A 57,671-nucleotide genomic window follows, 5' to 3' on the forward strand; every position below is an offset into this window, starting at 1 on the left:
CGACGTTCAAATGTAATTTTGTAAATTTCTGCAATAAACACCAATACTACTAACACACAAATTACAATCGTAGCAATATTAACCATTATTCATCCTCCTCATATTTAAATACATCAGTTATCTCTTTCTCAAGTGAATTAGCAATTTTGAAAGCTAAAATCAAAGAAGGGTTATATTTATTTTTTTCTAAAGCTACTATAGTTTGTCGACTGACACCAACTGCATCTGCTAATTGTTGTTGAGTCCATCTTTTTTCAGCTCTTCCTACTACTATATTATTTTCAAGCATGTCATTCCTCTCTTCTATTATACAGTTATATTAACGTAATAGTAATATGTTTTTTACAAAAAGTAAAGAATATATTACGTCAAACCGAATAACACATTATATGTTTCGCCGAAAAAACGTGAAAATTATACGCTATTAAATTTATCGAGGGGTCTGCCACATGCCCACCAACTTAAGCAAACAAATCCACCTCCTAACGAAAAAATGAGCTTTTTATTACAAATTAGCATAAAATTTCGTTCTGGGGGTAGTTATATTTTGTTAGCTTGATAGCGATGGGGTACCGCCACATACCCATCAAGCTAAAGATGTATATTTCATGCACTTCCGTTCTTGATGCTCACATGCTTGATATTTTTATTTGTTTTTAAAGTTTGCTTTTGATTAAAAGGGAAAATACACGCTATAAAAATAAAACCCCAATCTCTCCATATTAAAATCGAGAAATTGGGGTTTAGTCACGTAACAATATTTTTTATTTAAAACAAATAACTAATTAATAATCCTGCTGACAATAAGAAGCCGAAAATCGTATTTGTCATTGCTGTTGATTTCATTGCGATGCGCATATATCCGGGATCCTTTGCCCCTTTTTGGAAACTTTGAATCGCAGAAATTGGCTTTCTCAAACCTAGGAACATAACTAATGCCCAAGGGCTTATATAACCCATTAATACAATTACGGCAATCCATAAATACGCAATGAAAAAGGCTACCGCTAGTGTTACCACAGCTTTCTCTCTCCCAAGGAGGATTACTAATGTCTTTCTTCCACCTTTAATATCTTCTTCGATATCTCTGATGTTATTCGACATATTGATTGCACCGACTAAAATTCCAATTGGAATGGAAATCAATACACTTTCAATCGTTACAGTATTCGTTTGAATAAAGAAAGCAATGAGTACAAAACATGTCCCCATTAACAATCCAGAAACTAATTCTCCAAACGGGGTGTACGCAATTGGTAGTGGACCACCTGTATATAAATAGCCAACTGCCATCCCAATTAAACCAATAACCACTAACCACCAACTACTATTCATACAAATATAAATGCCAATAAAAGCTGCTACTACATACAATAAAAGCGCAACTGTTAACACATTTTTTGGCTTCAATCCATGACGGACAATTCCACCACCGATGCCAACGGATTCAGCGGTATCTAATCCACGTTTGAAATCATAGTACTCATTAAATAAGTTCGTTGCTATTTGCAATGCTAAACATGCAACCATCATCGCAATAAATAACAGCCAATCAATTTTGGCAATATAAAGTGATGCCACTGTTCCTAAAATTACAGGAGAAAACGTCGCCGTTAATGTATGTGGGCGCGTCATCTTCCATATTAATTTAGCGGAACTAATTTTTTTTTCTGTCCCCATAACTCTGTTCAATCTCCCTACATTTTAAGTATAAATTACTAGCAGTATCTTTCTATCTATTTCCTGCCACGCATCCATTCATTATATCAATAAATGATTATCCTTTCTAACAAATCTACTTTTAATAAGGTGAAAAATTATAAAATGAAACTTTAATCAGTAGGAGTTTTGTCACCCCCACTGATTATTAGTACATATCCATTGGTTTTTTACGGGCAGCCCTCCCATTCGTTGAATTTTGTGGTGGGAGTCTTACTGCCCGTTAATGCGGGATAAAAAAGAAGTCAAATTACTTCCAAACAACACCTCGCCTCTCATATTCCATTCTGTATTCAACGGCAGCCGCAATTTTAGGGCTTGCGAATCTTTCCGTGATCCAAAGTCCCAAATCAACTCCTGAAGTAACTCCTCTTGCAGTGATAATATCCCCTTGATCCGCAATTCTGTAATGAAGAAGCTCTGCCCCGTATTCACTCATTTCATCCTGTGCCAAATAGTGCATCGTTGCCTTTCGACCGTTCAATATACCAGAGGCAGCTAATAGCATACCTCCTGTACACACACCAGCAACAATTGTTCCTGCATTGTGCATCTCGCTAATCATTTCGGTCAAAGTACCAAGCTCTGCTTGCTTTCGTGCCCCATGTTGAGCTTTATGATTCCAGCCACCACCAGGTACAATTAACAAATCTGGCCTATTATCCATTCGTAAAAAATCATGTAGTTTAACCGTAACTCCAAATGAAGTCGTAACTTCTTGTTTTTGTTCACTCGAAACGAATTCAATTGTAAATGGAGCCCCTTCTTCTATCGCTCTTTTCAGTACCTCAAACGGTGCGAAAGAGACAAGTTCTCCGAAACCATCAAACAATACTATTTGTATTTTCATTTTCGGACACCTCATATGCTTTCTTTTTTAAATTGTAGATATATATAATGATTGGGCAACCTCAAAGTGTAAAGTATACCTAGATTATTCAAATAAAAAATAATATCCCACATAGTTAAATACATTTGTAAACCCTACATTTTCCACAACTGCAACAGAAGGCTTGTTCAATTCCATACAGTCCCAATATGGAATAATATCATTCTCCAAACAATCTTTCACAAAACTATGCGCTATCTTTTGAGCTAATTTTCTCCCTTGGTGACCTTTTATCGTTTCAATATCTATACAATGTATATTTGCAAATACAAAACCTGAAAAACATACACTTACAATTAGATCATCATAAACAACGCAATAACCGATTCCCTCATCGAAAAAACAATCCGGCGAAGACCAAAACTCTAAAATTTTTGATTGTAAAAAATCAATATTCTTAAATGTATTGTTATTATTTTCATAGAGAGCTTTACTCATTTTCAGCACAGTATATCCCTGTTCAAATTTAGGCTCATGATGATTGTCATAATCCTCTTTTCTTAGCGTATACACTCTTTGATTCCAACTCTTTAATTTACGGTGCTGAAATATTCTTTCAATTGTTTTGTTCCATTTTGAATGATTACCGATTCCTTCAAAGCAATCTAGTCCTACCTTCCTCGCCTCAGGTACTATTACATTATTAATAAAATGATTCATTTCTTTATTAAACTCTTCATTTGCAGAATCTCCAATGAAGAAGAATCCATCATTATTACCTAACCAAATAAGTCCCGAATTAGGAGCAGTACTATTATCTACAAATATACGACCAGGGTTCACTCCTGCAATTACAGCACGTACCTCTAATTGACCTTGTTCATTCACTAAACTATTACACCTATAAAAATCATTCTTGCTTAGTTCACAGATCATACGTTACATCCCCTTTTTTAAACTGTTCTATTCTAACTTTACCACTTTCACATAATATTCTGTATTATTTTCAAGAGTGGTTTTAAAGCGATGCGATAAGTAAATGAAATACATAATAAAAAAGAGTCAATCCCCTATAAGATAGAAGATTGACTCTTTCCTTTATTTACTCCCCTGTTTCAGAAAATCGCTTTATACGTTCACCAATTTCATCACGAACACGTTGAAATTCGGACCACTCTTTTCCTGCTGGATCATCAAATCCCCAATGAACACGATTTACATGCGGCGGAGTAGATGGACAAACAGAATCCGCATGACTACACAGCGTAACGACTAAATCAGCACTATTTAAAATGTTTGCATCAATTATATCTGATGTTTGATTTGTTATGTCGATATTTACTTCGTTCATTGCTTTAATTGCATTTGGATTTACTCCATGTGCTTCAATTCCTGCAGAATATACATTCCATTTATCACCTAAATATTGTTTGCCCCATGCTTCTGCCATTTGGCTTCGGCATGAATTTCCTGTGCATAAGAAATAGATTGTCTTTTTGTTTTCCATGTTGTTTTCCGCCTTTGTTTTTAAATTATGCTGGTTGATCATTAAAATATTTACGCTTAAACCAAAAAGCGACGTTTACAAGTGCAATCATTACAGGTACTTCAACTAATGGTCCGATAACTGCTGCAAATGCTGCGCCTGAATGAATACCAAACACCCCAACTGCTACAGCAATTGCTAACTCAAAGTTATTACTACCTGCTGTAAATGCTAACGTTGTCGTCACCGGATAGTTTGCACCAATTTTTCTTCCCATAAAGAAAGATACAAAAAACATTACAATAAAATAGATTAATAACGGAATCGCTATTCTTACCACATCTAGTGGCACGCTAACAATCATCTCTCCTTTTAAAGAAAACATAATGACGATCGTAAATAGCAATGCAAGTAATGTAAGTGGACTAATTTTAGGTATAAACACCTTTTCATACCACTGTCTTCCTTTTAACTTAACTAGTACAAAGCGTGTCAACATACCTGCTATAAAAGGAATTCCCAAATAGATAAATACTGATTTTGCTACTTCTATCATTGTAATATCGACAATAGCACCTTCAATCCCTAACCATTCTGGAATTACAGTTACAAATACGTATGCATAAACTGAGAAAAAAAGCATTTGGAATACCGAATTAAAAGCAACTAAACCTGCCGCATACTCTTTATCTCCATCGGCAAGATCGTTCCAAACAATGACCATCGCAATGCAACGTGCTAACCCAATCATAATGAGACCAACCATGTATTCTGGTTTATCAGGAAGAAAAATAATTGCTAACACAAACATAAGTACCGGACCAATAATCCAGTTTTGTACTAAAGATAGAACTAACACTTTTACATCTTTAAATACTCGGCCCATTTCCTCATAGCGAACTTTCGCTAATGGTGGATACATCATTACAATTAAACCAACAGCAAGTGGAATAGACGTCGTTCCAACCTGTAATGTATGTAGTCCGTCTACTACACTAGGAAACACAAACCCTAAACCAATCCCAACAGCCATAGCTAGAAAAATCCATAGTGTTAAATATCGATCTAGAAAAGATAAACGTTTCATTTTATTTTCCATCTCCTATTAACAACAAGAATTTTGTTCTACTACGTTAGAAGTCGTACAACAAGATGGATCTTCAATTTTATGAACATCACTCTGTGCTTTTGTATAAAAGAATTCCCACTCGTTCCCGTCAGGATCTGTTACCCAAAACTTATCTTGTACTGCATAGCAACAAGTCGTATCCATCTCATCACGTGCAAAGAACCCTTCTTTTTCTAATCTTTCTTTATGCAATGTAATCTCTTCAGCTGTATCCACTTGGAAACCGAAATGATTTACTTGGTTTCCCTTCACTTCATCTCTTACGTTCAGCGTGAAATTAAGTCCTGGCGTCTCTAATAAAAATTTTGCATAATCTGTTTTCACTTTAACTGGTGATACACCAAATACCTTTTCGTAAAATTCAATAGACTTCTCTAAATTCGTAACGTTTATACCGACGTGAACATATCTCATACCTTATTCCTCCTCTTTATACATTATTAATCAATTTTTTTTGATTAATAACTCAAAATTTTAACAGCAACTACCTTTCCCTGTTTTTCTAAAGATACAGCACAATTCTTCTGATAATAAATTATTCACTTCCGCATCATTTAAATCATAATAACTCCACGTACCTTTTGTTTCTTTTACAATTAAACCCGCATCTAATAAAACCTTTAAATGATAGGACAACTTAGATTGCGTCATTTCAAAAACTTCTGTTAAATCACATACACACGTCTGGCCCCGCTGGCAAAGCTCATACATGATTTCTAAACGTTTTTGATCAGCCAACGCTTTAAACTTTTTCTCATATAACTGAAAATTTTGTGCCACTGTAGTTCACTTCCCTTCATCAATTTTTTTGATGTTTATAGTATATACGCTGTTTAGTTCTTTATGCAACTAATTCATCAAGTTTTTTTGATTTAGAAAAAACTTCCTCCCATTATATCTTTGTTACAATTAAAAAAGACCATAGCTTTTTCAAAAATGAAAAACTACGGTTCTTTTTACAACTTAATAGTTACAATATTTCCGAGGAATGGAGTCTCTATAACTGTTTTAAATTTTAATTTGACCATTATAGAGTAGTGCCCCATTACCATCAAGCTAAGAAAAACAAATACCCCAAAATGAGAAAAATCGATATAACTCTTCAGCAAATAAAGATAACTCTTGTTTTTAGTGCATAATCATAAAAAGCACGTCACCCTTTCTCATTAACATAAGAGAATAGTAACGTGCTTTCAATTTCAAAAATAGTCTAAATCCTTAAGTTGATGGTTGTGGGGCGGGCCCCAATAAGAACGGTATCTAAGATTGTATGAAAGGTGTTAGTTCCATTCAAAAGGCCTCAGCCGACGATTAACTCAAGTACCGATTTCGGATGACTCCCATGTGATGAAGTTCGTGTCCTGCGATGCCGTACGCGAGGGCGCGCGCCGTAATGCTTAGGTTGTTGGCTGTACCCTTGCGGTTCCACGCCTCCGCCGGTAGCCCGCGCAGCAATGTGATCGTTGATTGCCGGACGGCCTGGTAGTCTTCGGCCAGTTGCGCGATTGTCCAGCTTCCGAAAGGAGGCATGAACAATTCCTGATCGAAACCGGTCAGCGGCGTCTGGTCCCCTCTTGCGAACCGGAGCAGGCGGTAGGTCATGACGCGTTCCGCGTCTGTAATGTGGCCCACAACTTCTTTCAGTGTCCATTTTCCTTCCGCATACCGATATGCGGCCTGGCTTTCGGTCAACGATGCCAGGAGCTCGGTCATTTGCTTTTCCTGAGCGAGCAGAATGTCGATGATGTTACCGTCTGGCACCAAACGGATATATTCGCCGGAGCTCCCAGCGTATTCTTCTTCTGACGGTCTTTGATTCATGCGTAGTCACCTCTTTATGTATATATAGAAAATTATAGCACTCGTCTATGTCTAATAAATTCGCGAAATGATAGAACTTCCCTTCTAATAATTGAGGCTAAGCAACTATTTAGTCGGTCGCCACACTATCCTGATTCCTTAGCGCAATAAGCAATTCTAATCAATAATGCATAAAAATTAGAAGTTATACAATATTTCAAAATTATTAATATATATTAGTTTATTCCGAAACACACATAAATATATTTTGTCGAAACTATTAAAAAGGGAGAATTTCTCTAGCTGAAGAATTAATAATTGTGTTACCAATATGTAAAAATCTCAATTTAAAACTAAAGGAGAACAAAATGGGACAAATAATTGTATCGATGTACCTCTCACTAGATGGTGTCATGGAGGAACCAGCTTGGACTGCTCCATATTTCAATGAAGAAGTAGCAAAGTTTCAATCCAATTTGCTGTTTGAAAGTGAGGCTCTTCTACTAGGGCGAGTAACCTATCAAGGTTTTGCAGCTGCTTGGCCTTCTATGACTGATGAAGAAGGTTTTGCTGATAAGATGAACAGCATGCCTAAATTTGTTGCTTCAACAACTTTGGAAAAAACCGAATGGAATGCAAATCTTATCAAGGGTAATATTGTAGAAGAAATATCGAAACTGAAGGAACAGCCCGGTCAGAACCTTTTAATTTATGGTAGTGGTGAGCTTATACAGACATTGATGCAACACGACCTCATTGATGAATATCATTTTATGGTCAATCCTGTTATCGTGGGAAGCGGAAAGCATCTCTTTAAAACCGGAAACGATACAAAGGCTTTAAAACTGATCGAAACAAGAACGACCAGTTCAGGTGTCGTTATTCTTTCCTATCAGCCGGAGAAAAAAGAATAATTATTGATAAATTATCTTATGAAAAACTCTATTTATTACATAGGAGTTGCTATTATTTTAGTAATTATCTGTGCAATGTTTAGGGGCATTATACGTATAATTTGTCATACTAACAATCGCAAAAAGCAAGATTCAGTCGCACAAAATTAGATAAGGTTATTCAACTGTTAGAAAAACAAAACAAAGATTGACTCTTTCGGATCAGGAAAAGTTAAAAATAACTTCCAATAACGAGAATAATGTAAATAAGCTGTCCATGTGGACAGCTTATTGTTTTTTGCTTAGCGTGCAAAATTTGCGTCTTGTTCGCGGGACTCCAAACAGTACGATTTTATTTCAAAGACACAACGATCTTACTACACACTTTTTATTTATCCCACACTCTCATCTACTAGTATTACTATTTTTTATTACTAATGTTGCCGTTTCACTCGGATGGCTAAGAGGAAAATGATGACCATATGGAACAAAATCAACCTTACCAAGATGCGATGGAGCAGAATAGCCTCTGTCATACTCCCCCCAAATAATGTGAAGATTATACTTTGTTACTTCATTGAAATCACCTTGATTATTTTTTAGTAGCAAACTGTTAAGCTGGACCGTAGTATTTAAAATTCTAGGAGAAGTAAAACTGTTTCTTATTTTTTCAATATAATGTTCAGGGATACTCTCGATACTTTCAAACAAACCATTACTTAATAAATATCGCCCTATCAAATTAGTAGTTGCCAATTTTAATGTCCATTTGTTCATAAATTGAGGAACATTTAGCGATTTAGCATTTTTTTTAGCAACAGGTGGCTGAAGTAAAGTGATTGCATACTTCTTATCTATGTACTCTTTTACCAATGCTTCTAGAAGAATAAACGCACCGAATGAATGGCCAATTAGATGTGCACCATCCGCAGCTTTCTCCAATAACTTTTTCACTACATTCAAATAGATATCTAGAAGATTTTTCTCCCGTTTAAAGGGAGAACGTCCCAAACCTGGAAGATCCAAGATCCATACAGGTTGACCAGTTTTTTCATGAAGCTCTTGTGCTAAAGGAAATAAATCCTCTCCATCACTCAATAAACCATGTAATAAAATAAAGGGTTTACCCTCTCCTTGTAATTGGTAAAGGGTATTGTTATCGCATAATGTTCGTTTAAATACATGATTATGCTGGCCATATTGATACATCATTCGATAATCCAGATCAGCTACTACGGCAGGGAAAAATTTCATTACACTCGTCTCCTTAAACCAATCTCCTCCCATAATTTTTTTCGCTGAAACATTTGAAAATTTTCGTTTTGTAATAAAATTCAGTCCATCAGAAGGAATTTTTGTTATTTTACTTACTCCACTATTCATAATTGCTTTCATAAGTGGCATTGGGACAGAGATTTTTGGTGCCCTCATATTCATACTTTCCGACATAATACTTAATAACTCAGCAATGTTCTGGTCGTGCTGTTTGTCTTCAACAAGTGTATATGTTTGAATAGTCGGTTGCTCTAATCTGAAAACCTGCACAATAAACTTCGCAAGCTCATCGTTTGAAATAAGTGGTAACCTGTATCCCTTACCTCCAGGAATCACTGGCATGAGCCCTCTTCGCATACTCTTCACAAGCAAACCTAATCCTGCTATCTGCTCTGTACTCCCTGTTTTACTACTACCGACTACAGTTGGCGGATTAATTACAGAAAGCGGATAACCTACTGCTGATGCCTGCTGACGGATATAAAGATCTGCTAAAAATTTTGTTCTCTCATATGGATTTTTTATTTTCAAATAATTATTTCCTTCTTGAAACACATCAATTGCAATCTTGCTATTTTTATCATCAAAGGGACTCATATAACCTACAACATGAATAAATTGTTGCAAGCCCTTCAATTGATGAATACTTTTAGCTAATTCACTAATATGTTTGGCACCATTTAAAAATACGGAAGCTGCCTCTTTACTTGTCGCTTGAATATCCATGGGGCCTCCTGCGTGAATAATCACATCCGTTTTCAATACCCTCTCCTTATCTTCAGCACTTAGACCTAAATCTATTTTCGTCAAATCACCTTCAATAAAGTGCATAACTTCCTTTTTTAAGATGCCTCTTTCTTGAAAAAGACGTATTGCTTTACTTTTCGACCTCACTAAAAGAAGAATTTTAACATCCTCTTTGGCTAATTCTTTCACTAATTGCTTTCCAATAAAGCCTGTTCCACCAGTTAAAAATACTGTTCTCATATAAAATCCCCCTTTTTAGTACTACTCAGTACTAATTTGATATAAAAAAAATGCTTCTTTTATCGAAGCAATTTTAAAAAATGATCTGCTGTTTTCGTGATTACAGTTGCATCCTTCAATGTTTCTGAAATAAATAACGCTCCTTCAAGATTTGTAATAAAAAGTGATGCAACCTCATCAATATGAATCGTATTTCTAAATTCTCCATTCTCTACCCCTTGTTTAAGTAATAGAGAAACTTTCTTTTGTAATCCTGTAAAAAAAAGACCTATTTTTTCTTTTATTTGCGTGGCCTGTTTAGGACTTTGAATATAAAGAGTAATAAATGGACAGCTCCCCTTATACTCTCTCGACTGAACTCCTTGTGATAATTGCTTTAAAAACAGTTGGATACGATCTTCAACTAAAAATTGCTTCTGAGAAAGTACGTCATCAATTGCAGATTGATACATTTCAATCCAATAATCAACGACTCCTTCTAATAATTGTTCCTTATTAGAAAAATGATAATACACATTAGACTTTGAAACTTTGCTTACACGTACTAATTCATCCATACTTGTATAAGCAAACCCTTTTTCTAAAAATAATGTTGCAGCTACTTCAATCACACGTCTTTGATTCATTAATTTTACCTTTGTCATAACTAGAACTATATAGTACTAATTTAAATATTACAAGTATTTATGTTCATTTAGAAAAAAGTTTGATTAAAAATGTTCCACTAACATTGATTTTACTGCAAAAAAATCTTATTTTGAATAAAGTTGAACTGAACCCCGAAATCGTTAATTTACTATCGTCTAATAGGGGTCACCATACATGCCCATCAACTTAAGAAAAAGAAATGCTCCCAAAATGAGCAGCTTCTCAGAATAACTATCTGTAGAGAAAGAAAATTTTAATTTAGGGAGATATGAAAATATTAGTTTGATGGTGATGGGGTGCTCCCCTATGTCTATCAAGTTAAGATATTATATTATCCCCATAATGAAAATTGTTTGCATGACGTTATATTTAGAGTAATTATCTTGATTATTTTTAACATCCCCTTAATTCTTAAACTGATGTATTGGGAGACCACTCCATATACATCAGTTTTTAAAAATTAAATACTTTATTTACCAAGTTAATATAAATTGCCTTCGCATAAGAGACAGTAGAATTTCTAAATCTTCATTTTAATATTAATCAATTCAAGCGTATTCCTTCGAATGCATTTATTACCAAGTCATGCACATAGGAATCATCCAACTTTTCACCGGTTACTAGCAACCGATAGAAAATTGGTCCGTAAATGAGATCGATACTTAAGTCAACATCGAGATTTTCTTTTAATTCGCCCCTTTTAATTCCCTTCTCCAGGAGTTGTTTTGCTTGCAGGCGACGTGGCTGGAAATATCGAGTACGATATTCCTCTGCCAGCTTTGAATCAAATTGTCCTTCACCAACTAACTCAGTAATAATAGTCCCTTCACGACTTATCAAAAATTTGGTTAAACTTGTAGCATGAATTAAAATATCATTCAATGCTGAACCTGTGTCAGGTATAGGCAATCTAGCTGCGGCAGCAAAAAGAAAACCATCCATTACTACAGCAGCCTTATTAGGCCACCATTTATAAATTGTAGCTTTACTAACTTTAGCACGGTCTGCAATTTTATCGACTGTGACTGCTTTAAAGCCACTTTCCAGTAATAACTCATAAGATGCAGAAAGGATAGCTTTTTGGGTTTCGACATTACGTGGTCTACCTCTTTTACCTTGCACATTAATCATTCCTTCCAAGAATCATAAACTATACGTTTAGTATACTTAATATGAACAAAAAATAAAATAGCCTATTTACAAAACTAAACGTTTAGTATATATTTTAGTTAATTAATAAACTGAACGTACAGTTTATTAATTGTTAAGGAATCTCGTAATAATCATGGCTTTATCTAAGTTCCAAAATACACCAAGGTAATTCTGAAATAAAAATATGGGGGAAATACTTATGTCTAATTTTAAAAATAAAGCAAGTGATAAGGAAATTTCATCGGGTTTAATCATTCTTCTGGCAACTGCATGTGGTATCATCGTGGCTAATCTTTATTATGCGCAGCCTTTAATTGGGGTAATTAGTAATGAAATTGGGCTTTCTAATAGTAGCGCTGGATTAATTGTAACGCTAACTCAAATTGGATATGTTGTTGGCTTATTATTTCTTGTGCCTTTGGGGGATATTGTTGAGAATAAAAAATTGATACTTATATTGTTATTTTCAAGTGCATTTGCACTCATTTCTATGGTTTTTGTAAAAAGCGCAACCTTGTTGTTAATTGCTTCATTCTTTATCGGACTGGGTTCGGTCGCAGCGCAAGTGCTCGTACCTCTTGTATCATATCTTTCATCTGAAAATACACGCGGTCGCGTAGTTGGCAACGTCATGAGTGGTCTGTTATTAGGTATTATGCTTGCGCGACCGATATCTAGTTTAGTAGCCGGTATGTGGGGATGGAATGCAATATTTGCTTTATCTTCTACTGTAATTATTGTTTTGGCATTTGTATTATCGAAAGTACTCCCTACTAGGAAACCAAAGGCAAAAACAAATTATACCACCTTACTTAATTCAATGTGGCAACTACTACGAACTACTCCAATTTTACGCCGTCGTGCCATTTATCATGCTTGTGTATTTGGGGCTTTCAGCTTATTCTGGACCACTGTTCCATTATTATTATCTAGTCCTGCTTTTCATTTTTCTCAGACTGCCATAGCATTATATGCACTTGTCGGAATTACAGGTGCAATAGCCGCTCCAATAGGTGGTCGTCTAGCTGATCTTGGCTGGACACGACCCGCCACTGGGATAGTTCTCACTGTTGTTATTATTTCTTTATTACTACCACTTATTATTCGAAGTAGTTCGCCCATCGGAATAGCTGTTTTAGTAATTGCTGCAATTCTGTTGGATATGGGAGTATCTGCAAACCTTGTGCTTAGCCAACGTTTAATTTTCTCGTTGAGTCCAGAAATTCGTAGTCGATTAAATGGGCTATTTATGGCTATTTTCTTTTTAGGAGGTGCAGTTGGATCCTTTATTGGAGGATGGGCATATGCCTTAGGAGGATGGAATCTAACATTATGGATAGGAATCACTTTTCCGGCCATAGCCTTGCTTTATTTCGCCACAGAAAAATAGTTCTATAATCAAATTATTTACGAATTGTATTGAGCTTTTGGTGCAGATTTAAAGTTTTTAAAGACTTCTAAATTCTGGTTAGAGCAGTATGAAATAGAAGTGATGGGACGTCAGGAGACAGGAAATCAAGAGCCAATTATCCAAAGATGGATGCTGACTGCGAGTGTATACTTTTTGGATCATCATGTAACATAAAAAGCCCCTTTTTAGTCTATAAATATTTTATAATGAGTGTAGTTTATTTAGAAAATACTAAACTACACTTTTTAATTCGGTTGTCAAATCTTTCACACACTCTCTCTTTTAAATAATAGCTCATAATAATAAGTGCGCCTTTTTTTCCTATTTTTCGTACATCTTCATCAATAAAACCACATTTTTTATATAATAACTGTGCAGTAATGTTTTTCACATTTATCGCTAGCCAATACAATTTCACTAATATGTGGATATTCTTTGCGTACAAAATCAGGTAGTAACAATAATGATTGTTTGGTATGCCCCTTTCCTTGATAATAATAATCCGTTGAAAGAGCTCGTAATAACATAGCTTTTGGATTTTTAGATTATGGATTTATGCCTGCATTTTCATGAAGCTCAAAAAATGTTATAAGCTCATTATTTGCAAGAAATGATATAGAATGTATGTCAGTATCGCCTTCTGATAATTCTACACATTTCTTTGGTTTACCTGTAAATTGTAACTGTTCCTCAGATAATTCATAGCATTCTACTTGTTTTTTAAATCGTTCTTCAAATTCAAATAACCCCATAATGTCCCTCCATTAATTCTCCCCGTTTGTTAAATAACTTTATATGGAAAAAGTTGATACCCTCGTATTTGAGAATATCAACTTTCATTTTTATGTAACTTTATAGTATAAAAAAGAACTTTATTTCCATTAAACAGCTTCGTTGCTATAAAAGGCAAAAAAGCTCATTTTTTCATTTGGGGGTAATTCTGAATTCTTAAGTTGATGGGCATGGGGTCGCGCCCCATCTCTATCAAGCTAAGCTTATATAAAATAAATTTCAGGTGAGATTGTTTCTTATTTCTAAAGGACAAGTGTAGGTAATTGAAAGATTTGCATACAAAATAAACCTTAAAAAGTTTCACATTTAAGCTAAACTAAGCTAAGAAAGTCAATTTTAACAATCTATGTTTTTCTTTTACATATTAGCAGAATAAGAAGGTTATCAAAGGCTGGATGAAACCCCCAGCGAATGATAACCTTTTAAAATAGCATATCAATGATTTAAATAAATACCCTCATGAATATATTATTGAGCCACTCCAAATACATTGATTTCTGCCGCACTGGTCCATGGATTATTGTTTACCTCGCTTAATGCACGTAGTCTAATATAACGACCTGTCTTGTTTGCAAAGTTGACTTCTTTCAAATTATTATTATTTGCAAAAGCACCTATGGATACCGCTGTTCCCCAGTTTACTCCATCACTACTGACGTAAAACTCATAGTCCTTAATCGTTCCATTTATTTGGCCGTCTTGCCTTGGCAAGTAGCTGAATTTGGAGAGGTTATAAGTTGCACCTAAATCAATTTGAATCTCGTGTGGCATTGGAGCTACAGGGCTCCAGTTTGTATGCCAAAATGTGTCTTTGTTTCCATCAAAGGCATACGTACCTAAATTGTACCAATTATAGCTATCTACATATTTTAGTGTCCAGTTTGTTTGCGGAATTAAGCTAGCTTCTTTTGTTGTGACTGCTACATTCATAGCAGAATTACTTGTACTTGTCGTTGTAATCGTTACTCCTGTTTTTTCTCCCGTGTAGGTATTACTATTCGGATTAGTGTCTGGACCAAAGGTAGCAGCATGATTTTGATTCGTGTAATAGAATGGGTCTTGGTATTCACTGACTGATTGCTCTATATCAATGAAAGGATGCGGATCACTGGAATTATTATTCATAGATTCATCAATATGCCAAACCGCAATACCACCAGAATTTGTTGGTAAGCTCGCATCATACCCAACCTTTGCGCGATTCTCAACTAAAAAATACGTATTATCCTTTAAAGGAATCTTTAACACATTATAGTTATTTGGGATTGCATTTAGAGTAAAGTTATTAGTGGTATTTACTACAGTTGGTGTTACAAAGCCCAGTTTTACCTTTGACCAAGCATCCATATGATCTGGGGTAGTTCCATACTCTTCCCCTTGAAGACTATTCCAAGCTCCATTCCCCATTATACTTAGACTACCTACACGGTTATTGTCACCATATAGATCTGGAAGACCAAAAGAATGCCCTAACTCATGAGCAGGTATACCAATTGTCGCCATATGACCATATTGTTTTTCACCCTGCGCTGTATACATGCCTGATACTGTAACACCATCGTGATTTGTATTAGGAGCATATGACTGATGCGCCCAAATGTTTGGAAGTGGCCCCCCACTAGCCTGTTCATTACCAGCAAGAAAACTTACAATGTAGAAGCCATCTTTAGAGTCAACGACTTGATCATTATTAGTATCAAGACTAGCAAAATTCACTTGAGAATCAGCTTTAGCCAGTGCATCTGTTATAACCGTACCCATACTTTTTCCCGATGTACTCGGATGAGCGTAATCTAATTTCACTTTAACCACTCCATCATTTTGAGTACCATATGTTTCAGGAGCTGGAGTTATCTGTACTTTTCCGTTACTTACTTCATTATAGTAATTCTTAACTGACTTTTGATTTGTAGAAAAGAATTTGTTACTCCAATCGTTATCGTTATATGCAATATCAACATCTGTAAACCCAATTAACAAAACAAGTAATTTTTTGTTTCCTAAAACTGGAGTGACAGTTCCATCAATATTTTTTGGTGATTCTTTTTGTAATTTATTCATGTGCTCCTGTTTTTTCTTTGCTTGAGGGTTGTAATTCTTTATCCATTTGTTCAAATTGTTCTCATTTACTGCCATTGAAGGCTTCTTATCAATTTTATATTTTTTCCCCGTCGATTTCAGTTCATCTAATGTAAGCTCCGCGTAATTCCAATACCCCTTCTGATCTTGTAAAAGTACATCGCCATCCTTTGTACTTACCCAATGGAACCATTCATCTCCATGTAACGTGCCCTCAAAAGATTCGCCTGAAGGCTGCTTCATTTTGACAACTCCCTCGTATGCTGGTGCGGCAAAAGAGTCCGTTTGAACATACAAAACACAAATCAAAGAAAAAACGGACATGAACAGGAATTTTAAAATTCTTTGCATAAACTTTCCCCCTTTTTCAATTGTGTGTGGAATATTCTGTTGATAGCCAGACTAGATTCATACATGGAATAAATCGACAGATACATTTGTATAACACTAACAGAATACCTTTAATTATAATTACAGGAAATTGAAAAAATGTTATTTTTTTAATTCTGTTAATATTTTCTCAAGATTATCCAGTTAAGCAGAATCGATGAAAGTTACATGTGGAGTTCCGGAAAAAATTATACTTTTAGTATGTATATAATGCCACATGTTGACTAATCCAAATTAAATAAAGTTTATGAGCAAAAGAGAGTGTAATTTGACATTGTGTAATAAAGATAAGGCCCACCTACTAAAATAGGTGGGCTTTTTGTTGGGTATTACTATCTCATTGCACAAAAGGGAATTTGTATTAAAATATTAACACATTTTTAGAGTTCTTATATTGAGAAAAAAGATACTATAAGGACTCTAAGAATGGCAAAATAATATACATTATAAAAATATAAAATCCGGTCATACAGATAGTTTAATTAAATATTATAACGCATTAACTCTAGCAGAAAAGAGGAATTAGTTTGTTTTAAAGTAATAAGTGGACAATACTTCTTAGGTGTAGAAGGTATCAAGATTCCTGTACCAATTCCAGCGTTGGCTGCAGCTCTATTAATTAGTTTAGGAATAATTCCACTTTGTTCTTAATTTAAGGAATTCCAAATACCCATACTTTTTAATGGATAAGCCCTTAAGTACATAAATGCTTTTGGGTTTTTATAATGAAAAAAGACACCTAAGGTGCCTTCCTCCGACTTGAGAATTAAATCTATGTATTGAAGAAATTTATAAAAGATAAATACAAAAAGGACAGCTTCTAACAATAATTTATAGGTGTTTATTATTCTCCAGATGAAGTTACTGGATTTTTTGTGATGATGAATAACAGTTGTTAGATAATAACTTATTTATCCCGAAAGTGCAGTTTGTAAATGATTCTGATTAAATCTTCTCATTAATTCAATTTTGTAATCTGTATAGAAATAAATTTTCAAATCAAATAAATTAGGGGTCACCATACATGCTCATTAAGTTAAAATATCATAATAGTTCCAGAACTAATTTTTTACATGTTAATCATTTTTATCGTTTTTGGTGAAGAATGTGTTTCTTAGCTTGATAGCGATGGGGTGCTCCCCCATATAAAGAAATTTTAAACCTCTTAATCTACATTTCCTTTATGTAAATATGGGAATAACGAAATTACCCCAAGGATAGCTAAACAAGCTCCAATCCATAGAGGAGATACAAAACCATATCCTTTACTGATCCCAAGACCACCTAGTGACGAACCAATAACAATACCTAGCGTAATAAAAGAACTATGAACGGTATTTATCATTATTCCATTACTAGCTGTCTTCATCACCCTCGCAACCATAGCTGGATTCAATGCTACACCAGTTAAACCAATAAAAATCGTAGAAATAACTGCAATGTATTTATTCTCTGCACTTAAAGCAAATAAAGACAACGCTATGATTAATATAATTAATCCACCCATAAGTATTTTCATTGTAAATTTATCAGCGAACTTGCCAATTATTATATTCCCAATTACTGTCGCGCTACCATAGAGAGCAAGTAAATATGGAATACTTGCACTTGAAAACCCTGTAACATTTGTAAAGATAGGAGTGAAATAACTAAATGCTGCAAACGTACCACCAATAATGAACATACTTGTTACGTACGCTGCCCAAAGATGAATATTCTTAAATCGCAGAAGTTCATCTTTCCAATTTAATTGCTCTTTATTTGAAGAGGATGGTAACAACCGTTGAATCATAATTGCTGATACTAGCACAAGAACAGAAACAGCCCCAAAACTAATACGCCAGCCAAAATATTGCGAAATAACGGTTGTTATAGGTAAACCTAATACAGTTGCGAACATTAAACCTGCAAGTACAATTGATGCAGCTTTTCCCCTTGAATCAGAGTGAACCAATGTCGCAGAAAAGGAAATCGCAACTCCAAAAGCTGAAGCTGAAGCAATACCAGTTATAATACGTGAAATCATCATAATATCATAGTTCCAAGCAATAGCTCCGAGCGATTGACCAATTAAAAATATGAACATTAAAAACAATAATGCTTGTTTGCTGCGCATTCTTAAGAGGATTGCAGTTAAAATGGGGCCTCCTATTACCATTGCTCCTGCATAAGCTGAAATTAAATACCCAATGGATGATACAGAAACCTGGAATGCAAGAGCAAGTTCATTCATCATACCTGCAACCATAAATTCTGATGTAGTCATACAAAAGATTGCTAAAGCTAATAAATAAATAATCGATGGCATAAAAACACTCCTTATTCATTATTGTAATGATCGGTACAATAATAGTGCGAAAAAAGGGCGCACTAAGCGCCACAAATAGACTCTACTGTTCCTTTGATAACTTGTTCAGACAACATCCGATTTTGCATCGATACATTAAGAACACGGAATCCGTAATAACTGCTTAAAAGCAGACTAGCTAATTCCTCAGCGGATTGCTCCTTTGAAATTTCACCTGTTTGCAATCCTTCCTCCATCACTGTTTCAATAGCTTGTTTAAGAAGTTCAACATGCTTCGAGAAAATTTCTTGTACCATTAAATCGTTTTTAGCACGTTCTATACTGGCATTAATCAATAAACATCCTTTTTGATCCATATTCTCAAAGTCTTCTTTCAATGCCCATTCAAAAAAATTACTTAATCGTTCTTTAACTGGAATTGGAGTATGTAACAATTTCTTTTGTTCCCTAATCCCAATTTCATGGTAGCGTTCTAATACTTGTTTATACAGTTCATGTTTACTACCGAAAGTATTGTATAAACTTCCTTTTCCAAGTCCTGTATCACTGCATAAATCTTGTGTAGAACATCCTTCATATCCTCTTAACCAAAATGTTTTCATTGCAACATCTACAATTGAGGAATAATCAAACTCTCGAGGTCTGCCGCGTTTATTCAATCGTATCCTCCTCTCATTTTAAAGATAACATGAATAGAATACTCCTTTCTGTACCACGCGGTCAATAATTTTGTTTTAATGTTACTGTAAAATAAAATTGGATTATTTTAGATTATGAATAATTAAAAATAGCCCCTTATTCAAATTGCCTAGCGAAAAAATCACGTTTTAATAGACTTCTTTATCATCCCTACCTTTCTATAAATTACTAGTTATGAAGCGAGGATCGTTTCATAACTAGTAATTTACTTAATTAGCTTGCTGGTTATGGAGTAAGTGACCCTATAAACAAAACCCTCCAGAGACATCTATAATCTGCCCTGTTACCCAGCGGCTATCAGAAGAAGCAAGGAATGCTACTACATCTGCAATATCTTCAACTTGCCCTATTCGTCCGAACACAGATGAATTCGTAGCAAAATTTCGTATTTCTGAATTATCTAGCAATTTCGCATTCATATCTGTCTTCGTATATCCAGGCATAATTGTATTCACTGTTATACCTCGTTCTCCAAGATGTTTAGCTAGAGGAAGTGTCATCGTATTTAGTGCACCTTTACTTAAACCGTATGCAATGGACCCTGTAAAACCAAGTCTTACTTCCGCTGATGAAATGTTAATAACGCGCCCTTCTACTCGTAGTAACGGTAATGTTTGCTGAATTAAAAAGAATGGCGCCTTAATATTTACGGCCATAATTTCATCAAAAACTTCTTCTGTTGTATTTTCAATCGTCCCTTGTGTACCTATCCCTGCATTGTTTACTAAAATATCAATCTCTGATGTACCAACTCTTATTTGTAATTCATTCTTCAATTGTTCTACTATTTTTTTGACACCATCCATTAAATTGAGATCAGCTTCAATTAAGAATGCCTTTCCTCCATTAGATTCAATCTCACTAATTGTTTCGTCTGCAGCTATTTTATTTCGGCCGTAGTGAATCGCAACTAATGCACCGTCGTTTGCCAATCTCATCGCAATCGCACGACCAATGCCGCGACTTGCCCCTGTTACTAATGCTACTTTCCCATCAAGATTCTTCATTTTTTCCATCCTTCCTAAATTCCCTTTTGATAAACCCTATACTTATATTTTCATGCAAATACTAATCATTTTAAATATAGATTTATAGGTAATTTAGTTCGTTCACTTATGATATTATAGTTATAATTTGCAATTCACTTTAGAAAACATAACAAGGAGGCTACACAATGCAAAACGCTGTAAAATTGGATGAAATCGATCATAAAATTATGAACCTGTTATATGAAAATGCGAGAATTTCTGTTTCAGAAATAGGACGAATTATATCCATGACGCAACCTGCTGTAAAAGAACGTATTAACAAGCTTGAAGATCAAGGAGTTATAGCGGCTTATCGAACGAAATTTGAGCCTGCAAAAATTAATAAAAACATTCAAGCATTCATCATGTTTAAAACGAGCCAATGCTCTGATTTTATTCAATTTTGTAATGCCGCTCCTGAAGTAACAGATTTATACCGAATTAGCGGGGAATTTAATTATATGATGAAGGTCATGAGCGATTCGATGGATTCTCTCGCTACATTTTTAGACTCTTTAATGCAATTTGGATTATCGTCTCCTTTAATTGTTTTAAAGAGTGAGTTTGAGGAGAAATTGTCGTTCTAATAAAGGGATACGTATTATCCCCGGCTAACAGTAAAAGTTTTTCCTTTATGAGAAAAGCCAATGAAATCAATGATTAGTAAACAAAAAAAGAACATTGATATTTCAATGTTCTTTTTATATCTCTACTTATGAATTAGATCTCTATTCGAAAAAAGCACCTTAATCCCCTTACCCTTGATTCCTCTGCGCCTCTCTAAACTCCTCCTTCACCTTCTCTAACAACCCTTCTTCCGTAATTAATCGATACGCCGTATTTGCTAATGCTTTTGCCGATGTAATTAATGCTTTATCTCCAAGTTCTGAACGTGCTGCTTCTCTAAATTCATTCGTATGTGCAATTAAATCATCTGGACCGATTTTAATGTACGGATGAATTGTCGGTACGACTTGGCTTACGTTTCCTGCGTCGGTTGAACCAATCCCTACTCTTTCTTTACGATTTACATCTTCACCTAATAGTTCTAGTTCTTCCGCTACGATATCGTTATATGTTTTTGTTACGAGTAATTCATCGATTTCATTTTGGAATTGATGGATTTTTACTTTCGCACCTGTTGCTAATGCTGCTCCCTGTGCAATGTTTCTTACTTTTTCTGTTACTTCCGCGCATCTTTTTCTCGTTGCTGCACGGATGAAGAATCTTGCTGCGGCATAGTCAGGAATAATATTAGGTGCTTTTCCGCCCTCAGTAATAATGCCATGAATTTTCACATCTGACGGAAGTTGTTGGCGAAGTGCGTTAATACCGTTATAGAGCTGAATAACCGCATCTAATGCGTTAATCCCTTCTTCTGGCGAAGCTGCAGCGTGAGCTGTTTTTCCGTAAAAATGAAAATCAAGTGGATCGACTGCTAGTGAAGGACTCGTTGTCGCTGTCTTTCCGCTCGGATGAATCATAAGCGCCGCATCAATGTCTTTAAATAAACCTGCCTTTACATAACTTGATTTCGCGCTACCATTTGGCCCGCCTTCTTCTGCTGGCGTACCAAACACGACAACTTCCCCGCCAATTTCTTCAAGCGTTTCTGATAATGCGATTGCTGCTGCAACGCTAATTGTGCCAATTAAATTGTGACCACACGCATGACCTAGTCCTGGTAAAGCGTCGTACTCCGCTAAAAATGCGATTGCAGGTCCTTGTTTTCCAGAGCTTTTTCGCGCGATAAATCCCGTTTCATGTCCAGCTATATTGTGCTGCAACTGAAATCCTGCACTACCTAGCAATAAACTTAACGTTCTAGATGCATAAAACTCTTGGTTACCAATTTCCGGATTCGCATGAATATCATGACTTGTTTCTATGTACTTTTCCTTATTTCTTTCGATACTCTCTTCAATTGTTTTTCTTTGTGACGCTACTCCTGTCGCTCCCATTTTTCTTCCTCCTTTTATTTTCACATAAAAAAGCCTCTTTCTAAAAGATAGAAAGAGGCTTCTGTATATACAGTCAAAATGAGCTTCTTTCTTATCTTTCAAGTTACCTTGCTGGAATTGGCACAGTATTCATAACGAATCCGCTGCCGAGGTATCATAGGGCCAGTCCCTCCACCTCTCGTGATAAGAATTTTCATAAAATTATATTAAATTATTTTTTATTCTAAGTTCATTCCAAGTAAAAGTCAAGGAATTCCTATCCGAATTTACCGAATATCTAAAAATCCTTTTAATACACCAATTGTCTCAGGTGCTTGCAGTCTTGCACATACGTACGGAAATTCCGTACTACCTTCAAACATCATTTGAGATGTAAGCGGTGCGCCTGCCCAGAAGATTTCATCATCAATTACGATAAACGGGAATGCTTTATTTTGTCTTTGTAACTTTACATTTTTCAGTGGAACTGGTCCATCACTATAAACTGTTATTTGCGCATTTGTACGCATTAACGCTTGCCATACTCGCTTATCCACTTGTTTTGTACTTGGAAGTGAAATAATAATTTTTCGTTTTGAGGCTAAAATATCTTTTAATAACCCTTTCGTTTCCTCAAGATTCATTTCCATAAACCAGCGTAAACGTTTCGAAATTTTCCGTTCCCACAATTGTCTTGATGTCGTACGATCATACACATCTCCGTGACGTTCCATATGAGCTGTTAATTGTGATAATGCTTGTTTTCTCGAAAGGTTTTTACGCATATAATGGCAATCTGATAATTGAATGAACTTCCCTCTCGCCCTTGTCACTGCTACATTGACGAGGCGATGGTTTTTGTGATCAAAGAATAATACGCCAGGTCGTTCTTGCGGATAACTGTCAACCGTATCAAAGATCATCATATCTCTTTCAGAACCTTGGAACTTATGAACTGTCGCCGCTAAAACTGGTATGTTTTGATATTTCGTTCTCTGCAACATTTCTCTAATACACGTTGATAAAAAGCGTGACTGCGCCCTGTAAGGTGTCACAATACCAATTGATTGCACACCATCTAACAATCCGATTAACATCATTTGCATTGCTACTACACCAGACATAATGTTAAAACGTGAACCAGAAGCAGCATCTTTTAACGAAAAAGCTCCCATTTGGCTCGTATCAAATAAAACACTCGCTTCATTTGCGAACGGCTGCAATTGCGCAAGTTCTTTACGCTCTGAAACAGACGGATGATCGTATACTCTATTTTTATAAATAAACGAATTCGTAAACTTCGATATATCCGCATGCATACGTCTTTGTTCCTGCAACATAAATAGGTTTGGGTGTGCTTCTGATTTATTAACAGACTCAACAATCCCAGCATGGTAAAACATATCTTCCCCAAGCCATTTGCGAACGAGTTCATGATTTGCCATCGCAATTGGAGGTAACTGTAAAAAGTCACCGCAAACGACGATACGTTTTCCAAGTGAAGCAGCTAATGCAATTTGCGGAACATATGCCATACTTACTTCATCTACAACAACTAAATCAAATGTACGCTCATAAATAAGTGAATCAATGGCACATTTTGATAAAGTTGCGCCGATTACTTTCGCATTTTCAATATATTCTTTTTCTACTTCTTTAATTTTAGCCTTTTGCTTTCGAAGATCACTTTCAATCTCTTGTATACGCTTCTTATCAGCAGATGTTGCTTTATACGATAAGATTTTTTCACGAAGATCTTGTCGTGTCTCTTCTAAATAGAGTCTTTCCTCACCCCAAGATCCGTTCGTCGTTTCAACTAACTTCGACGCAAGTAACGTTTCATGATTTCGTATATGTTCATGTTGACTATAACCGTAACGAACAATTTCACCAGGCGTCCATTTCTTTTTCTTCTCAATTTGCTTCGTTACTTCACTCATTAATACGTCTACTGCCGCATTACTATGAGCTAACACAAGTACCGATTTTCCTTTTTGATAATGAGCCGAAATAATACGTGATAAATTGTAAGACTTCCCTGTTCCCGGCGGTCCCCATACGTACGTTGTCGGATTATAAAATGAACGATATGCCAGTTCATTTTTTGGATTTTTCATCTTCTCAATATGTTTCGGACTGCTCGTCCCATCAACAAGACGCTTTATACGATTACGTTTCAGCTTATCTTTACGTGCTTCTTTCAATCGCTCTTGTAGTTGCTCTAACAATTGCCACGGTTCACTATATAAAACCGCTTCTCTTATTTCACCTTGTATATAATCATTTAATTTCAGCTCTATGTCTAATCCATGTATAGATAATACTTCCCCTGTCGCTTCCTCACCATCGAACTCAATTCGAATGGGTGAACCTTCAGGTAAGCTTACTTCCGAAATAAGCTGAAATACGTATACTGTACTTTCATAATCTGTATATAAAAAACGACCGTTCATGATAGAAATTTTACTACCACCTATCGTTTTCCAATGTTTAATTTCATACGCTAATGCATAATGCCACTCTTTCATCGTTTCCGATAATGAAGGAGTTTGAGTAGTTGTATTCATCGTATAAGCTCCTTCCTTCTCCCCAAACATACTTTCTCACTATACCATATAACACGCTAAAATTTGTAAGGTTTTTATCTTGCTTATTTTCTTAATTTTCAATAATATATTGTATATAATTTTCAGAAAGAAGGAATCTACATGCCAGTTAGAAGAATTGAACACGTTGGACTTATGGTTGCAAACTTAGAAACATCTATTTCATTTTATGAAGAAGTAGTCGGCTTACAGCTCATGAAACGTATGGGTCATCCGAATCCAGACTTAAAACTCGCTTTTTTAGGTGTAGAAGAATCAAAAGAAACGATACTAGAACTCATTGAAGGCTACAACTCTTCTCTTCCGGCAGAAGGAAAAGTACATCACATTTGCTTTAAAGTGGATTCATTAGAGGATGAGATCGAAAGACTGAAGAAACACGCAGTAACCTTTTTACTAGGAGAAGAAATCGAAACATTACCAGATGGAACACGTTACATATTCTTCGCTGGTCCTGATGGAGAGTGGATTGAGTTTTTTGAGACGGAGAGATAAAGCAAACCTTTATTTTGCGGGATAGAAAAGGAGCCGGAATTCCGACCCTTGTTTTTAACCAGTAACAATGAAACATACCTCCAACCTAAGAATTTACCAAGATTAAAAACACAATCATTTTGTTAGGAGGAGAGAATGGGAAATACAGTCTTTATTATTGTTTTTTGGATACTGATACTATTTCCAATCCTTTATGTAATCAAGATAAAGGATTGGAATATAAAAACAGCCACCTTATTTGTTGGAAGGGTTCTATTAAGCATTGTCTATTTCATAAATGGAATGATGTTAGGACTGCAACGAAATTGGGTAGAACCTCCCTATGAAACAGAATGGGATTTCTTTGTAAAGTCTTTACTAAACGGAAAAACTGATGCACTTATACACTTGTTACTTCTAATTATTATCATTACTTTGGATCTATTCTTTACATTTTATTATATCAATAAAAAGAAATAGGATATTCTATCCTATTTCTTTTTTTATGAGTAGCGCCATATCGCTATCAAACTAATGTTTTACGCTGCCCCTAAACAATAATTTTTTACATTTTTACTATGAGAATGTCAATTTTACTATTTTTGGGGTATTTATTTTTACTAGCTTGATGGACATGGGTTTGATTTATTTTCTTAGGTTAGTAGACATGTGGCGCTATCCCATTGCTATTAAGCTAAGAATTTAAGTGTAATATCATTTAAGGTAATACTTAAGATACAAATAAAATATCTTTTCCATGTCGCACTGTTTTATTGAAGTCTATCCCGAGTTGTAGCTAGTTCAATGCGACTGTAAATTCGGAGTTCGGTGCGCCAGCAAATACAACCGTTCCGTTCTCTGGTAGTTTCACTTTGTTATTATTACTAACAACGCTAAAATTGACGCATACTCCATTCCCATCATACACCGCGAATGAACTTCCTGATGGCAACTCCACATTCATCGTTTTCCCTGCTGCCTCTTGCGGAATCGTAAACCATTTCGCATGCCCATTTTTTTGCAGTGTAACTTTTGATAATTGACCTGCATCAAGGGATTTTACGTTAGATTCACTGACGTATAAAAAGCTGGCCATCTCCATATATTCAGTACCATTCTCTGTATAGAAATGAGCTTCCTTCGTATCCCTCCCATTCATCACAGGAATCTGAATTTGATGCGTCGCCGTATTCGGACCTGTAATTTTTTTGCCGTCCCAATAGCCATCCTTGATCGTAATTTGTGTGTTAAGAGGTATTTGTTGTCCTAGATAATTTATAGAATTAAATTTTTCGTTAACAAGGTAGAACTTGCCGCCCTCGCGCTTCGCCCATGCAGCAGCTGTTTTCTTCGGTAACACATTGTTTTCTAATTTCTGAGCTAAATAGTGAGTCAGCACATTTTGCCCCAATCCCGGTGATAATTCATATGTGCTCTCTCTTAAATAAACTTTTCCATTCTTCTCAGTGACGAAGTTAAGCTTGGAAGTACCCTTTTCATTTATAAAGCTTCCATCCGCCGTATATACATATTTTTCTTCCGGTTTAGTTGGTAAAAACAGTTCTCCCTTCTTCGTAATCTCTATTTTGAAATGGCTTTGGATATTTCCATACAATCCTGCTTTTTTTACCACATCTTGAGGCACTTTAGCCTTGACTGGCTTGCCGAAGGATTTATCTGGTTTTATATCCTTAATTGCCCCTTTCTCTTTAAGCCTAGCTAGCAGTAATTTATTTGCCAACAGTTGATTTGTCATGCTGCTCCCACCGGAGGACAATACAGCTGCTGCCATCTTCTGTTCTGGAAGCACGACCAATGTAGCATGTTGCAGCATCGTATCCCCACCCTTAGTCAACGCTTTTATCCCATATTCACTGAATGGGTATAGTTTCACACTATCCCAGCCAAGACCATAGTTGAACATATTTCCGCTATCTCCTGGCCACATTCCTTTTTTATATTCTTCTTGTTCCATCGCCTTGACTGCTTTATTAGAGAGAATTTCTTTTCCCTGTCCCATAAATATTTGTGAGAATCGCACCACATCTTCTGCAGTAGAGGAGATTCCTCCCGTACCAATCACATTTACCATTTCACTTGGAAGCTGTCCCTGGTATGTCGGAGAATACTGTCCAGCCCGCTTTTCGTCTTCCCATTTGTCTTGCGATGTTATCGTTTGATTCAGTTTTAATGGCTCTGTAAACTTTTGATGTAGAAATTCAGTAAAACTCATACCGCTGACTCTTTCTACCAAGATCTCAGCCAGCGTAAAACCGTCATTACAGTATACTGAAAACGCGCCAGGGTCTGCCTTCAAGTTTTGGTTGGACAATTGTTGCAACAAGATATCATGGGCATAAGCATCATTATCTTTAAATAAAAATGCATTATTGAACGTCGAACCTTGCAAACCTGAGGAGTGATTCAACAGCATACGTGGTGTAATGCGTTTATATCGTTTATCTTTCATTTTGAACTCAGGAATATAGCCAGTAACAGGAGCATCCAAATCAACTTTTCCTTCGTCTACTAGTTTCATAACAGCCGCTGCTGTATATACTTTACTGGTTGAACCAATTCCGTATAAAGTATCTTTAGTTAATGGTTCTTTCCCTTCTATGTCGTTCTTGCCTGTCTGCCCCGACAAAATAAGTTTACCATTATCAATCAGCGCATACTGCACGCTAGTCGTCTCATAGGACTTCGTGAGTAGTTCAGCGTTCTCTGCAGCAATCTTCTCCAAATCTTTACTAGCAACTTCTTGGCTAGATACAACCGGAGCCTTACTGCTAGAAGACGCTATCGCTCCTGTTGGCAAGCTCATCGTTAGGGCCAAAGTAGCGGCTAACACCCCAGATAATTTATTTTCCATAAAAAAATGCCTCCTTAGATAAATGATTAATTTCATCTTTTATTTGTTCAATTACAAACATCACATAAACTACTATTCTGGCTTTATCCCTACTGTTGTAACAAACGGTAAAACCTCTCTTTTTCACATGTATGTTAGTACCATAAATGATTTTTTTATTTAGAATGCGCTTGTTACTAGTTTGGTTTTCGTATAAATAAACCCTATTTATCCTCCCTCTTTTGTGCTTCTCTATATTTGTATCCTACATAATAAAAATTTCTTTTTTCTTATGCATTTCTTACAATTTCCTTACGTTCAAATCACTTCTATAATTAGGTAGATTTTATTTTAAAATCTCCAGGATAATAAATGCTTATATAATCCCACAATTTCATAGAAGATGGATTCATAACCCTGCGCCAAATCATCATGCACATCTCTCATATTTCCTTGGATGCCCCCCTCAACCTTTACAACAGTTCCAACTGGCATCAACACTTCTTCACGTTCTTATAAATAGTAATAACTAATCAACTCCTTACCTGAAAATAAATGAATATAGAAAAAGAGAGATAAGGTTAAAATACCTTTATCTCTCTTTTTCTTTCACAAATTTTGCAAAGATTTTTTTTGTAAGAGTCCCCCTCACCGTCAATTTAAGAATTAAAAAAGAGGGGATTATCCCCCTCCTTTTTACGCTTGCTCCGACTGTCGAAATTATTTAATATACCCACGATTCAGTTCCGTTAATTTTTCATTGATGTTAAAAATTCTTACTCTAATATCTTTAACACCAACTGCTTCAAGTCTGTTCTTGTGCATTTCAGCGTATTTTTCAGCATCTTGTTTTTCCTCAAATACATAAATGCCTCCAGCTTCTTTTGTTTCTTCATTCTCAGTCCATATTTTCCAGTGAAATCCTTCTTCTTCGTTAATACTATTTGCTAAATCCCAAAATGTTTTTTCCATTTCTTCACCAAAAGGACCTTCAAACGGAAAATCAACTTGTAGTAAATATGCCACCTTCACTCACTCCTATTTTAATATAAAATTCTTCCCATTCTTTTACTGATTATGATTCAAATGATAGTAATGTCTAAATCCGTATTGCTATTATTATTCAAACACTAATTTGAGAATCCCCCTATTTGTAAAACAATCACATAATGATAGTAACTTGAACGCATAAAGTGAAAGTTTAATAGTTTTCGGTTATTTTTAAAAAATGTGATACAAACTTATCCCTAAACTAAGGACAAACAAAACAAGTGCAGGTATCGCTTTCTTAAAAGGATTTCTCGCTAATACAATTAGAGTTAATGCGGCTGCAAGCATCGTACCACCTAATAACACTCCTGCCCATAAAGCTATTACTGGAATCCAGATTCCTATCAACATTCCAATCGCTCCTACAATCTCAAAAGCTCCAGTTAAGAAATTAAAAAACGAAGGTAAACCAAATCGTTTGAACTCATCTGCCATTTTCCCGGATATAATTTTCGTTCCTGTCATTAAAAAGAACAGAAACAACACTACTTTTACAATATTGATGAAAATTAAAATAGTAATCACACCTTTCTTATTATTTGGTAAAAACTCAGTATTGTTCAGATAGTAGTCACTACCTTTATCCTATTTCCTGAGATTACCCGTATGGAAGTCGCTTCAATTTACATTACCCTTTTCAATATTAAAGGGCCAGAAATTACATGCTATAGCATATATAATACAAAAAATTTGATTGGCACTAAGCAAAAAAGTGACCCTGAATCAGATATCATACAAAATAAAGTTATCTTCCTATTCGTCCAAACAAAAATTATATGCTATAGCATATATAATACCTAAAACAAAGTTTGTTCCTTATGAATAGCATAGCATCAATAAGGAACAAATATTAATAGTGTGTATCATACAATTTGTTTAATAACGATTGTAATACTTTAATTTCTTCCTCGCTCAAATTACTCGTAACGAAATGGTGAGCGTCTTTCACTACAGGCAAGATTGTTTTCTTTAACTCGTCGCCTTTTTCAGTTAAAAAAAGGTTATGTGAACGCCTATCTTGGTCATTCAAAGCCTTCCTTACAATCCCTTTTCTCTCCATTGACTGTATCATTCTAACAACAGTAGTTTGATCTTTATCAATAGCTTCCGCCAACTCTTTTTGAGTAGTGCTCCTTTGGCTACAAAGAACACTAATAATCCCCCACTGCTCTGGCGTAACTCCATACGGCTTTAATTTCTTCGTAAAATAATTGGTCATTTTCACATCAGTACGGTGAACAAGATAGCCTATTAAATCATGTAAGTTCATATATCACCTCTATAAATTAAGATATAAAAGGATACAGCATACCAGTCAATCATTCACAATGAATGTATTTGTTTCACCATATATATGCTATGGCACATATATTAAAGTAGATTATTTTAATTGTCAAATGATTTACCTATTATTTTTCGAAAACAAAATCGTCCCTTTAGATTATAGAAGGAATGACTAATTTGACGTATTTCTCTGGCGATTTCTCCCTTATCGTTTTATGATATGCTAACAACATTTGATAAAATACGGTATCTATAGACAGTCAAACACCTTTAAAGATACCTCGTCCAGTTCTTGCTGTTGCAAGATAAACAGCATATAACCAGTTAACCACCCACATTAGTAACGAACACATAAAGAAAAGGCATTCCAAATATGAAACGCCTTCTTTCGTTTTATAAAACCATCCAACACGCTGAACTTTTCAATTTAATATAATCACTCGTTTAACTAAAGAAATTGATTACGTGCATAACGCTCTTCTCACTTTTCTTGCAAAATTTAGTGGATCATCAACGTCTTCGATATTAACGTAAATTAAATTTGGATCATCACATAACCACTCATTGTGTATAGACGAAACGATTATTCCTTGTTTAATAATTGTCGCCACAAATTCAGTGACTTCTTTTTGTAAGAGTGCTACTCGGCCTAGGCATAATGCCCGTCCAGTTTTATTGTCTCGTGATTCGAATGAAAAGGAAGTTGTTACTCTAAAACGTTTTCCCAAGATTGTTGCTCGTATTTCATCTCGGTTTATTGTTGCCACGCATTTCCCACCGGCGAATCCTTCTTGACCGCCAATGATTCTTGCAAACTGTTGACAAATTGATTCCTCATTAACCGCCATACCTTTAATCATTCCTCCTTTTACTATTAGATTATGAATTCATACATAGGTCTGAAACGGCAATGAATCTAATCTATTATAAAAAAATGATGGCGATCTACCGAAAGCTATTAACTCAATTATTCTTGATCGTATGAATTGTTATCAGAGTTTAAATGGTGCAGAATTTTTATTTTATGCTGAATGGACATCGGAGACTGAAAGCAAAACTCAGCTATTATAATGGTAAGACATTTTTAAAGAGCATAAAAAAGACACCCTAAGGTGCCATCCTCCGACTTGAGAATTATATCTATGTATGGAGAAATTTAGAAAAGACAAATACAAAAGAGAAGATTCTAACTATAATTTATAGAACTCTTATGCCATGACTTACTTACATATTTCCTTATTTACCAGAAGAAGAATCTCAGTTACATTATTTTCTGAACAGTCTCGTTAAAGCCATACCAAGAAATCCAGCGCCCATTCCTATTAGCCATCCAGTTTGGGCATTACCTAACATAGATCCCACTCCTCCACCAAGAAACATACAGCCAACGAATACTAATCCTCCAATTCCCCAATTCGGCCGTTCCATAGTTCCATCACATCCTTTCAATAAAATATATGCGATTAGCTAACTCAACTTTCTTCCTTAAGATAGTTCATTACTTTGCTTAGGTTTAGCACATCAGGGAATTGATAAGATGCGAAGCTTGAGTCATTTATATAGATTGTAGAAATACGGGTATCAATCGTTATTAAAAATAACTGACGCATTTTAAACATCATCGATTTTATCATTTTGGACAACCTATTCTGTTAAATTGATATACATGCGAAAAAACTATCAAAATAAAACCCCAGAAATCCAAAGGTCTCTGGGGCTCCATTATATATTTAGCTCTTTTTGCTTTTTGTTTTGTTTATGTCTATACAGCAATTTTCGGCTTATTAGAGAAATCACTAATAAGGTCAGAATTAATAAGATAAGTTGCATAAATGATAAATCAAAATATTTAGCACCTGTAACGATTAAAAGTGTAGAAATCGTACCTTTTACAACGAAAAAAATAATAACCCATAATCCGCCTTTTTTCCAGTTCATTTTATATTACCCTTTCCTACGTTTAAATTCTTAAAATATTTAATGATAGTTCTTAAATGTGACAACTTAATAGAAATCTATTATATTAACAAAAAATTCATGTCTAATTACATGCAACGATTCTATATTAAATGAAAATGATATTCATCGTCAATTTTATTGACTATTTGAATACTTATTATTTCTTTCTACTTTGTTTCTTATAAGCAATACACTTTTATATTCAAACAAAAACACCTCCATTACATTTGCACACTTAGTATGCGAATGCAAGAGGTGTTTTTTTATATACCATCAGGTAAGATTTCCTGCTTTGTTTATTTCTTGATACGTAGCTATTTTTTAATACACAATAACTGGATCATACGTGTTCAAACTATCATATACAGTTTTTGCAACATTAGGAAGAAGGTTCACACACCCACCTGATCCTCCTGTTAAATAAGCATTATTTCCCCAGTCTTTGCGCCAGCCGGCATCGTGGAATCCTTGACCACTATTTGTGAATGGAACCCAGTAATCTACTTTAACCGCATAATCAGCTTTTCCTACTGCGTTACCTCTTAGCGTATATGGTGTTCGTTTATATAGGACGTACCACACACCTGGTGATGTATCTTCACCAGTACTATGTTTACCAGTTACTACATTTGTTGTAACAACTAATTTTCCATCTTTGTAAATCCAAATTTGTTGCTCTGCAATTGAAACTTCTGCATACGTGTCTCCGATGCCATTATTCGATGTTGTTTTATAACCGATACCTTCCTTCTCCCAACCATTCCCGTGAATATTAGAAGCAGAAAGCGATTTTTCGCCTTTCTCAAAGGCTTGTTGAACTTGTTTAGTTTCTTTTTCAACATCTAGTGCCCAGCCGTATCCTTCTCCTTTTACTGATATGACTGAACCGGAATGAGTTTTAAATGAGAAATCTTTATTTAATGTTGATTTGGCATTATTAATTTCAGTAATTTTCTTCTTAATGTCACTCGCATCAATTGTAACTTTCATATCCTTTGACATAGAGGCATTTTGAATTAAATCTTTCGCTTTTAAAGGATAAACTTCATCCTGCACTTTATACTCAACAGACTGCCCAAGAAGATTCTGTAGTGCTTTCTCCTCTTTTTTGACAATCGGATCGTCTTCTTTAATAGGTTTTATGTATGCAGACTTCAGATGAATTTCGCTTTTATATTTTTGCTTATCATAATCTTTCAGTAGACTAGTAACATCATACTGTTTTCCTTCAACACTTTTCGAAATAACAATTTTCCCTTGTTCTAGCTTCGCCATAGCATCTTGAGGCGCTTTTAATTTCTCATTCATAGAGATGAGCTTTTCTTCTACAAGTTTTTTCATCGTTTCACTACGATACTGATCTGCCTTCTCTGGTAGCAATGAATAATTTTCTCCCTTTGAGGAAGGGAAAAATGTCCACTGGTTTTTTAATAGTTTCTTAACTTGAGGCAAATCTTTTTCCGTAAGTTCTGTTTTTGTATCTTTTTCATCTAAAATTTGTTGTTGATCAACATAGACTTTGTTTGCTAGTCCAGATGTCTTTAATTTCTGTATTGCCTGATCAGCGCTCAGACCACCAACTTTTGTGTCATTAATTGTAACATTCGAATTGAAGTGAGTTGCCTGATAATAACTCATTCCCCCAATAAGAAGTGCAATTACACCAATACCCGCTGCAATAAACTTCCAATTTGTATAACGTTTTTTTGATCTTACTCGTTTTTGATCAATTTCTTCAACTGATTCATTTGTTGTATTGTTGTTCATCAATCTTTCCCCCGTATGCATTAACGTCAAACGATTTTCAACTAAAATCATAAACTAGTGTACCTTATTTTTCCTAAAATTTCATTATTTCCGACCACATTTTATCGCAATTTAATGATTAAATTTAGATTTTTCAATAGTACGATGCATTGCACAGCCCTTTACAAGTTATAAAATGAAATTTCAATCAACCGTTATACCAAGGAAATTAACTACATCTTCTTTGGAAAACTTTTTCTCTTTACGCAAATACGAATTATATTATCCATTTTATGAACATCACCTCCTAATTTTGTCAAAAAAATAAACGATAGTCCTTCTATCTAAAATGTAGAAGGACTATCGTTTTTTCAGTTAGAGTATTTGTATAATCGTTTAAGTTTTTATTTCCTGAAGGTCAAACTTGATGAAGATGATGAAATTTCATCTCATAGCCTTTAAATGAAAACATTATGTTTTTTATGGCAACCAAGTTTATTTTCTTAGCTTGATGTCCCCCACATATCCAGCAGCCTAAGATGAAGTAAGAGTCTGTTCAACTAGATTTTTTCTAATATTTTTAGGAGCATCTTATTTCGCCTCGTCATATTTCACTAATTGAATTTAAAACACATCCGTATGCTATTTAGTAAAATTTACGATTCGAGACGTAATTATTGCAGTAATCAAGATAATACTAGCGGTTATCAAGCCAGATTCTCCAATCCAAATCTCAGTTTGATACCCTGTACTTGCACGTGTGAAAGGTCCTTGAATAATGGCATTCCAAGTAGCATGGATGATAACCGAAGGCCAAATGCTACCTGTGATAAGTCGTAAATAAGCTATAATATAACCGAATGGTACAATACAAAGATAGATACCAAGTACTGAAAGAACGACAGATGGTCCCGCTACATATAGACCAGCAATAACTATTGGAACATGCCACGTTGCCCAAGTCAATCCACTAATAAGGATGGGCCGTGAAAACTCTGCATCGACTAGCCTTGTGAGCATATAACCTCGCCAACCCATTTCTTCTCCCAAAGCTGGGATTAAGCCAAGCAAACTTCCGAAAATGCCGCTCAATACTACTAGATAAATGAAGCTGAATGGTGCCGTTACATACTGAAGCCCAAGCATATTGTAGATCGGTTCTAAAATAAACATACCAACTTCGGGATACTGAAACCCCGCAATTCCGCTCGACCAGGCGATAGAATAAGTAATTCCACAAATAATCATAGGGATTAGCAGAGCAAAACCAATCCCTTTCCATATCTTTAAGTTACCGAGACTAAAAGATACATCTTTAAACCCTTCTTTCAGTATTATGCGAGTCAAAATAGAAGATAATGCTGGGGTAAACATATATACCACAATAAGTGGCATACTTTTCGTAATTATTACTACTACATTTAGGATAATTGAAGTAATGATTAAGATACTCAGAAAAAGTTGAAGTCCTATTTTAGCACGTTGGATTTTATCTTTATTGTGGAACGATTTTGCGTGTAATATCATTTTAATCCGCCCTTCCCCTATAATTCACTTGTTTATCGAATATACTTCTTGTCATTTCCACAGACACAACTTAGAATAAAAATATTTTTGTATACAAATTCATTCATCTTTAAAATCCCTCCCCAATTTATAATCTAGTCTTACTTACGACTCATCAATGTAATTATTATTTATAAGTTGTCATAGCGGATAGTACAAAAGTGTAATGATTAGTCTATGACCTGTGTCAATTAACCTTATGACAATATGTAACTAGAAAATATGATATGGGATAGATAACAATTGAATTAAGGCAATTGATTCGTGCAAGTACAATGAATCAATCTTGCTTTTACAAATAATTCAATTGAGGTGAAAAAAATGAATAAGAAAAGAATAATTGCAATGGTTAGTACAGCTTTATTAGTCACAGGATATGTAGAAGTAGGAAAGGCTCAAACAATAGCAGTCGAAAATTCAGGTCAATCAATCCAAAAAAATATAGTTAAATCCATACAATCACAGGCTTACCCATTAAAAACGATAGAGCCGTCAAAAAAATTTGAGGATTTAAAACCACTTAAGAAAATGATTGGGAGCGCACAATATGTAGGTTTAGGGGAGAATACTCATGGAAGCTCTGAAATTTTCACTATGAAGTTTCGCCTTGTGAAATATTTGGTTACTGAGATGGGTTTTACAAATTTCACAATGGAAGAAGATTGGGGAAACGGCTTAAAGCTAAATGAATATATCCAAACAGGAAAAGGAAACCCTAGAGAATTTTTAAACTTGTTATATCCTACTGATGAAATTATAGCCATGATTGAGTGGATGAAAGATTATAATGCTGATCCATCCACTAAAAAAAAGATCCAATTTATTGGGCTCGACTTAAAGGAGTTGGACCAAGGTTGCTTTAATAAAGTAATTGATTATGTAAGGCTGCATCGACCAGATTTGCTGGCAGAAGTAGAAGAAAATTATAAAGAATTGCCGTCTTTTACTGGAAGTTTACAGGAATATATGAAACTTGCTCCTGAAATAAAAGAAAAGTTCAAAGGAAATGCTGAGAGAGTATCCCAATTACTAAAAGATGAGAATGAGCAAGCCAACACAAAAATAGTTTCACCCGAGTACATCTGGGCGAAAGCAACGGCAAGTGCAATAGAGAAATTTACAACAATGCTAATTCCTAACGACCATCCAAGTCTGTTAAAGTTACATGAGCAATACATGGCCGATCATGCAATGTGGGCGCAAGAAACATTCGGTGGTAAAACGATGGTATGGGGACACAATATTCATATAGCTAAAGGAATTATCGATGATGAATCATACCCTTATGCTGCGGGGCAGTTTTTGAAGGAACGTTTAGACAATAATTATGTCACAATTGGTAGTACAACTACGGGGGGGAATTTCACCTTATACAGTGAATATGATCCTTCCACTGGAGGTAAAATTACATCGCGTGCGATTCCACAAAATGTAAATAGTTTCAATTATACCCTCGGAAAAGTACCATATAACATGTTTTTATTGGATAACCGTCACCTTAAAGGACCAGCAGAGAAGTGGGTTAAAGCAAAAAGACCATTACTAAGTATAGGGGCACAACTCTTCCCCAACGAATCGGCATACTTTGATAAGTCATTGCTTGAGCAATTTGATATTATTTTTCATATTCGAAAAACAAGTCCATCTCATATTAAATAAAAGTACAAAACAATCCCGTTCTTGCAGATGCAAGAACGGGATTGTTTTATGGTGATTCATATAAGCATCTTTTTTAACCAGAATTAGGTTACTCTCCCCTTTTTATCATCATTTAAAAATGTCATATGACACTTTTACACTAGTGAGAATGACAAAAAAAGCAGTACAATTCGGTTATTACATAGATAGGAGCGAGAACTTTATGAAATCAAGATTCATCCAGAATGGTTATTTTTTATTGCTAACTTTCGTTACAGGGTTGTTTTATTTTTGTTTTTATCTAATAGCTCTGCTATTCAGTTTCACCCTTTCATTTACGGTAATTGGGATTCCACTAGTTATACGCGTACTACAGACTACGACACCTTTTATCCAATTCGAGCGCATACAGACGAAAATTTATACAGATATTTCAACAGACTCTTATGATAAAAGTATAACAATAGATACATCAAACTGGGCTCAGGTGAAATTAGTGCTTACAGATCGTCGTACTTGGTCTGCTGTCTTTTGGTTAATGCAGAAATTTGTGATTGGCATTTTTAGTATCATTTGTGCAACCATTTTTTATGTAATGCCACTTATGTTCTTGTTGGCACCACTACTGTATCGCTACATTGAAATGAATATTATATTCATACAGATAGATACTTTTACTAAGTCACTCTTTGTAATGTTTATGGGTATAGTATTTACCGCCATAAGTAGTAGAATAGTAGATCGTTTGACAAAGAAAATTGGAGGCTATACACGTAGCATGATCCAGCGACTAAATCAATAGAAGTTTGCCTTCTATGAGAGAATTACAGCGTAAAATTAAAAAGTACAACAATGTATGAAGGATTAATTTATAATATAGGAAGTAAAAAGGTTGGCTATTTAGGGGGTAAATGACTTGTTAGATATAGTTAAGTATTGGTTTTGGTACGATTGGATTATGTTAGGAGTCCGTATACTTATTAGTGTCTCTATCGCCATAACCACATTCGATTTTCAGGATAGTATAACATTGCCGCTTTGGATTATTATTCTTTGGGAAATTATTGCCTTCTCTGTTCCATGGGTAGCCTTACTATTCAATTATAAATATTATTTGTTCACAGACATACTGCTATATGGTGGACTATGTATATATTTAACCTCATTATTCCCGGAAGCTTACAACACATTTCTTATATCAGTTTTTCTGATTGCTGCGAATAGTAAGCATTTATCCTATTATTGGACAGCTCCAATAACAGTTTTTATAACAACTGGAATTTTCTATGCGCTTGCGCCAAGTAATAACTATTGGATTATGGTTACCTACTATGGACTTGCTTATGTAATGGGCTTCGCTTTCCATTTATTAATCGTCAATCATAAGCAAAATGAAGCAATTCGTAAACAAAACGCAGTACTTGAGCAATATATGTCTCAGATTGAACGTATTACACTGGCAGAAGAACGGAACAGGCTGTCGAGCGAGCTTCATGATACAGTTGGTCACGCTTATACTTCTATTATTATGGGGATGGAAACGTTGCGCACCGAACTTGCTACTGAAATGGGTATACAGAGGCTAGATTCTCTGCTTGAAATGGGACGGAAAAGCATCGAGGACGTGAGAGGTTACCTACATCAAATGGATTCTCGATGTCAATCTCCTTCCTTGATTCAATCTCTACAAAATCTTGGAGCCGAATTTCAGGAGCACGCTCAGGTAAATGTAAGTTTTAGGACATTCGGAGAGGAATATCAACTATCTCGGCAAGCGAAGATCACATTCGTTCGTTGCTTACAGGAGTCCCTTACGAATGCAGTACGTCATGGTCAAGGGACTGAAATTATAGTTTCATTGCAGTTTGAACAACAATATACGAGGTTAGAAGTTCAAGATAATGGAAAAGGAAATGTAGAATGGCAGGAAGGCTTCGGTATGAATGCGATGAAAGAACGGGCAATGAACTTGCAAGGTCATTTGTCTGTATATACAAAGCCAGAGGAAGGAATGCTTGTTACATGCACCATACCGCGACAAACTGAAATAAAAAATGGACTTATTCGTTTGTTAATTGTAGACGATCAGCCATTTGTTCGGGAAAGTTTGAGGACACTACTCGATAGATATGAAGATTTAAATGTAGTCGGTTTGGCTGAGGATGGCAATGAAGCCATCGATTTGTGTGGGCGCCTTCAACCCCATGTTATACTTATGGATTTAGATATGCAGCACATGGATGGAATCGAAGCAACCAAAAAGATTAAGCAACAATGGCCACATATCCGCGTATTGATTTTTACAACGTTTCAAGATACCGAACAGGCAGTGGAATCACTTCGCAACGGTGCGGATGGTTTTTTACTTAAATCTATTGAAACGTTGGAGCTAGCCAATACGATCCGACTTATTCACAAAGGTGGGACACTAATTGATCAGGGAATGTCTCACAAAATATTTGAGAAGTTTGATGAGCAAAAAGAGACACCACAATCAAAAGCAGCCGTTTATGAGCTAACAGCTAGGGAGATAGAAATATTACAGCTAGTAGCAAAAGGACTTCGATACACTACCATAGCATCAAGGTTATATTTGTCAAATGGTACGGTCAGAAATTATGCTTCTACAGCTTATACAAAGCTAGGAGTCTGTAACAAAGAAGAAGCTGTTCAAAAGGCTCTAGAAATTGGAATTATTGAATAAAAAAGTGTTTTTTGTTTCTTTACAGCAAGATGAAATGTAGTTACAAAATACATAGAGGATAAACTTATGAATTTAATTGGATATCATTTTTTATAGGTAAATTTCTTGAAAAATTTAACCCTGTTTAAAAAATTTAAATAGCGTTGCTACATATTGAATGTAGCAACGCTATTATTTTCTATATTAGAAATTAGACATCTTTATTATTGCTATAGGGAAGGCTGTTTCAGGTCTTTTCACATGAAGATTCCTCTAAGCCAAATGCCCCCTCCCTAATACACTTGTTGCCTCTGAAAATAACTATTTAAAAATATGGTTGCTAATTTCATTTCAATCTTCCTTGCACCCAAGTGGCAATATTATTTATAACATACTCTGGGATATTAGCAGGCTATAATATTCATTCGATTGACTTAATTCTCCATCTCCTTCTGTAAAGAAGTGATTTCACTTTCGATACAGTCGATAATTAATGTTATCTCTCTCTTAATTGTTCTTTCCAAAAAGGATTATCTATCATTCTTTATGAATAACATCATTACATTGATCTTTTTTTCGAGAGTACAATTCCTTTATATAATTGAACTGTAATCAAGTAATAAATCGAATAAATTACTACAAAAATAACAAGTGGTAAGCAAATACGAGAGTACGGATTGATTAAAATAGGACTAAACATGTTCATACCAAATAATATATGAGTAATCCCGACAATTGCTGGGAATAAAAATATGAAGTATAACTCTTTATAGATTGAGTTTGTTAATAATTCTCGGCGGACAACAATTTTACGAAACGTTTGATAACGTGCCACATCTTTTGATGCTCCCGACAGAACTTTAAACATTAAGCAACTTGCCATCGTTGCTAAAAATGCAACTCCAACGAAGAACCCCATAAACATTAGTCCGCTAGCAAAATCATGACTCACAATATTGTGACGAAAAACCGGGAAAATAATAATAACTAGTTACTATTATTATTTATTTGTCACTTTTAAAGCATCTAACACTATCTTGGTTGCTTCTGCAATAAGCTTATCATCGTATTTAGCATCCTCTTTATCATGATTAGAAAGTATCGCAACAACAATTGGTTTTTTATTTGGTGGCCAAATAATTGCGATATCATTTCTGGTTCCATAAGATCCCGAGCCAGTCTTATCAGCTACTTCCCATCCTCCTGGAACTCCGGCACGAATTAAGTTGTCTCCGGTAGTATTCCTTTTCATCCAATCTATTAATAAATCCCGTTTCTCAGTTGAAAGTACATCTCCTAGCGTAAAAGCCTGAAGACTAGTAGCTAATGCCTTTGGGGTACTAGTATCACGTACGTCTCCTGGAGGCACTTCGTTTAATTCTGGTTCAAAACGTTCAGGATTTGTAACGGTGTCTCCTACTTCTCTTAGTGATTTTTTGAATTCACTAGGTCCACCTAATTGTTTAAGAATAAGATTTTGTGCAGTATTATCACTATATCGAAGAGAAGCATCTGCAAGCTCTTTCAGGGTCATACCACTATCAACATACTTTTCTGTAATTGGATTGTAATTAACAAGATCTTCACGGGTATACAAAACTCTTTGATTTAGATCTTCTATTGATTTCTTTTGTAAAAGTACTCCCACAGCTAAAGCTTTGTGGGTAGATGCGTATGCAAACCGTTCATCTGATTGATAAGTAACGGTTTGATTCGTATCAGTGTCCAATGCATAAATACCGAGTTTAGCATCAAATTCTTTTTCAAGTTTAACAAAAGAATCATTACCAGTAATTTCTTGTTTGATTTGATTTGTTTGTTTCGTTTGTTTAGGTAATTCAGATTGAGTATTACCATCGGAACAGCCTATAAGCGTTGCACATGAAAGAAATACTACAGGTACCATCTTTTTGTAATGTAAAATGTTAAAAAACTTGTTTAAGACTATCATACATTTTCAACCTCTTTCAAGAATATATGTTTTTTTAGGTGTTATACATATCGATACAATTAAAGAGTGTATCGGATATCACTCTCTTGCATCTCACTTTTCATAAAATGAGTGAACTATCATGAACCCCTGTTTTATACGTATACTTAATAGACAACCTAAATAACAAGTTTGTTCCATTTTTATCAGTAGTCGTATCTAGAAACCTAAAAAAGTCCATTTAGAAAATCTAAATGGACTTTTTCACCCATATAATCCTATCTATAGTTAAACGAATAAGATTAAATAAATTTAATTTTTCTTATTTTATCTAATAAACTGTTTAGGCATTTCTTTAACGTGCTTATCGTCATCACGCCAATCATAGGTTTCTTTCTGTGAAACATCTAAAGTTTGATCTCCAATTCTAACAATATTCTTATTTACCCATTCAATATATGGATCTGTATCTGGATAGTTCCAATATATATTTTTCTCTGAATCTGTATCAAGGTTAACTAATTCACCCCTAACAGCATCCGCACTTAATGATCCTGCATTATGAAAATAAGTCTTGATGAGATATTTTCCATCTGGAGATTTCACTGTTCGAATTAATTCCCCTTTTGGAACACCTTGCAAACTAAAAAGTTTCCAATATCCAAATCCAATTATAATTACTAACATAGTAAGTATAGTTAGTAATACTTTTCTTTTCGTTTTTTTAATTTCACCTTTTGTATTTATAATACTCATTCAACTCCATTCCACAGAACGCATACCATATTATACCATTAAATAAATGGTATAATATATCAAAAATAAAAATCCTCCCGTAATAGTATTATAAAAAGGGCATGTGATGGTCTCCCTATTTATAAAGTGAAACTTTAATCACCCTCACCAATCTGGCTGCCCGTTAATGCGGGATAATCATGAAAATTCCCCTTTAAGAAAAATATAAAAAATCAGACAGTATACTTGAATTGCTCTTCGCAAGAGAATATACTAATAAAGCAGGCTATGACGTTCCTTCCTTCTAACTTCTTTGGCGAAATAGGGATGTTACTTTCCTGCTAAACACATAGGCTATGACAATTCTTCCTTCTTTGTAGAAATTTCAAATTGTTTTAGAGTTGTCAATTCCCTATGAAAAATAATTAGACTATAAAACCTCTTTCTTCTTTAGGATTGAATAAACTTTAGTTTATCAACCATTGATGTAGAGGTTTTCTTTTCTTAATTAACAAATTACCACTTAACAACTAAATGTTATACCCCTAATTTTTCACTAAAAAATAGCTATGTACCCTCTGTGCATTTTTCTACAATTAGTGTGTTTATACATATAAAAATAAAAATCTACCACTGAAAGGAGGACAGTCAGACTATTCCCCTCTTTTATAAGGCGTGAATAGCTGGCGTTCTCATGAAAAATTCTATTTACATAAGAAGAAGTTTGAAAGTAATTATAAAAAGAGAAGAAAATAAACTACCGAACATTTATTTAGCCACTGTTTTAAAAAACTTGGAAAGTTTAGGATTTACTTTTTCCGAGCCTTTAATAGAAGAGTTGCAAACCCTTTCGGTTGATGCATTCACATCGTTTTACAAAGAGTTGGTAAAACATTTAAAAGAAATGGTTGGAGCACATATTCAGTTTACTCCTATGTATCCAAACTCTCCGCAACAAATGATGGATTTAAGTGACGCTGATTTATACATTAATGCCATTATTCATTATGTGACGTTGCGCCTACCTGTATCAAAAGTAGAAGAACGACTCCCTCTTTTAGATAGAGTTGATTTGAAAGTTATTGACTTAGGAAGTGAAGAAGATTTCAATCAAATGATTTCTCAATTGATTAGTGCAAACAGCTCTATTTCCTCAACTGATAAGACGGATGTAGAATGGGCTATTACACACACTGAAGATGTTTCCTGTTTTCTACCTAATGTAATTCCTCATAAGGAAAATATGTCTTTTATAATTGGGGTTTTATTAATAAACAGAAAAATATCAGCCGATGCTGCTGCAAAGTATTTTAAAACAGCAACTGATGTTCTTCGCCTTGCAGTTGCTTTATCTGAAGGCGATGTGAGTTTAGCATCCTCCGTCCGATTCAAGAAGTTTAACCGAGCAGAAAGACGCTTCCTTTTAGGTTTGTTAGAGCAATGCGGAAACATTACCGAAGATATGCTTCGATACAAAAAACGTTGGATTCGTTTAGGTGAAATTCTTCATCCAGCAGAATATCATACTCGTTTCCCAAAAACCCACCGAGCATTTGAGATTCTTCGCAACAACATTAAAGTTGAAACATTTAATGGGAAAATAGAAGCAGCTTTGTTGAATCGTGATATCATGACAGCGAAAAATCTTTTAAAAACTCGCCCAGGGGAATTTGCCAGACGCTTGGATCATTTAATCCGTTTATGTAGTGATAAGTCAACAGATGTTTTCAATATTCTCGAAGATTTTCTAAGTATAATAGGAAACGTTTCTACTCCTGTATTACTTCAACTCACGGCTCATTTTAAGCATCGAAATGATAAAAATGAATTTCGTACCTTTTTTCCAAAGGGAAATGTAGCAAAAGCTATAGGTATTGAAAATACACTTCCATTTATCTCAGAGGATATTTGTTTAATGATTGTAAAAATGTGTGAAGATACTTTAAAAAATCGCTTCGCAGAACTTCCAAGTCTCGGAAAAGTATTTTTGGATGAACAGTTAAAAAATCACTTAGTTCCCTTCTCTCAACGTTCAGCCAGCAAAGCGCTTCGCACATTATCTCGAGGAAGTAAAGTAGATTTGCCAGAAGGAGATACGATTCGTTTTTTCCTATGGTGGAAAGAAGGCTATGTGAATGGACAACATACAGGACGTGTTGACATTGATTTATCTGCTGCAATGTACGACGAAGATTGGCAATACAAAGAACATGTATCCTTCACGAACTTACGTTCAAAAAATTTCAAAGCCTACCATAGCGGAGATATTACTTCTGCACCAAAGGGGGCATCTGAATTCATTGATTTCGATATTCCGTCTGTGCTGAAATATGGTGCACGCTATGTAGTAATGACTTTGCTTTCTTACACAGACCAACCGTATAAAGATTTACCAGAATGCTTTACTGGTTGGATGGTTCGTCAATATCCTGGTTCAGGTGAAATATTTGAACCTTCTACTGTTCAAGATAAAGTGGATATTACTGCCGACACCCAAATCTCTATTCCAGTTATTTTAGACTTAAAGGAACGAAAATTGATTTGGACAGATTTGTCTCTTACGAGAGATCTAACTTATGATAATACCATCGAGGCTAATCAAAAAGGTATGATACTAGTTGGGAAGGCTTTAACTAATTTAGTTAAACCGAATTTATATGACTTGTTCCGATTACATATTGAAGCTAGAGGTGAACTCGTTCAAGACATCGAAGAAGCAGAAAGCATTTTTTCTTTGGATAAAGGGATTACTCCTTTCGATATTGAAAAAATAATATCTGATTTTATAGCTGACTCAAAAGGCTAACTACATTACAAACATTGATAATGCGTGGAAAATATCGATGTATAATGTCTATGTGAAACAGGACCTGATAGATGCATATCAGGTCCTGTTTTTTATTTAGTAGATACTAAATAGTCCGGTTAATCACTATTCATCTAAATACACTATACTAATAAAGTGAAATTTATTCGAAAGAAGTTCATTAGTTAATATGTATCTAATTAAGAAACAGTCATATACCAGCCCAAACATCTTTTCCATATCGCCCTTCATCTTGCACACGATCCAACCAATTTCTTGCTTCTTGTTCACTGACTTCATGAATTTCTTGATATGCTTGACAAAGGGTATCTTCTACATCCGGAGCCATTTTACTTCCATCACCACATATATAAAGATGAGCTCCATTATCTAATAACGAAATTAAATTGATTCTATCTTGTTTTATTAAATGCTGTACATATGTTTTTGGATGTCCCTCTAGACGAGAAAAAGCTGTGTGTAAAGAGATTAATCCATCTCTTTCATCATTTTCTAGTTCTGTACGATAAAGATAATCTTTTTCAGGATGACGACAACCAAAATATAGATGTGCTTCTCCTAAGTTAATACCTTTTTGCTTTTGAACACGACGCGCTTGCAAGAATCCACGGAATGGTGCAATTCCAGTACCTGGCCCAACCATAATAATTGGTGTTTCTGGATCTTTAGGTAATTCAAAGTTTGATTGTGGCGTTCGAATGAAACAGATAATCTCATCTTTATTATGACGCTGAGCTAAGTAATTAGAAGCGACTCCTTCATATGTCCCTTCCCCACTCCATGCAGGCGCATTAACAACACCGACCGTAATGCTCAGACGATTCTGTGCAACGAGTGGAGAGCTTGAAATAGAATAGTAACGCGGTTTGAGCGCAGGAAGAAGTTCTAAAAAGCGTTCAAATCGGATTTCACAAGCCTCATACTTTTCAAGAAGGTCCAACATTGAAATCCGTTTCTTTAGTATTTGTTCATGGTAAACTCCTTCTTCTAATAATGCTTCCAATTCTTTTTTATGAGGAGGACATGCTGTGAATGTTACCATTTCTCGTATTTGTGCTCGAGTGGCTGCTTCTTGAACTTCAACACTATAACTAAGAAGGTCCAATAAACTAACAGGACTGTCTAAAGGTATGTGATTTATACTTCGTCCACTTGCACTCAGTATAACTTGATCCTTCCCATTTAATCCAAAACGTTTTAAAATTCGGTTGATATTTTTCTCGCTATTAACTGGCAACACTCCAAGGTGGTCTCCTTCTTTATATGTAGCGCCTTCTGGCAAGGATACCTCGATATGTCGTGTACTTCTATCACTACTGGATGATTGGAGTTCACGATTTTCTAGTATAGATGCATAAACTGCTTCATATGTTCGTGCAAGAGGAGATCCTCCAAGACGACTGACAAATTGCAAACTCAAAGTACTGCGCTCTTTTTCCATATTTTTGTTGAGCTCCAATCCAAATGCCTTCATTGCATCAGACCACATACTTTGTTTCCATTGCTCAAGCTGTTCCTCGAAATCACCACTTGCATCTGCTTCTCCGCGTTTAGAAAATCTTGTTGCTCCTTTTTGAGCCATCTGCTCATCAATGTACCTTGGAATCCGTTGATAGGTACTAGCCCAATTATGATCTCCACAACCAAAAACTGCGTATTGAACCCCTTTTAGCTCATCCGGTTTTAGTTCCTCCAACCATTGCACAAACTGCCCTGCATTACTTGGTGGTTTTCCATTATAAGAAGAAGTCACAATAAGTACCGCTCCTTCTTTTGGCAAACTTCCAATTCGATCGTTAAGAGCTACCACTTCCGTTTGAACCCCTTCTAAACTAGCTGTATCCGCTAATTCTCTTGCAATACCTTCTGCTACCCCTGTATCCGAGCCATACAGAACAAGAAGCGAAAGATTATCGGCCCCAATAATAGAAGGTGTCTTCTGGACGTGTTGCTTAATTTCATGGTTTTTCAGCTTGTCCTCTGTAGGTGGAAGAGCAGTAGGATGGCTAATAGTTTGTTTTCGGGGTAGAATCCTAATCTTAAAATCACCGGGCTTTAGCGTTAATGTTTGTTTTACGTCCAGCTGATAGTTTTGATAATCGATTAATTCAAAATGTTGAAGAAGCATTCCCATTACAAGAGTGGCTTCATGAAGTGCAAATTGCATACCGATACATGCTCTCTGGCCATTTCCAAATGGCTTATAAGCATGATGAGGAACCTTATCCAGCTCTTCAAATCGTTCAGGTTGGAATTCTTCCACATTGTCTCCCCATGCATCTTTATCCCTATGTAGCTGTGGAATAAGAACAGAAATACGATCTTCTCCTTTCTTAATTGGGTATTTCCCGCCAATCACTGTATCTTCTTTTGCATAGAGACTGAATGCTGGAGCGGTAGGCCATAGACGCAGTGATTCATTTAAAATCATCCGTATATACTTCAGTTTCATAACTTGTTGGTATGTTGGAGTAGGATCTGTCAAAACACGGTCTACTTCTTCATAGGCTTTTTTCAATTTATCCGGATTCTTTAATAAAAAGTAAATTGCAAAAGATAACAATCCACTTGTTGTCTCATGCCCAGCTATTAAAAAAGTGATAATTTGGAAACGAATGTTTTCATCATCTAATTTTTCACCAGTTTCCGGATCTGACACATTTAACATACGGGAAAGTAAATCATTTTCTTCCTGATCTCCACTACTTTTACGTTCAGCAATAATATTATCTACTAAAGAAAACATAGATTGGATATCATGCTGAAATTGACGTTTCGTTCTCCACATAAGTTTGTCTTCTATATCCAGCCGCTGCAATTGGTGCATCGCCTCATCTAGAGCACGGGTCATGCTAGTAATAAAAGGATGAGGGGTCTCACGATAAAAGCTATTAAATCGGTAATTAAAACCACATAGACCAATTGTATCTAACGTAAGACGAGTCATATCCTCCGGAACATCCACGTTTTCATTCGGATTAAGCCGTGCCCATTTTTGAACGAGTTGTACAGCAATATCAACCATCATAGCATGGTAATCTTTCATTGCCCGTTGGCTAAATGTAGGCATCAAAATATTATGAGCTTTTTTCCAGTTAGGCTCGTGAGTCTCGCTTGTAAATAATCCGTCTCCAGCAAAGGCGCGAACTTTTGCTAAAGCACCCTCTATACTTTTATCGAACCGTGTTTCGTCACAGACTTCTGCTACCAGTTCATGTCCGGAAACGACAATAATGGTATCACTTAAAGTTTGAATTTGAAAAATGGGACCATACTCTTCCGCTATCTTGATAAAGGATAGGGTCGGTTTATCTTTATCGATTAATGGGAGATTACCCAGCGGTCCATATGTTTTCGGCTGAGGAATGGCAGATACTTTTTTTTCCATTTAAAACACCCTTTCAAAAAAGCATGAAATAACATATCCCATTTAATAAAGAGGAAATAGCAACTAATCGCCTGGGATAAAGATATGTAATTGATTACCTTATTTTATCTTTTCCCTAACTATTCATGATTATGATATTACGTATAAGCTTGGCAATTAGATTTATAACTTGTAGAAAAATACTAAATTAAAATGAAGCGAATAAATATAGTTGGAGCCTTTTAATGTTGGTGTTAAAAGATAATCTAAACTTGTAATGTTTATAAGAAATTGCAAACGGATCTCATCTCTTGTATTTGTTTATAAAAACGATTATTTTGATTCATTTTCTTCTAAAACACCCCAAAAATAGAGAAGTTGACGAGCTTAAGATTGTAGTATTCGAAAAATCAGTAGTTTAGTTAAACCAATACGATAAGCAAGTATACCGTGTTACTAATGAAAGAGGACCTGATATGAACATCAGGTCCTCTTTTACTATATAATTATTTCCCTGCTTCTTTTAGTTCTTTTCCAGCTTTAAATACCGGCGCCTTAGCAGCAAAAAACTTGTAGGAATCATTATCAAGCGTTTTATTTTTCTCTACCGATTTAGCTTCTCGACAGCTTCCGCACTTGTATCTACACGTTTAACGAAAAAAACTAATAGTAGTGCAACAACATTCATGCCAAGCGCTACATAAAACGAATATTGAATTCCAGATAATAAAGCCTTCTGAGTTACTATTGCCTTCGTAGTTTCTGTAAAGGTTGTTGGATCTATATGAGACATTAAACTTTCAGCTTTTGTTTTTGTTACAGAGTTCATAATCGTAACAAGAATAGCAGTACCAATCGAACCGGACACTTGTTGAGCCGTATTATTAACAGCTGTACCGTGCGGGTTTAAGCGAGTTGGCAATTGATTAAGACCATTTGTCATAAGTGGCATCATAACCATCGCCATCCCAAACATCCGCAGTGTGTAGATAAGAATAATATGTGTGTGACTAGAGTCAATTTGGAGACTTGCCAACATATAAGTTGAAACAGCTGTAATGGAAAGCCCCACTATGCCAAGAATCCGAGGACCATATTTATCAAATAGTTTACCTGTAATTGGTGACATAATCCCCATTATAACCGCACCTGGAAGCATCATCAGTCCAGAGCTCAGCGGAGAAATGCCACGGACGTTTTGTACATAAGCTGGTGTTAAAATCATACCCGAAAACATGGCCACCGCGTTGACAATTGCAATTACAGACGCAAGTGCAAACATTGGGTACTTGTAAACACGTAAATCCAATAACGGCTCATCCATTTTTAATTGACGAATAATGAAAGCAATTAGGGCAATTGCGCCTATGATTAAGGTTGTTAAGACAACTTTATTTGTCCAACCATCGGAGCTTGCAGAACTGAATCCATATAACAAACCGCCAAAACCGACAGAAGATAATAGTAATGAGAGATAATCAAGTTTTGCATTTTTGTTTTGTTTCATGACATTCTCAGATTTCCAAATCCCTAACAGTAAGCTAATGATTGCTAACGGTAAAATCATTTCAAAAAGCAAACGCCAGTCATAATACTCTACAATATAACCTGATAGTGTCGGCCCAATTGCTGGAGCTGTAATCATAACTAGTCCAAAAATCCCCATTGCTGTTCCCCTTTTTTCTCTTGGAAAGCTTACTAGCATAATATTCATTAACAAAGGTCCCATAACTGAAGAGCCTGCCGCTTGAACCATCCGACCAGTAAGTAATAAACCAAAGTTAGGTGCTACAGCCGCTAAGGCAGTACCAAGAATAAAAATCACCATAGATGTAATAAATAGGCTCCTATTCGAGAAACGCGTTATTAAAAATGCTGAGGCCGGAATTAATATACCACTTACAAGCATATACCCTGTAGAAAGCCACTGGATCGTTGAATAATCTTGAATGTTTAAATCTTTCATTATTGATGGCAAGGCTACATTTAAAAGGGAGTTATTTAGAAATGAAACAAATGCCCCAATAAAAAGGATTACAAGCATTACATATGGTGGTTTTCTTTTATGTAATGTTTCACTCATATATTTAATTGCCCCTTCATTATAAATTTCATTGATTCGTTTAAATCGTTTACATATTTGCACAAGAAAACATTACCCTTACAGTATTTTGCCAAACTCTTCGAATGGATATTCTCTTTTTAGCAATTCCACTTGCTCAACATACCATTTTAAAATCTTTTTGTTGATTAAACCTTTATAAAAATGTTTGTTAACGGAATTTAAATTAGGCTGAAATACAAAAAAGAAGCAACTGAAAATCCCCTTCTAAAATAAAGTGAAACTTTACATCAATGGGAATTTTACAGGCAGCGAGAAAAATCAAAAAGACTACGCACCCATTCCTTTAAATACAGGCTTGTAGATCTAGTTATGTAACCATCCATAAAAAGGAATATTACATAGGCTAAGTCTAACATTACATTTTTAAAGTGAGGAGAATAAGCGTATGGACCAATATTGGTATTTGAATTCAAAGGGAAATGGGCAACAATATACTAACCAAATTTCATTATATTCACAGCCCGAAATAACTACATCTGAGGTAATGAATGATTTGAAGCTTCCTGAGAATTGGAGTTACCGAGTCTATCCAGTTAGTTGGGATTCATCAGCCAATTATACGGGGTTCAATCCCCAACCTCCTCCCTTCTCTTGGGGGCAGCAGCCAATTAATTATGCAGAGATACTACCACAAGGTCACCCTGCTAATTGGACTCCATTACCAGGTCATGCAGGTTTTAATTTTCAAAAACCTCCCTTCCCCTGGGCGCAACCATTCAATCATACAGGGATGTTCGCACAAGGTCATCTCGCAGCTTTACTATCGCCGCCAGCTAAGGCTTTTAAATTCAATACCAATAACGGGGGTATTTTCGGAAACTCTCCAGGATGGGGTGGTCCGTGGGCCCCAATGGGATGGGGAAATAACGGAGGTAACGGTCAGCTAGGGATGCTTGGAAACTTACTTACAGCAGGAAAAGGTACCATGAGTGGAATAGGAATGATCAGTAGTCTAATCGGGATGGGGAAGTTCTTCTTTTAGTTAATTAGAACAGGAGAATGTGGCTGTAGCTTTAATCAGCCACATTTAAGGACAGTAATCTCCCACCTAACTTCCTAGCATAGCATTCGCGGAAATTTTAGATGGATATGTATTGTTACAAGTTACTGTTTTACTTTGAGTGCTCCTTTACTTTCTTATCAAGTGCCTTACTATAAGCATCTTTGTTTTCCTGTGATAACTCATAAATTGCTTTTTTCCAATGCTCTCCGTCTACACCTGATAAAAATTTAGTACCTTTCATTGTAGCTTCTTGAATCTTCTGTTTATCTTCTTTACCAGCATCCTTAATTAACTTCGTTGCTTTTCTTGCCTCTGTTACCCCTTCTTGTATGGATTTGTGAATGTCTTTGTATGTATCAGGTACTTTTATGTGTTCCATATTGTCTAAAATTTTATCTATCTCGTTTGATGTTTTTAAAACAGCTTTTGCTTTTTCTTTGTCCTTTAAGGATTCTCCTAAGTTTAGTAACAGTTCATCCTTCTTAAATTGGAACTCTACCACTTGCTCACATATGTAGTACGGATACTGTTGTTCAGAAATTACTGTTTTCGTTATTGCTTTACTAGTTTGCTCAGTCTTATGAGTAGAATCTTTATCTCCTACCTCGCATCCGACTAACAGCATAAATGGAACTGCTAACGTTACTAGTTTCTTTGCTCTCATTATGTATTCTCCTTGTAGAAAGTATTGTAAGTAATTAACATATCAAACTATAACATACATTACATTATGGTTCACTTCCATTACGCTTTTAAAATATAAAATACGAATACACCCCATAAGCCACAAATAAGATTAATAGAATAGAAATGCCGAGTACCGTATATATAATCCATTTTAAATTTGAGTTCATATAATCCTCCCACCTCTCGACAATTCCAGTATATAACAAAAAAGCATTGGATACCCAATGCTTTTTACACTTACGCAAATAAAGAAGTATTCGCATATAAAGCTGGTGAACCACCTGAATGTACGAATAAAATATTGTCTTCCTTATTAAATTTATCTTTTCTAATTAAGTCGATTAATCCCGCTACTGCCTTACCTGTATACACTGGATCAAGTAAAATACCTTCTGTTTTCGCAAGTAACTGAACTGCCTCTACCATTTCCGGCGTTGGTAACGCATAGCCTGGTCCTACATATTCATCAAAGCACGTAACAGCGTCGCGCGAGATAAAGTTTGGAATACCAACATGTGCTGAAGTTTCATCTACAAGTTTTGCTACTTTCTCTTCTTGCTCAGCTTTTCCTCTACTTACGTTAATCCCGATTACAGGAATATGGCTTTGTGTTCCAGAAAAACCAGTAACTAAACCAGCATGCATACCGCCGCTACCACTTACACAAACAACTGAACTGAAATCAATTCCTTGCTCAAATGATTGCGCCATAATTTCTTGCGCACAAGCAACGTATCCCATAGCACCCGTAGGGTTTGATCCACCAACTGGAATTACATATGGTGTATTACCTTTTTCACTTACTTCTTGTGCTACTTTATGCATTTCTTCCATAAGATCTGCTCCGTTCGGTACAACAATGACATTTTCAGCACCTAATAAGTGATATAAGAAATAGTTTCCGTTAAAGTCTCTCTTCTCTTCTGGCTCAAGCCCTTCCTCTAATACAAGGATACATTTCATTTTTTCTTTTACCGCAGCTGCCAGTGTCAGGCGGCAATGATTTGACTGAATACCACCAGCTGTAATTAACGTATCTGCACCATTTTCCTGTGCATCTGCAACTAAAAATTCTAATTTTCTCGTCTTATTGCCACCAGCTGTTAAACCAAGTAAATCATCTCGTTTAAAATAAATAGTCGGGCCACCAAGTGCTTCAGAAAAGTTGTTTAACTTTTCAATTGGTGTATATGATTCTGTATATTTTTTTCTCGGGAATTTAGCTAAATTCATTGTAACGCTCCTTTTGTACTTCTTTCACAATATATGTAACGTTACTATTATTACACGTAAAAATGGTGAAGTCATCTTTCTCGGTTAAAAATGTATTAGAATTTCATTTTGATAAGTAAAACCGTATTAATGATTTTAACTTAATTACGGTACATGAAATTTATATCAACGATTTTTTAAATATATCGTTCATTCCTTTCAATATATCAACGATTTTTCAAATATATCTATCGTAACTTGCAATATATCAACGATTTTCTTAATATATCGATCTATCGACAAAAAACGACAGACAGGCAACCCCTTTCTCATCAACAAAAAAAGAGCCTACACATTCAAATGCAGACTCCCTCCAATCACTTATTTACCGAAAAACGAAGTAACTGTGTTAATCCCGGCTCTAAATTCATTTCACCTTTATGGCGTACGTATACGACTTTATCCCCATCAAATTTCGGAGGGTTTGCTTTACTATACGTATGCCACTCATTCGTTCCTTCTATAGAATACTCCATATATTCAGTTGCACCGACAATTATATTTTCACTATCATCTGCCGTTACATTTGGTGCCATCTGCGCAATTTTTGAATCACTAATTAATAACTTCTTTATATCCTTATCACGTTTGTAATCGTAAGCTGTCACAATTACATCGTTACCATATGCTTTCACTTGTAACCCTTGTTTAAATGAATAGCCATCTGGAGCAGTTTTCTCTCCTCCATTTGGTCCTGCTGACATCCAGCCCGTTTCAATCCCGCCCGTATTTACAACAGTAAATCCTTTTTTATCTCCGCCTGCAATTTTCTTTTTACCGGCCCAGTCCGGTAAGTTTAAATCCCAATGCGTATGACTCGTAAAGAAAACGACCTGCGGATAGTCTTTTAATATATCGTACAATTTATCCACGTTTAAATAATCTTGTAAATATGGTGATTGTCTTGATCCAGATACTGTATCAGGTAAAACGTGATGAGAGAAAATAAAGATTGGTTTATTTTTATCTTTTTGACTATACTCTTCTAAATTTTGTTTTAACCAACCTAATTGCTCATCACTCATATATACTTCATCCCACATTTTTGAATCGTGGTATTTCATATATTTTTCAGTTCCTAAAAATAAAAGTGGATAGCCATCTAATTCTTTTTTATGATATACCTTTTCTTGTCCACTAAATTGTAAGTAGCGACCAAATAGTGTTTCTTCCGTTACACCATTTGGCCATGTACTTTGAGAGAGTTTCCCATCTGCTGTCCATTTACCAGCATAAAACTCATGATTCCCAACAGTAGACCATACATTTTCCGGATGCTTATTTTTATTTAACACACGCTTTACATCATCATATTGTGACTGTTGTCCAGTCGGCGTTATATCCCCATTCATAATAAGCGCTCTAGAAAGTGGCGTTACTTTATTCATATCTTTTAATACGTGATCAAAATCTCCTAAATCACCTTGAATGTCACTAATAACATTAAAAGTTGTAGCTGATTTTCGAACTTGCTCTTTCCCTTCCGCATGTGCTGAAAATGTCGGTAATAATGCCGCCATAACTGCTAACGAAGCAACTGTCTTTTTCATACAAATTCTCCCCCTAATAATAGAATGTACAAACTGACATATTCTGCTTTCTCTTAGGTGCTTGTCCAATTCACATTATAGGGGGAGATTGTAAAGATTAATGGAATAAAAAATTAAGTGTTTTTTAAGAGATTTTGTCTTTTTTCACACTCCACAATTAGCAATTCGCGCCAATATAGCTTTCTAGTCTTTTACATTACATACATGTAAATTTTGATGTTAAATCTTTTATTTTCATACGTTGTTTTTTATTACTTCTAATTTTCGGGAAAAATCCACTAATTAATAATGTTATAATCCATACCATTATTAGAATAAAATTTATTGTATTACCGGAATTCAAGCTGAAAACCCTCCACAAATAGGCAGCACAAAAAACGAGAATAGCAGTAATAATAAGTAAAAATGTCCTAACTACTAATCCGATGTAGGATTTCTTCTCTTGCTTAAAAATGAAAGTTCTTCTACCTTTGTACAATCTAATTACAAATAGTAGCAAGTATACACCAAGTGCGGCTCCATTAACAATTGATGTAATGAAGTTATTTTTTCTCTGCTCAGCTAGAGCAAAGTAACTTTCAGGTAATTTTCCCGTTTCATATTCAATCCATGCGTGGTAAATATCCTGTCGTAAGTCTATACCACCTTCACTATTCGTAAGAATTACCAATCCACCCTTTGTATTAGGAATGAAACCATAAAAAGAATGCCAGCCTCGATTGTCACCAGAATGATAAAGTAATTTCCATTGATTAGATAGTTTTTTTTCAAATATACCTAAACCATTCTCCCCTAATACTGGCTTTTGCATTTCTTCAACACGTTCACTTTTGATGACACCACTCCCTTTATTATTTGCATCCATGCTTGCAAGTATCAATGTCATCATATCCGTAACATTTGTCTTGAGGCCTGCAGCAGCCTGTTCGGTAAATTGGTAACTAGGGAGCTCCTCTCCAAAATATCCATAGCCTTTCGAAAGGTTAGGGTTTTCAGGATTTTGTAAAAATGAACTAGAGTTCATTCCTAAAGGTTTCATAATTTGTTCTTCCATATAACGATTAAACGGTATTCCAGTAACCTCTTCAATTACAAGTTGTAAAATTGTATATCCTCCACCAGAGTATATTGTTTCTGAACCTGGTTTATTGGTAACCTCCACTGGTTCATTAAGCCATCCTTTTCCAGACAAAGACTCCTCGATAGAATCAAGATGTTTTCCTGGTGCAACCCCAAGGTATCCTTTATGTGCAGACAGCCCTGCTGTATGGCTTAACAATCTTCTTATCGTGACTTCATTATTATTAAACTCTGAATTAGGTAATTTCCATTTGGTTAGAAATTTTCCAACGGAGTCATCTAGTGATAAACGACCTTCATCTACAAGATGCAAGATTCCCCACGCTGTAAGGCTTTTAGATATGGAACCAGCCTGAAACACAGTATCATCACTCACCGCTTTTTTTGTCTTTTTATCTACATAACCATAGTTAAGTGTATAAGCAATACGCCCCTCATGTACAATCCCTATTGCAACCCCTGGTACCTCATAATTCTCCTGCCATTTTGGTACCTGTTCATCCAGCTTTTTTTTTAAGTTTTCTATACTCCTATCAGTCAATGTACCCGATTCTGCCCTCGCTATTTTCATAAACCACACTTCATTCGTAATTAACATACAAATAATTAAACATAAAATACCTTTGCATATTATCGACGCTTTTTGTCTATTCTTCATTTGCCCTACCCCTTT

The 57,671-nt window shown here is 35.4% G+C and carries 46 protein-coding genes, 4 pseudogenes and 1 riboswitch; of the genes and pseudogenes, 12 read left to right on the top strand and 38 right to left on the bottom strand.

Annotated elements, in window-relative coordinates; genetic code table 11:
- Positions 1–85: 85 nt before the first annotated feature.
- The 9 genes from HFD78_RS12615 to HFD78_RS12655 all read right to left on the bottom strand — a co-directional run bounded on the left by HFD78_RS12615 (position 86) and on the right by HFD78_RS12655 (position 6,984).
- Positions 86–289 carry a helix-turn-helix transcriptional regulator gene (locus HFD78_RS12615; protein ID WP_000892394.1) on the bottom strand — a complete coding sequence of 68 codons (204 nt, stop codon included), beginning with the start codon at positions 287–289 and terminating at the stop codon, positions 86–88.
- Between the two features lie 479 nt (positions 290–768).
- On the bottom strand, positions 769–1,680 hold the full coding sequence (menA, locus tag HFD78_RS12620; RefSeq protein WP_000536392.1) for a 1,4-dihydroxy-2-naphthoate polyprenyltransferase: 912 nt from the start codon (positions 1,678–1,680) through the stop codon (positions 769–771).
- Positions 1,681–1,969: 289 nt separating this feature from the next.
- Positions 1,970–2,569 (bottom strand): DJ-1/PfpI family protein, encoded by a 600-nt coding sequence (locus HFD78_RS12625; protein ID WP_098005351.1) that lies wholly within the window; start codon positions 2,567–2,569, stop codon positions 1,970–1,972.
- 84 nt (positions 2,570–2,653) lie between these two features.
- Positions 2,654–3,484 (bottom strand): GNAT family N-acetyltransferase, encoded by an 831-nt coding sequence (locus tag HFD78_RS12630; RefSeq protein WP_000562836.1) that lies wholly within the window; start codon positions 3,482–3,484, stop codon positions 2,654–2,656.
- A 166-nt stretch (positions 3,485–3,650) separates the two neighbouring features.
- Positions 3,651–4,055, bottom strand: a complete 405-nt coding sequence (gene arsC, locus HFD78_RS12635; RefSeq protein WP_000428354.1) for an arsenate reductase (thioredoxin) — start codon at positions 4,053–4,055, stop codon at positions 3,651–3,653.
- Positions 4,056–4,080: 25 nt separating this feature from the next.
- A complete protein-coding gene (gene arsB, locus HFD78_RS12640) occupies positions 4,081–5,121 on the bottom strand; it encodes an ACR3 family arsenite efflux transporter (protein WP_000826532.1) in 1,041 nt (346 codons plus the stop codon).
- 18 nt (positions 5,122–5,139) lie between these two features.
- The gene (locus HFD78_RS12645) at positions 5,140–5,577 is read right to left on the bottom strand and encodes an ArsI/CadI family heavy metal resistance metalloenzyme (RefSeq protein ID WP_001271017.1); all 438 of its coding nucleotides are present in this window, start codon (positions 5,575–5,577) and stop codon (positions 5,140–5,142) included.
- Positions 5,578–5,637: 60 nt separating this feature from the next.
- Positions 5,638–5,943 (bottom strand): arsenical resistance operon transcriptional regulator ArsR, encoded by a 306-nt coding sequence (gene arsR / locus HFD78_RS12650; RefSeq protein ID WP_002062841.1) that lies wholly within the window; start codon positions 5,941–5,943, stop codon positions 5,638–5,640.
- A 531-nt stretch (positions 5,944–6,474) separates the two neighbouring features.
- Positions 6,475–6,984 (bottom strand): DinB family protein, encoded by a 510-nt coding sequence (locus tag HFD78_RS12655; protein WP_001076316.1) that lies wholly within the window; start codon positions 6,982–6,984, stop codon positions 6,475–6,477.
- 347 nt (positions 6,985–7,331) lie between these two features.
- On the opposite strand from HFD78_RS12655, the gene HFD78_RS12660 reads away from it, so the two are divergent.
- Together HFD78_RS12660 and HFD78_RS12665 are read left to right on the top strand one after the other, a co-directional pair.
- Positions 7,332–7,877 (top strand): dihydrofolate reductase family protein, encoded by a 546-nt coding sequence (locus HFD78_RS12660; protein ID WP_000529760.1) that lies wholly within the window; start codon positions 7,332–7,334, stop codon positions 7,875–7,877.
- 18 nt (positions 7,878–7,895) lie between these two features.
- Positions 7,896–8,068: pseudogene (locus HFD78_RS12665) on the top strand (DUF4083 family protein).
- 193 nt (positions 8,069–8,261) lie between these two features.
- On the opposite strand, the gene HFD78_RS12670 reads toward HFD78_RS12665, so the two are convergent.
- The 3 genes from HFD78_RS12670 to HFD78_RS12680 all read right to left on the bottom strand — a co-directional run bounded on the left by HFD78_RS12670 (position 8,262) and on the right by HFD78_RS12680 (position 11,897).
- Complete coding sequence (locus HFD78_RS12670; protein ID WP_001261148.1) at positions 8,262–10,118, bottom strand: alpha/beta fold hydrolase; 1,857 nt, start codon at positions 10,116–10,118, stop codon at positions 8,262–8,264.
- 59 nt (positions 10,119–10,177) lie between these two features.
- Positions 10,178–10,744: a TetR/AcrR family transcriptional regulator gene (locus tag HFD78_RS12675; protein WP_001076332.1), complete on the bottom strand. Its 567-nt coding sequence runs from the start codon at positions 10,742–10,744 to the stop codon at positions 10,178–10,180.
- Positions 10,745–11,309: 565 nt separating this feature from the next.
- On the bottom strand, positions 11,310–11,897 hold the full coding sequence (locus tag HFD78_RS12680; RefSeq protein WP_002062846.1) for a TetR/AcrR family transcriptional regulator: 588 nt from the start codon (positions 11,895–11,897) through the stop codon (positions 11,310–11,312).
- A 220-nt stretch (positions 11,898–12,117) separates the two neighbouring features.
- Here HFD78_RS12680 and HFD78_RS12685 point away from each other — a divergent pair, with 220 nt between their 5' ends.
- Complete coding sequence (locus tag HFD78_RS12685) at positions 12,118–13,308, top strand: MFS transporter (protein WP_000064501.1); 1,191 nt, start codon at positions 12,118–12,120, stop codon at positions 13,306–13,308.
- A 33-nt stretch (positions 13,309–13,341) separates the two neighbouring features.
- Positions 13,342–13,488, top strand: a pseudogene (locus HFD78_RS29450) (VOC family protein); the annotation flags it as partial.
- A 386-nt stretch (positions 13,489–13,874) separates the two neighbouring features.
- On the opposite strand, the gene HFD78_RS12690 reads toward HFD78_RS29450, so the two are convergent.
- The 5 genes from HFD78_RS12690 to HFD78_RS12710 form a co-directional block, all read right to left on the bottom strand.
- Positions 13,875–14,081, bottom strand: coding sequence for a hypothetical protein (locus HFD78_RS12690; RefSeq protein ID WP_002062849.1), 207 nt, complete (start codon positions 14,079–14,081; stop codon positions 13,875–13,877).
- 508 nt (positions 14,082–14,589) lie between these two features.
- Positions 14,590–16,551, bottom strand: a complete 1,962-nt coding sequence (locus HFD78_RS12695) for a M6 family metalloprotease domain-containing protein (protein WP_097813901.1) — start codon at positions 16,549–16,551, stop codon at positions 14,590–14,592.
- A 1,204-nt stretch (positions 16,552–17,755) separates the two neighbouring features.
- Positions 17,756–18,898 carry an MFS transporter gene (locus HFD78_RS12700; protein ID WP_001139233.1) on the bottom strand — a complete coding sequence of 381 codons (1,143 nt, stop codon included), beginning with the start codon at positions 18,896–18,898 and terminating at the stop codon, positions 17,756–17,758.
- A 62-nt stretch (positions 18,899–18,960) separates the two neighbouring features.
- On the bottom strand, positions 18,961–19,557 hold the full coding sequence (locus tag HFD78_RS12705) for a TetR/AcrR family transcriptional regulator (protein ID WP_001042190.1): 597 nt from the start codon (positions 19,555–19,557) through the stop codon (positions 18,961–18,963).
- Positions 19,558–19,839: 282 nt separating this feature from the next.
- Positions 19,840–20,604, bottom strand: coding sequence for an SDR family oxidoreductase (locus HFD78_RS12710; protein WP_033667410.1), 765 nt, complete (start codon positions 20,602–20,604; stop codon positions 19,840–19,842).
- A 167-nt stretch (positions 20,605–20,771) separates the two neighbouring features.
- Between HFD78_RS12710 and HFD78_RS12715 the strand changes: the two genes are divergently transcribed.
- Positions 20,772–21,212, top strand: a complete 441-nt coding sequence (locus HFD78_RS12715) for an Lrp/AsnC family transcriptional regulator (protein WP_001178562.1) — start codon at positions 20,772–20,774, stop codon at positions 21,210–21,212.
- A 168-nt stretch (positions 21,213–21,380) separates the two neighbouring features.
- Here HFD78_RS12715 and HFD78_RS12720 read toward each other — a convergent pair whose 3' ends face one another.
- Positions 21,381–22,586 (bottom strand): M20 family metallopeptidase, encoded by a 1,206-nt coding sequence (locus HFD78_RS12720; RefSeq protein WP_000501340.1) that lies wholly within the window; start codon positions 22,584–22,586, stop codon positions 21,381–21,383.
- An 88-nt stretch (positions 22,587–22,674) separates the two neighbouring features.
- A riboswitch (SAM riboswitch) is annotated at positions 22,675–22,776 on the bottom strand.
- Positions 22,777–22,852: 76 nt separating this feature from the next.
- The gene (locus HFD78_RS12725) at positions 22,853–25,162 is read right to left on the bottom strand and encodes an AAA domain-containing protein (protein WP_116291497.1); all 2,310 of its coding nucleotides are present in this window, start codon (positions 25,160–25,162) and stop codon (positions 22,853–22,855) included.
- 111 nt (positions 25,163–25,273) lie between these two features.
- Here HFD78_RS12725 and HFD78_RS12730 point away from each other — a divergent pair, with 111 nt between their 5' ends.
- Both HFD78_RS12730 and HFD78_RS12735 read left to right on the top strand, forming a co-directional pair.
- Complete coding sequence (locus tag HFD78_RS12730) at positions 25,274–25,666, top strand: VOC family protein (RefSeq protein ID WP_001145284.1); 393 nt, start codon at positions 25,274–25,276, stop codon at positions 25,664–25,666.
- Positions 25,667–25,801: 135 nt separating this feature from the next.
- Positions 25,802–26,125 carry a hypothetical protein gene (locus tag HFD78_RS12735; protein WP_000528638.1) on the top strand — a complete coding sequence of 108 codons (324 nt, stop codon included), beginning with the start codon at positions 25,802–25,804 and terminating at the stop codon, positions 26,123–26,125.
- 316 nt (positions 26,126–26,441) lie between these two features.
- Here HFD78_RS12735 and HFD78_RS12740 read toward each other — a convergent pair whose 3' ends face one another.
- From HFD78_RS12740 to HFD78_RS12780, 9 genes are all read right to left on the bottom strand, one after another.
- Positions 26,442–28,517 carry a serine hydrolase domain-containing protein gene (locus HFD78_RS12740; RefSeq protein ID WP_097797586.1) on the bottom strand — a complete coding sequence of 692 codons (2,076 nt, stop codon included), beginning with the start codon at positions 28,515–28,517 and terminating at the stop codon, positions 26,442–26,444.
- Positions 28,518–29,216: 699 nt separating this feature from the next.
- Positions 29,217–29,522: a monooxygenase gene (locus HFD78_RS12745; protein ID WP_000323775.1), complete on the bottom strand. Its 306-nt coding sequence runs from the start codon at positions 29,520–29,522 to the stop codon at positions 29,217–29,219.
- A gap of 195 nt (positions 29,523–29,717) precedes the next feature.
- Positions 29,718–30,068: a DoxX family protein gene (locus tag HFD78_RS12750; RefSeq protein ID WP_080000489.1), complete on the bottom strand. Its 351-nt coding sequence runs from the start codon at positions 30,066–30,068 to the stop codon at positions 29,718–29,720.
- 328 nt (positions 30,069–30,396) lie between these two features.
- Complete coding sequence (locus HFD78_RS12755; RefSeq protein WP_001048566.1) at positions 30,397–30,816, bottom strand: MarR family winged helix-turn-helix transcriptional regulator; 420 nt, start codon at positions 30,814–30,816, stop codon at positions 30,397–30,399.
- Between the two features lie 475 nt (positions 30,817–31,291).
- Positions 31,292–31,678: a DUF1259 domain-containing protein gene (locus HFD78_RS12760; RefSeq protein ID WP_001986336.1), complete on the bottom strand. Its 387-nt coding sequence runs from the start codon at positions 31,676–31,678 to the stop codon at positions 31,292–31,294.
- 418 nt (positions 31,679–32,096) lie between these two features.
- Positions 32,097–32,258 (bottom strand): hypothetical protein, encoded by a 162-nt coding sequence (locus HFD78_RS12765; protein WP_000441008.1) that lies wholly within the window; start codon positions 32,256–32,258, stop codon positions 32,097–32,099.
- 294 nt (positions 32,259–32,552) lie between these two features.
- Positions 32,553–32,768, bottom strand: a complete 216-nt coding sequence (locus HFD78_RS12770; RefSeq protein ID WP_001104104.1) for a hypothetical protein — start codon at positions 32,766–32,768, stop codon at positions 32,553–32,555.
- A gap of 342 nt (positions 32,769–33,110) precedes the next feature.
- Entirely contained in the window at positions 33,111–34,556 is a 1,446-nt protein-coding gene (locus HFD78_RS12775) for a L,D-transpeptidase family protein (protein WP_001064057.1), read from the bottom strand.
- Positions 34,557–35,177: 621 nt separating this feature from the next.
- Positions 35,178–36,062: a CPBP family intramembrane glutamic endopeptidase gene (locus tag HFD78_RS12780; RefSeq protein WP_098005355.1), complete on the bottom strand. Its 885-nt coding sequence runs from the start codon at positions 36,060–36,062 to the stop codon at positions 35,178–35,180.
- Between the two features lie 360 nt (positions 36,063–36,422).
- Between HFD78_RS12780 and HFD78_RS12785 the strand changes: the two genes are divergently transcribed.
- The 3 genes from HFD78_RS12785 to HFD78_RS12795 all read left to right on the top strand — a co-directional run bounded on the left by HFD78_RS12785 (position 36,423) and on the right by HFD78_RS12795 (position 40,443).
- Positions 36,423–37,760, top strand: a complete 1,338-nt coding sequence (locus tag HFD78_RS12785) for an erythromycin esterase family protein (protein ID WP_001036187.1) — start codon at positions 36,423–36,425, stop codon at positions 37,758–37,760.
- A gap of 202 nt (positions 37,761–37,962) precedes the next feature.
- Positions 37,963–38,541 (top strand): sensor domain-containing protein, encoded by a 579-nt coding sequence (locus tag HFD78_RS12790; protein WP_000842197.1) that lies wholly within the window; start codon positions 37,963–37,965, stop codon positions 38,539–38,541.
- A 114-nt stretch (positions 38,542–38,655) separates the two neighbouring features.
- Complete coding sequence (locus HFD78_RS12795; RefSeq protein ID WP_065703686.1) at positions 38,656–40,443, top strand: helix-turn-helix transcriptional regulator; 1,788 nt, start codon at positions 38,656–38,658, stop codon at positions 40,441–40,443.
- 325 nt (positions 40,444–40,768) lie between these two features.
- Here the strand turns inward: HFD78_RS12795 and HFD78_RS12800 are convergent.
- The 4 genes and pseudogenes from HFD78_RS12800 to HFD78_RS12815 form a co-directional block, all read right to left on the bottom strand.
- Positions 40,769–40,960, bottom strand: a pseudogene (locus tag HFD78_RS12800) (alpha/beta hydrolase); the annotation flags it as partial.
- A 21-nt stretch (positions 40,961–40,981) separates the two neighbouring features.
- Positions 40,982–41,377 (bottom strand): annotated as a pseudogene (locus tag HFD78_RS12805) (ABC transporter permease); the annotation flags it as partial.
- A gap of 45 nt (positions 41,378–41,422) precedes the next feature.
- Positions 41,423–42,373, bottom strand: coding sequence for a class A beta-lactamase (gene bla, locus HFD78_RS12810; protein WP_000636459.1), 951 nt, complete (start codon positions 42,371–42,373; stop codon positions 41,423–41,425).
- Positions 42,374–42,679: 306 nt separating this feature from the next.
- The gene (locus HFD78_RS12815) at positions 42,680–43,108 is read right to left on the bottom strand and encodes a DUF5412 domain-containing protein (RefSeq protein WP_000022542.1); all 429 of its coding nucleotides are present in this window, start codon (positions 43,106–43,108) and stop codon (positions 42,680–42,682) included.
- A gap of 673 nt (positions 43,109–43,781) precedes the next feature.
- Here HFD78_RS12815 and HFD78_RS12820 point away from each other — a divergent pair.
- The gene (locus HFD78_RS12820; protein ID WP_191968079.1) at positions 43,782–45,893 is read left to right on the top strand and encodes a TerD family protein; all 2,112 of its coding nucleotides are present in this window, start codon (positions 43,782–43,784) and stop codon (positions 45,891–45,893) included.
- Positions 45,894–46,104: 211 nt separating this feature from the next.
- Here HFD78_RS12820 and cypD read toward each other — a convergent pair whose 3' ends face one another.
- Positions 46,105–49,302: a bifunctional P-450/NADPH--P450 reductase gene (gene cypD, locus HFD78_RS12825; protein WP_000412774.1), complete on the bottom strand. Its 3,198-nt coding sequence runs from the start codon at positions 49,300–49,302 to the stop codon at positions 46,105–46,107.
- 583 nt (positions 49,303–49,885) lie between these two features.
- Positions 49,886–51,364, bottom strand: a complete 1,479-nt coding sequence (locus tag HFD78_RS12830) for a DHA2 family efflux MFS transporter permease subunit (RefSeq protein ID WP_000005138.1) — start codon at positions 51,362–51,364, stop codon at positions 49,886–49,888.
- Positions 51,365–51,791: 427 nt separating this feature from the next.
- Between HFD78_RS12830 and HFD78_RS12835 the strand changes: the two genes are divergently transcribed.
- On the top strand, positions 51,792–52,388 hold the full coding sequence (locus HFD78_RS12835; RefSeq protein ID WP_000373139.1) for a hypothetical protein: 597 nt from the start codon (positions 51,792–51,794) through the stop codon (positions 52,386–52,388).
- A gap of 130 nt (positions 52,389–52,518) precedes the next feature.
- On the opposite strand, the gene HFD78_RS12840 is transcribed toward HFD78_RS12835, so the two are convergent.
- The 4 genes from HFD78_RS12840 to HFD78_RS12855 all read right to left on the bottom strand — a co-directional run bounded on the left by HFD78_RS12840 (position 52,519) and on the right by HFD78_RS12855 (position 57,656).
- Positions 52,519–53,073, bottom strand: coding sequence for a hypothetical protein (locus HFD78_RS12840; RefSeq protein ID WP_098005357.1), 555 nt, complete (start codon positions 53,071–53,073; stop codon positions 52,519–52,521).
- A gap of 260 nt (positions 53,074–53,333) precedes the next feature.
- Positions 53,334–54,329: a D-cysteate sulfo-lyase gene (gene cuyA / locus HFD78_RS12845; protein ID WP_001046619.1), complete on the bottom strand. Its 996-nt coding sequence runs from the start codon at positions 54,327–54,329 to the stop codon at positions 53,334–53,336.
- Positions 54,330–54,685: 356 nt separating this feature from the next.
- Positions 54,686–55,918 carry a DUF4073 domain-containing protein gene (locus HFD78_RS12850; RefSeq protein WP_000754268.1) on the bottom strand — a complete coding sequence of 411 codons (1,233 nt, stop codon included), beginning with the start codon at positions 55,916–55,918 and terminating at the stop codon, positions 54,686–54,688.
- 196 nt (positions 55,919–56,114) lie between these two features.
- The gene (locus HFD78_RS12855) at positions 56,115–57,656 is read right to left on the bottom strand and encodes a serine hydrolase domain-containing protein (protein ID WP_000797423.1); all 1,542 of its coding nucleotides are present in this window, start codon (positions 57,654–57,656) and stop codon (positions 56,115–56,117) included.
- Positions 57,657–57,671 lie beyond the last annotated feature (15 nt).

This window comes from Bacillus sp. EKM501B (assembly GCF_011800505.1).
GTDB classification, from domain to species: domain Bacteria; phylum Bacillota; class Bacilli; order Bacillales; family Bacillaceae_G; genus Bacillus_A; species Bacillus_A cereus.

Coding starts and splice junctions, on each gene's coding strand:
- HFD78_RS12655 (WP_001076316.1), bottom strand. CDS start 6,984: ATGAATCAAAGACCGTCAGAAGAAGAATACGCTGGGAGCTCCGGCGAA.
- HFD78_RS12715 (WP_001178562.1), top strand. CDS start 20,772: ATGCAAAACGCTGTAAAATTGGATGAAATCGATCATAAAATTATGAAC.
- HFD78_RS12840 (WP_098005357.1), bottom strand. CDS start 53,073: ATGAGAGCAAAGAAACTAGTAACGTTAGCAGTTCCATTTATGCTGTTA.
- HFD78_RS12615 (WP_000892394.1), bottom strand. CDS start 289: ATGCTTGAAAATAATATAGTAGTAGGAAGAGCTGAAAAAAGATGGACT.
- HFD78_RS12835 (WP_000373139.1), top strand. CDS start 51,792: ATGGACCAATATTGGTATTTGAATTCAAAGGGAAATGGGCAACAATAT.
- HFD78_RS12730 (WP_001145284.1), top strand. CDS start 25,274: ATGCCAGTTAGAAGAATTGAACACGTTGGACTTATGGTTGCAAACTTA.
- HFD78_RS12780 (WP_098005355.1), bottom strand. CDS start 36,062: ATGATATTACACGCAAAATCGTTCCACAATAAAGATAAAATCCAACGT.
- cypD (WP_000412774.1), bottom strand. CDS start 49,302: ATGGAAAAAAAAGTATCTGCCATTCCTCAGCCGAAAACATATGGACCG.
- HFD78_RS12790 (WP_000842197.1), top strand. CDS start 37,963: ATGAAATCAAGATTCATCCAGAATGGTTATTTTTTATTGCTAACTTTC.
- HFD78_RS12680 (WP_002062846.1), bottom strand. CDS start 11,897: ATGATTAATGTGCAAGGTAAAAGAGGTAGACCACGTAATGTCGAAACC.
- HFD78_RS12760 (WP_001986336.1), bottom strand. CDS start 31,678: ATGGCGGTTAATGAGGAATCAATTTGTCAACAGTTTGCAAGAATCATT.
- HFD78_RS12690 (WP_002062849.1), bottom strand. CDS start 14,081: ATGGGGTTATTTGAATTTGAAGAACGATTTAAAAAACAAGTAGAATGC.
- HFD78_RS12670 (WP_001261148.1), bottom strand. CDS start 10,118: ATGAGAACAGTATTTTTAACTGGTGGAACAGGCTTTATTGGAAAGCAA.
- arsC (WP_000428354.1), bottom strand. CDS start 4,055: ATGGAAAACAAAAAGACAATCTATTTCTTATGCACAGGAAATTCATGC.
- HFD78_RS12830 (WP_000005138.1), bottom strand. CDS start 51,364: ATGAGTGAAACATTACATAAAAGAAAACCACCATATGTAATGCTTGTA.
- HFD78_RS12850 (WP_000754268.1), bottom strand. CDS start 55,918: ATGAAAAAGACAGTTGCTTCGTTAGCAGTTATGGCGGCATTATTACCG.
- HFD78_RS12645 (WP_001271017.1), bottom strand. CDS start 5,577: ATGAGATATGTTCACGTCGGTATAAACGTTACGAATTTAGAGAAGTCT.
- HFD78_RS12735 (WP_000528638.1), top strand. CDS start 25,802: ATGGGAAATACAGTCTTTATTATTGTTTTTTGGATACTGATACTATTT.
- HFD78_RS12695 (WP_097813901.1), bottom strand. CDS start 16,551: ATGCAAAGAATTTTAAAATTCCTGTTCATGTCCGTTTTTTCTTTGATT.
- HFD78_RS12815 (WP_000022542.1), bottom strand. CDS start 43,108: ATGAGTATTATAAATACAAAAGGTGAAATTAAAAAAACGAAAAGAAAA.
- HFD78_RS12625 (WP_098005351.1), bottom strand. CDS start 2,569: ATGAAAATACAAATAGTATTGTTTGATGGTTTCGGAGAACTTGTCTCT.
- HFD78_RS12700 (WP_001139233.1), bottom strand. CDS start 18,898: ATGCCATCGATTATTTATTTATTAGCTTTAGCAATCTTTTGTATGACT.
- menA (WP_000536392.1), bottom strand. CDS start 1,680: ATGGGGACAGAAAAAAAAATTAGTTCCGCTAAATTAATATGGAAGATG.
- HFD78_RS12740 (WP_097797586.1), bottom strand. CDS start 28,517: ATGGAAAATAAATTATCTGGGGTGTTAGCCGCTACTTTGGCCCTAACG.
- HFD78_RS12785 (WP_001036187.1), top strand. CDS start 36,423: ATGAATAAGAAAAGAATAATTGCAATGGTTAGTACAGCTTTATTAGTC.
- HFD78_RS12765 (WP_000441008.1), bottom strand. CDS start 32,258: ATGGAACGGCCGAATTGGGGAATTGGAGGATTAGTATTCGTTGGCTGT.
- HFD78_RS12855 (WP_000797423.1), bottom strand. CDS start 57,656: ATGAAGAATAGACAAAAAGCGTCGATAATATGCAAAGGTATTTTATGT.
- HFD78_RS12720 (WP_000501340.1), bottom strand. CDS start 22,586: ATGGGAGCGACAGGAGTAGCGTCACAAAGAAAAACAATTGAAGAGAGT.
- HFD78_RS12770 (WP_001104104.1), bottom strand. CDS start 32,768: ATGAACTGGAAAAAAGGCGGATTATGGGTTATTATTTTTTTCGTTGTA.
- arsB (WP_000826532.1), bottom strand. CDS start 5,121: ATGAAACGTTTATCTTTTCTAGATCGATATTTAACACTATGGATTTTT.
- HFD78_RS12820 (WP_191968079.1), top strand. CDS start 43,782: ATGAAAAATTCTATTTACATAAGAAGAAGTTTGAAAGTAATTATAAAA.
- bla (WP_000636459.1), bottom strand. CDS start 42,373: ATGATAGTCTTAAACAAGTTTTTTAACATTTTACATTACAAAAAGATG.
- HFD78_RS12685 (WP_000064501.1), top strand. CDS start 12,118: ATGTCTAATTTTAAAAATAAAGCAAGTGATAAGGAAATTTCATCGGGT.
- HFD78_RS12755 (WP_001048566.1), bottom strand. CDS start 30,816: ATGAACTTACATGATTTAATAGGCTATCTTGTTCACCGTACTGATGTG.
- HFD78_RS12675 (WP_001076332.1), bottom strand. CDS start 10,744: ATGAATCAAAGACGTGTGATTGAAGTAGCTGCAACATTATTTTTAGAA.
- cuyA (WP_001046619.1), bottom strand. CDS start 54,329: ATGAATTTAGCTAAATTCCCGAGAAAAAAATATACAGAATCATATACA.
- HFD78_RS12775 (WP_001064057.1), bottom strand. CDS start 34,556: ATGAACAACAATACAACAAATGAATCAGTTGAAGAAATTGATCAAAAA.
- HFD78_RS12630 (WP_000562836.1), bottom strand. CDS start 3,484: ATGATCTGTGAACTAAGCAAGAATGATTTTTATAGGTGTAATAGTTTA.
- HFD78_RS12725 (WP_116291497.1), bottom strand. CDS start 25,162: ATGTTTGGGGAGAAGGAAGGAGCTTATACGATGAATACAACTACTCAA.
- HFD78_RS12660 (WP_000529760.1), top strand. CDS start 7,332: ATGGGACAAATAATTGTATCGATGTACCTCTCACTAGATGGTGTCATG.
- HFD78_RS12710 (WP_033667410.1), bottom strand. CDS start 20,604: ATGAAGAATCTTGATGGGAAAGTAGCATTAGTAACAGGGGCAAGTCGC.